Genomic DNA, 49,543 nt, shown 5'->3' with positions numbered 1-49,543 from the left:
TTGCATTGATATATTTTGATGCTCTGACTAACTCCCTTTCCATCTGGACGACCCTACAACTGCAGATGAGTGTAGCCGCCGTTGTGAACATACAGACGCATCATGCCGGCTTCGCTAACCTATGAGCAGGATGCTGTATTTAGTTAACGCCGCATGGCTGAGCAGAACGATCATCCTCCGCTCTCTAACAAGGAGAGTGTCCAGCAATGACTATCGGCTCAACACATAATCATCCTGCAGATCTAGATATAGACCCATCTCTCAGTATTGAACCATGGGCGGCACGTTTTCCTAATCCGCCTGATCTCTGCTTTGACTATCGTCGCTTAGTTGAGCAGCAGGGTGGCGTGGCTCAAGCAACTCAATCGACATATCGCATTTGTATCGTTGGCGGCGGTGTTACCGGGCTGACTGCAGCACGCGAGTTGCTTCGCTGTGGTTTTGAACGAGTGACTGTGATTGAGCAGTCCGATCGTGTAGGTGGCCGCCATCTGACGATTGCCAATCGCGCTAGTGATCGTAAGGCACAGAATACGCCGTTTGAAATGGGCGCTATGCGTATGCCATTTTTCAACAGAACGGGCGAGCCCCCTCAACAAGGACGCTCCCTTCTGGCTTACTACGCCAGTCTATTCGAGTTGCGTCTATCTCCTTTTCCAAACCCTGGGACGCCTTGGGTTAATGCAACCGGAATCTATTTGCGAGATGGCCAACTCGATGCAGAAGATGACCCTAAGCTTCTGATTTGGAAAAACCCCGAAGGGGCATCGCCTCCACCGGGAATCATGCTTCAGCGGGTCTTCGGTAAATGGCAACGATTTGCTCAGCGCTTCGCCGCTCATATCGCTTCGATCTACGGAACACGCGAGTGGCCTGAGGCATGGTCTGCAATCGTTGAGCGCTACCATCAGATGTCTTTCAGAGATCTTGTTAAGCTGCCTGAGGTGAACACATGGGATCCCGCAATTCCAGGTGACTTCGGCGGGTTGGGCATGAGTCCCGATGAGTCCGCCATTTTCTATTCCATCGGTATAGGCGATGGCAGTTGGGGTGCCTTCTACGATGTATGCTGCTTGTACCCGCTGCGTACAGCACTATTTGGGTTCAGTAGCCATCTACAGTTGGTACACGGCCGCGTGGATGGGCAGGGTGAACCCTACGCGGCACCGTATCTTGGAGTAGAGAAAGTGCCGGACAGCAAGGGCATAGGTTTTCAAGGTCCGTGCTACATCGGTTTGGCTGCCTTAGATGAGAGCCTAATGTTCATGAGCATCGCTGAACGAGGCATATCACTTTATGAGCATCTCGTTCAGCGGCCGGATGGGTTACTGACCGACAGCTCCGTTTTCTCACTACGGAAGTTAGAGAGTGGTCGTATTCAAGTTGGGTACAAATGGCTACGCAGCGACCCCGAAACGAGCAAATTGGTGTACGAGGACTACGATGCTGTCATCTTGACTACTCCTTCCTGGCTCATCGAAACCAATATGAACCTAAGCGGCTTCACTCAGGATATGCTGCCTCAAAGGATTATAGATGCCTGGAAACATGCTCATTGGGAGACGAGCTGTAAGGTTTATGCCCCGTTGAAAAAGAGCTTTCTAAGCAGCCAATCATCTATTCCTCAAATTCTGGTGACCGATAGTTTTGTACATGATGTATACGCCTATCGCTACAATGAACACTATCCTGACGATTGTATTCTGCTTAGTTACACATGGGAGGACGATGCGACGAAGCTGGCATCGTTTTCTGACAATGAACTGGTTGATAAGTGCCTGTCCGAGCTAGATCGTATCCTTCTGCGCTGCTCTAACGTGGCCCACCCTATTTCGCCCTACATTGATCGTCAAAACGTTCAAGTTCAGCGTTGGATAACAGACAGTAACGCGCTCGGTTGTGCCAAACTATACCGGGCCGGCACCTACTATGACGCCGTTGGTTTGATGAAGTACAATCGCGATATCAGTGTTCATTCTGGATTATATTTGGCAGGTGAATCATTCTCTGTAGATGCTGGCTGGACGGAGCCCTGCCTGCGTACAGCCCTGGATGCAGTTATTAATATTTGCGATCGCACATCAGCTGTATTCAACGGTGGATTCACTCTCAATTACTACCCTCACTATCAGGTAGAGAGTTAAAACGGCGCGAAGAAGTAGTGCCGCGAAAAATCCTACACAACCACCATCCTGATCCTACAGCCTAGTAGGAATTACCTGGCTTTAAACGCTAGATCAAACACCGCTCTACTGGCCTCCTTCGAAAATAATCACAAGAAGGAGGCTGTCATGCCAGATACCCGCACGTCCATAAGCCCTGTGCGCATTGCTGTAGTTCAATCCGACCCTCAGGTCGGCCTTGAACACCGCAGCGCTAACCTTACTAAAACACTAGCGTTTGCTCGTAAAGCGATCAGAGCCGGAGCGAACATAATCGTGCTACCGGAGCTCGCTAGTACCGGATACACCTTCAATTCCCGCGCTGAGGCCTACGCCCATGCGGAGACGCTGCGAGACGGGTCCAGTGTTGCTGCATGGGCGGAGGTAGCCAGGGACTACAACGTGTATGTGGTAGCTGGTTTCGTCGAACAGGAGGGGATGAAACTATACAACAGCGCGGTTCTACTGGGACCTGACGGATTACTGGGTCATTATCGAAAAACGCATTTGTGGAATCAGGAAAAGTTATGGTTCACTCCCGGTGATCTCGGGCTTCCAGTATTCGAGACGCCGCTTGGACGGATAGGTTTGCTGATTTGCTGGGATATCTGGTTTCCGGAAGTGCCGCGCGTCATGGCTGCTCAGGGCGTAGACCTTATCTGCAGCCTCAATAATTGGGTCTGGACACCGCCGCCTCTCTTCGATGCATCAGACCGCTGTATGGCCAATTACCTGACCATGACAGCTGCGCACGTGAATAATATCTACATCGCTGCGGCCAATCGTGTCGGAAGCGAACGCGGAGGGCGATTCCTAGGTTGCTCGATGATTGTCGGAACCCATGGCTGGCCGATTGGTGAAGTAGCAAGCCCGGAAGAGCAGACCATTCTCTACGCTGACATTGACCTGAGCAGCGCACGCTCCGCGCCAATTTGGAGCAGTCTTAACGATCTCCCGCGTGACCGGCGGACCGACTTGTACGACGAAACGCTTGGTTATCGTTTACACGCAGCTATGCCCAGGTGAGGAGAAGACATGAACCCTGTTCAACTCATGCATTCTCAGCGCGCGGCGCTCTCTGTACTTGTCGGGCTATCGGTACTTTTGGCTACAGCACTGGTAGCGAACCAGTGGCTCGATTACGGCCAGCTGACTGCAACCCTCGAACAACCACTCAGCCGACTGCGATGGATAGCGGGTGATATCAGCGAAGTCGTATTTTACAAGCACGAACTGCCGGCGCTTGGCTTGCTGATTGGTGCATGCCTCGCGCACTGGGCAGGTCTGCGTGGTTATCGCTGGCAGGGCTTTGCCATTTGCTATGGAAGTGGACTGTGGCCTTGGGTGTTTGTCAGTTCATTGTTTGGCTTGTTGTTGAGCCATCTACTGTGGGGGTGGACGCTCACCGCCGGCATCTGGCAACCCACTTTCGTTGCCTTTGTATCTCTGCCGGCAGCAATGGTGCTTCTGTATGGGGGCGGCTGGCAGGTAGCAATCAGTGGAGCAGTTCTCGGTGCCGTGCTTGTGACGCCGGCGAGCCTGTTGATGGTCAATTACATATGCTATCCACTGGATTTACCGCCTGTTGTAGGTAACGTGAGTGGTATGGCCGTGGCGAGTATCCTGGCATTCATCCTGTGCAAGCGATTTCCTTTACTCGTACGGTCTGTGCCACTGCCGGCTCCCCGTACACAGGCCCGCCAACCTGACTACGGAATACTATGGGTGATGCGCCGCGTACTTGCAGACTTCACCGAAGCCCCCTTTTTTGGTAACGAACTGGCTAGCCTTGGGCTACTGCTGGGCGTTGGTGCAGCTTACGTACTTGCGCCTGGGGCGCCTGTATACGGGTCCATGCTTCTGGTGCCTATCATCGCGGGTCAAGCATTGGCCTCGCTTATAGGAGTGATATCCTGGCGAGGAGAGTGGCGAGTGCGAGGCTGGTATCCCACCTACATCCCAATCGTATCGATCGTGCCGGCGGCTGTCCTTGTACACGGTGGCAGTTGGCAGGTGGTAGTCGCCAGTTCAGTCTTGGGGGCCCTCACCACACCCCCTTTGGCTGTCGCAATTACCCAGCGACTGCCAGCATACGTGCATGGCTACGTTGGCAACGTTGCGTCCATGGCCATTGGCGTTCTAACAATTGTGCCACTTGTCGGGCTGATTGCAGGGGGTGGACTATGACTGCGCAGAAAAAATTACCCACGCTTGCGATTGCCAGCCTAGGCGGCACTGTCAGTATGAAAAGTGATTCGCTGGTACGTGGTGTCAAACCTGCGCTTGGTTGCGAGATGCAAGTGGCGCAAGTGCCTGAGTTGCGAACCATGGCCTTGCTTATTGTAGAGACGTTGGCGCTTCTGCCAAGTGCCTCGTTGAGTTTTTCATCCTTGCTCGAGGTCTTTGCGTGGGCTAAATCACAGATAGAAGCCGGTGCTGTAGCGATTGTAATGACCCAAGGCACCGATAGTCTGGAGGAGACGGCATATTTTCTTGACCTGATTTGGCCATTTGATGCGCCAGTGGTCATGACAGGGGCAATGCGATCTGCCAGCCAGCCTGGTCATGATGGACCTGCCAACCTTCTTGCTGCAGCACAGGTTGCCCTGGCCGATGACAGTCGCGGCCGCGGTGTGTTGGTGGTGATGGGGGATCAGGTTCATGCCGCGTCTCGAGTCCGTAAGACAGCAAGCTTATCCGCATCGGCCTTCAATTCCCCTGGGTACGGCCCGCTGGGGGTGTTGATTGAGGGGGCTGTGCTCTACCATCATGACATCAAGCGAACCGAAGCATTGCCGTTACCTATTCGTGATGATCACAGGGTTGCGTTGCTTGAATCATGTCTAGGTGCTGATGTAGACCTTCTGCTGGCCGTTAAGGAGCTTAAATACGAAGGATTGGTAATCGCCGGCTTCGGCGCGGGTCATGTATCCGAGAGCTGGTCAGCAGCCTTGGGACGTATCGCACCCATGCTGCCGGTAATTGTTGCCACCCGCACCGGAAGTGGTTCAACGGCGCGAGGATCTTATGGATTTGTCGGGGGTGAGATCGACCTGCAAGCAAAAGGCATCCACATGGCAGGCCGACTTTGTCCGCGCAAGTGTCGGATCCTTCTATGGCTCTTGTGCGCAAGTAACAACCAGCATCGTCTGGAAAGCTGGTTAGAGTGAATCCAGCGTCGGCCATACAATGATTGAGTGGGTCTCTCTAACGAAGGGCTATGTTAGTGTACCCACTACGTCTCACTTGCCAGGAATATCTGTACATGCTCCCCACGCTTACCGAAAAAGAGCTCAATCGCCTTGAAGACATGTTGATCGTCTACGGCAATGACTACTCGGTCATCAATCTGGCAGAGCTCAACGGCTTCTTCACCGCCCTGGCCAGCTCACCCAATACCGTCCAGCCTATGGAATGGCTGCCAGCGGTAGCCGGCGGTCACGTTCCCAAGTTCAAGAAGCCTGCTGACGAAGAGGCCTATACGGCATTGATGTTGCGCTACGCCGGTCAGGTTGCCGAAGACCTGGAAGACGATGTTGATGGCTTCGAACCGCTTTTCGAGCAAGGCGAGGGCGATCAGGGTACCGAAGTCGTCATGGAGGAGTGGTGCTTTGGCTACATGCGCGGCACTCAAGTCGCTGGTTGGGCTGCCCTGCCTCCAGAACAGGATGCGCTGCTCAAGACTATCTCGCTACATGGGCTGGAAGATAACGTCGAGCTATTGGATCAGATGTCCGAACAGGATATCCAGCAGTGCGTGCCCCAAGTCATCGATGCCGTTCGCCAGCTCTATCGCTTCCATTCAAAGCAGCGGTAAGGCCATCAAGGCCCGCGAATTTGGTGAACTGAGCGCATTGGGGTCCGAGCAGCCATACGGTGCCACAGTTCTCCACGTTGTAGAGGCTCAGCACAGGCTCTACCTCCAATCACCTTCTGTCGCGAGCGCCACGGAGGCCCATTGTTTCGATCAGCGAAATTGAGGCTTGCTCCAGGCGCTGATTCTGCTTCTACGTCGATACATGCAGTATGGCTCCACCAGCGCTATGCCGGCGCTGACCAGGAGCCATGCCAATGTCCAATCCAATAAAGCTCTACAACTTCCCCAAGTCCGGTCACGCGCACCGCATCGAGCTCATGCTTTCTCTGCTTGCGTTGCCCACCGAACTGGTTTTCGTGGACCTGGCAGCAGGTGCGCACAAGCAACCCGAGTTCCTGGCCCTGAACCCTTTCGGTCAGGTGCCGGTGATCGATGACAACGGTACGGTGATCGCTGATTCCAACGCCATCCTGGTGTACCTGGCCAAGAAATACGACAACGGTGCATGGCTGCCCGAAGATCCAGTGGCAGCGGCTGCTGTGCAACGCTGGTTATCGGTAGCGGCCGGCCCGCTGGCCTTCGGTCCGGCCGCCGCACGGCTGGTAACCGTATTCGGCGCGGCATTCAATACCGACGAGGTCATTGCTCGCGCCCATGCGCTGCTCAAGGTGATCGATACCGAGTTGGCCAAAAGACCGTTCCTGGCAGGCCATACGCCAACCATCGCCGATATCGCCAACTACTCGTACATCGCCCACGCACCTGAAGGCAATGTCTCGCTGGAGCCCTACGCCAATGTGCGCGACTGGCTGATGCGCATCGAAGCGTTGCCCGGCTTCGTGGCCATGCCACGTACTCAGATCGGGCTGCAGAACAACGCCTGACACCTTGCCGCCCGGAGGACGTCGCCATGCAGCACACACTCGGCCATCGCCCATCGCCTTGGCACCCAGGCGAGAAAACCCTGCAGGAAAAGGTGGGTGTTGCAGCGCGCATGGAGGCGGTGGGGCATAAGGTCATTCGCGACTACATGCCCGATCAGCACCGCACCTTCTACCACCAGCTGCCGTTCATTGTTGCCGCCAGCGTGGACTCGCAGGGCCGTCCATGGGCGACCTTACTGGAGGGACCGGAAGGTTTCATCCGCTCGCCCCATCCACGTGAGCTGATAATCGATACCCAACCGCCAGCCGACGATCCGGCGACGCCAGGGCTGGCCGACGGGCAGGCAGTCGGTCTGCTGGGTATCGAACTGCACACCCGTCGGCGAAATCGCCTCAACGGCCACATCCAACAGGCCACCCAGGGGCAGTTGCACGTGACCGTGGCTCAGTCATTCGGCAACTGCCCGCAATACATCCAACGGCGCGACTACACCCGGGTTGCGCAACTGCCCCAGGGGCGCGTCGATTCCACAGCGCTGGATACCGACGCCGTCAGCCTGATCCAGGCAGCCGATACCTTCTTCGTCGCCAGTTATGTCGAGCACGCCGACGGCCAGCGAGCGGTGGACGTCTCCCACCGTGGTGGACGACCCGGCTTCGTCAGGGTTGAAGGCAGCCTCCTGACCATCCCCGATTACGCCGGGAACCTGCACTTCAATACCCTGGGCAACCTGCTGGCAAACCCCCGGGCTGGGCTATTGTTCATCGACTTCAGCAACGGCAACGTGCTGCAACTGTATGGGCGTGCCGAGCTGGTGCTGGACAGCCCCGACACTTCCCTGTTCGAAGGCGCCGAGCGTCTATGGACGCTGGAAGTCGAGCAGGTGGTACGGCGTCCGGGCGCAGTGGGCCTGCGTTGGGCATTCAAGGACTACGCGCCAACCACGTTGGCGACCGGCACCTGGCCCCGCCTTTCGCAACCTTCGCAACAGGCGCAATGGCAACCCTGGCGCGTGCTGCGGGTAGAGCAGGAAAGCCGTGATATCCGCTCGTTCTACCTTGAGCCACCTGGCGCTACCGCAGTGGCGTTCGCGCCAGGGCAACATGTGCCCGTGCAAATCCCGCTGGACCCGCATAAACCTCTGATCCGCACCTACAGCCTGTCCAGCGCACCCTCCGACGGCCATGTGCGTATCAGCGTCAAAGCCCAGGGGCCCGCTTCGCGATATTTGCATGAGCGCGTCGTGGCAGGCGATGTACTGCAGGTGCGCCCGCCCGTAGGCAGTTTCACGCTCGATTTGAACAGCACCCGGCCGCTGGTACTGATTGGCGCTGGCGTGGGTATCACGCCTTTGCTGGCCATGTTGCGCGAGCAGTTGAAGCAGGGGCAGGCTCGGGTCATTCATCTTTTCCAAGGTGCCCGTAGCTTGGCTGATCTGGCATTCCACAAGGAACTGGCCCACTTGCAACATCACGCCGCAGGGCTGCTGCACGTGTACCGCGCCCTGAGCCAACCCGAAGACCACGCCCAGCCAGGCCGTGATTATCAGTTTGCCGGCCGGCTGGGTATCGAGCACGTCAAAGCCACACTGACACTCGATGACTACGACTTCTACCTGTGTGGCCCAGGCAACTTCACCCAGGGCTTCTACCAGGGGCTGCGTGGCCTGCATGTGCCGGACGCGCGGATTCATGCCGAAGCGTTCGGCCCGTCAAGCCTTCGCCGCCACCTCGACGCCGGCCAGCCGACGCTGCAGCAGCCGCCTGCTGCCAGCGAGCCAGTGGCGGTGCATTTTGCAGCATCAGCTAAGCAGGCACAGTGGTCACCCTCCAGCGGCACACTGCTGGAGCTGGCCGAAGCACATGGCCTGTCGCCGGAATTCAGTTGCCGGGGTGGAACCTGCGGCACCTGCAAAACGCGGTTGCTCAGTGGCCAGGTGCATTACCCTAACCTCCCGGCCGAAATGCCGGAGAGCGGGACCGCGCTGATCTGTTGTGCGGTGCCAGCGAACATGGATGAGCCGGGGCAGGCGCTGATGCTTGATATCTGATCGGCCAGAACAGGCAGCACCAGCGCCTCGAATCAACCATAATGCCCGCATTCCCGCCCCCAGGAGCCCGCATGGACCAGATCCACCTGATGAAGGTGTTCGTCGCCGTTGGCGAACTGGAAAGCTTCGCCGCCGCTGCCCGGCGCCTGGATATCTCCCCGGCGGCCGTCACCCGTGCTGTTGTCGCCCTGGAAGAACAACTCGGGGTCAAGCTGGCGCTGCGTACTACGCGCAGTGTGCGCCTGACCGAAGCCGGCGGCCGCTACCTGGAGGACACCCGGCACATTCTTGCTAGCATCCATGAGGCCAACGAAGCCGCTGCCGGCATCAACGCCACCCCCAAGGGCGACCTGGCCGTTACTGCGCCCATCTTGTTTGGCAAGAAGTTCGTCATGCCGTGCATCGTCCGCTACCTGCAGCAGTACCCCGAGGTTGACGTCTCCGCCTACTTCCTCGACCGCATCGTGAACATGGTCGAAGAGGGCATGGATGTGGCCGTTCGTATCGGGCCCTTGCCCGACTCCGGGCTCAAAGCACTGCGGGTGGGCAGGGTCCGACGCATGCTGTGCGCCTCTCCCGAATATCTGGCGCGTCATGGCGTGCCAAAGCACCCGTCCGACCTGGCGGAGCATGCAGTGATTGGTACCACCAACCTGTCGCCGCGAGCCGGCTGGCGTTTCGGAGTAATCGGTGAACCGACCTTGGTGCGCATGAAACCCCGCTTGACTGTGACCAGCAATGACGGCGCCATCGCTGCGGCCAGCTGCGGGTTGGGCATTGCTCGCCTGCTGTCGTATCAGGTCGCGGATGAACTGGCCAGCGGGCAGCTGCAGGTGGTTCTGGCCGATTACGAAGAGGCGCCTTGGCCAATCCATATATTGCACCGGGAGAGCAAGTACGGTTCAGCCAAGGTCCGGGCCTTCATTGACATGCTGGCGCAGGCGCTGAGGGCTCGACAGCTGGACTGATTTAACTGAGCAGGGTGAATGTAAAGCAACCTGGGTGGTTCGTGCTGCAGGTCCTTGTGCAGGTTGAGCTTGCCCACCACGACTGCTTGCCGGTACGCGGGCATACGTGCGGCAAGCCAGGGTCATGCGGCAGCGAATCAATTGTAGAGGTCGGCCCGCCTTCCAGATCGAGGTAGTCGGTAATGGGCTAGGCGGCTGGGGTGTCTGGGCCGGCGCGCTTGATGCTGTCAACATCGGTACCTTCGCCCAAGTCTCCCCAAGGGGCGGCGCGTTGTCCAAGTGATGGATGTTCACGTGAATCTCCTCAGCCCTTGCCCCTCTCGGGTGATCGCCTTGAGTCAGCAGCCCTTCAGGTGAACTGAATGAAGAAGAACCCGGCGTCATCGCCTTCCTTGCCACGGCGCGCCTGCATGTCCACGAACAGGTAGCCGTTACCTTCGCCAAACAGCCCACTATGTGGCGGACTGGCTTGGGCCACGTCGGCGTCTACCAGTTGCATCATGAACATGTAGCGCGGTGGTTCGTAGATCGGATCCTGCAGCCAGCAAGGGCGACCGCTGGGCTTGCTCAGGCCGATCCCGCTGTCTTCATCCTCATGCTCCTCGTCATGCTCCTCGTCGGTCATTTCTTCGAAATCGATGAACGCTCGCTCCAGCAGCAAGGGCGGGGTGCTGGGCTCCAGTGGATGGCTGGCGAGTTCATGCAGAATGACCCGGGCAAAGCCACCGCTGAGCACGCTCTGCAGTTCAGACTGCTGATTGACCGTATAGCGACGCTGAAGTGGGCGGTTGAAGCTACCGTCCTGCTGTTGCTCGACTGCAAGAAAAACGGTGATAGCCATGCCTGGTGGGACGAACCGGGCCGGTTGGAATTGTTCGGTAAGGGTCATGATGGGAGTCATCAGCCCACCGGTTTGCGGGTTGGCCGGCCACAGGGAGAGGTCCTTGAGCAAAGGCGCACCACCGATCTGGCCGTAGCCGTGATCTTGTTGGGACAACACGATTTTCTTCATGGCTAGTAACACCCTTTGCTTTTGGCGAACGATTTGGCGTAGCGTCGGGCCGTTCTGAGTTGCTGGATTGTGACATCCCCCTGGCTGACTAACGATTGGTAGATCGCCTTGGACATCAAGCGGATTTCAAGCTTGCCGCTTTTGAGCATCTGGTTAGGCTTGAGGCCCATTGCCTTGCGTAACCGGTTCTCTGCAGCATGCACCTGATCATGGTGCTTCGGCGTCAGGGCAATCGAAGGGTTGCCGCGCAACCTGCGGTTTTTCGGTGCAATACCGGCGTCCTGCAAGAACTTGTTACGCAGAATCTCATGAGCTTCAAGGCCATCGCCTCGGTGCGCCTTGGCACCATACCCCGCGGTCTCGCCTTCCTTCAATAGACCCCATGGGTCGATCCAAGTAAACGGGTTGGGCGCATACTCGTAAAGGTTCAAACCACCGGCCAGACCAATCGGGTCAGGCTGGGTAAAGCGGCCTATCTCCGGGTCGTAGAAGCGGAACAAGTTGTAGTGCAGGCCGGTTTCGCGGTCCAGGTACTGGCCTTGGAAGCGCAGGTTCTGTTTTTCCGGCAGACGGGTAGCCTGCTGTTCATCCCAGCTTGCGCCCCAGGTCAGGTAGCGCGCCGACCACACCTCCTCGCCAGCGTCGTCGGTCAACTGCTCCGGCAGGCCGTTGATGTCATTGTGGTAATGCAGTACCTGCTGGTGAGCACCCAGGCCGTCCACCCGGGCCAGCGGTTCATGACCATCGTCCTCGTACAGGTACAATGCCTGCCGGCCATTGTGCTGCTCGCCGAGCAGGCGCAGGCCACTCCAGCTGAAGCGCGTGCGGCCGACTACCTGGCCGTCGAGCGTCGATTCGATCTTCTCGGTACGCCGGCCCATCGGGTCGTAGCGCATGTCGATGATGCGCTCCCGCCCGGGTTGCAAGTTGCGCACCTGGACCAGCCGGTGCTCGGCGTCGTAGCGAAAATGCTGCGTACCGCGGCGACGGCTGCGCTTTTCCACCAGGCGACCGAAGCCATCGTAGCGATAGCGCTTGTCCTCGAAAGTGAGCACGCGGTTGTGCCGGACCAGCCCGGCACCTGCTGCCCGCGGGTCGAGCAGGTTGCCGGCCGGGTCGTAGCGGAATGCTTCGCGCTGGCCGACAGGGCTGTCTTGGCGCCCCAGCACATAGCCGCAGCCATCATGCTGATAAGCCTGCAGATAGCCGGTGCCCGGATGCTGCACTTCGCGTACGGCCAGTTGGTCGGCCGCGTCGAATTGGTACCGCTGCTGGTCTGGCGCCGGCAGCTGGCTGGGTTGGGTTGCCGGGCGGCGCAGCAGGGTGCGCACGCGCCCGCCACGGTCGTACTGGCGTTGAACCGCCAGGTTGCCCTGCAGGCGCAGCGTCTCCCGGTGTACGCGGTCTCGCTCGAAATCGCACACCACCTTGCCATCGAGGTTGATCTGGTGCAGGTGCCCGCTACCGTAGTACAGGCGGTTGATCCAGCGGCCGTCGGGGACTCGCGTGCGGGTAACATTGCCGAGCGGGTCGTACTGATACTGCACGCGGCCCTGCGCGCTGTGTTCTTCGAGCAACTGGCCAAGTGCATCGAAGGCGAAGCCAAGTTCCTCGACCTGGCCATCCACGGCGGTACGGCGGACCGCAACCACGTTGTCCAGGGGGTCGTTGCAGTAGTCGGTGCGCCCCTCATCGGTATGGCGGGTCAGCAGGCGACCGCCGGCGTCATACGCCATGCGATGAATGATGGGCGCCTCCTCGCTGCCCGGCGCAGGCATGAAGGTCACCTGGACAAGGTTGTCCAGTAGGTCGTACTGGTAGCGCCGCAAGCCGCCGTCCAGGTCGCGTTCGGCGATCAGCCGGTCGCCTGCATCCCATTCGAAACCGTATGCTTCGCCATTTTCGTTGTACAGCGCGAGCAGGCGCCCATGGTTATCGTACTGGTAGCGCACCTGTCGGCCGAGCGCATCGGTGCGTAGTTCCAGCTGCCCGCGGCGGTTACGCCGGTATTGGGTAACGTGACCTGCTGTGTCGATGTGCTGGGCCAACAAGCCGCTGGCATCCAGGGCAAACGCTTCGCTGCGGCCATCGGGCAAGGTCACGCTGCGCAAGCGACCCTTGCTGTCATGCTGGTAGTCGGTGCGCTCGCCCTGGGCGTCGGTGATCGATTGCAGGTGGCCCAATGAATCGTAGGCGAAGCGGGTCAGATAGCCGGAGCAGTCCCGCTGTTCGACCAGCAGTCCTTGCTCGTTCCAGCGCAGGTGGCGGCTGGAACCATTGGCATCGATGATTTCGACAGGGTTTCCCTGGCTGTCGTGGCGATACCGTGTGTGCTGGCCCAGCGGGTCGGTTTCGCGCGTGCAGTTGCCACGTTGGTCGTAGGCGAATGTCCAGCGGTGGCCGGCTTGGTCGGTCTGGCTGCGCGGCAGCGACCAATGCTCGAGCCACTCGGTCGACTCGCTACGCCCCAGCGGGTCGACCGTTTCGGCAAGATTGCCCGACTCATCGTAGAAAAATTGCCAGCGTCCATCCAGGGGATCGCTTGCCTCGAGCAACTGGCGCTCGTCGTTCCATTCGAAGCGCCAGGTCCGCTTGAGTGCATCGGTGTAGGCGGTGATCTGATACTGCGGGTTCCAGTGGCGCACGGCGACGCGGCCAAGACTGTCGGTCACCCGGGTGATGCCAGCGGCCACATCGTATTCGAAGGCGTAGCTGTCGCCGCCGTTGGTCCAGTGTCGTACTACCCGCCAACCGTCCTCATGCTGCGCCCATTCGTAATTGCAACACAGACCGCCGCCAGTACGGTGTTCGATCATGCGTCGGGCGGCGTCGTAAGCAAAGCTGCGCAGCGGCTGGCTTGCGCCATCCAGCACCTGAGCCAGGTCACCGTTGGCGTCATAGCCATAGCTGGCCAAGCGTTGCGATTCGCCGCTCGCCGCGTGGAGGTCGACGTGGCTCACACGCTGTGGCCATTGCTGGCTGTAGCCGAGCCGGACACGCACCTGGTCGAAGGTATCGCGCAACTGGCAAAGACGGCCTTGGTCGTCGTAATCCAGGTAGATCCGGTTGTCGTTGCGATCACCGATCTGGCTCAGGCGCAGTCGGTCAGGCCGCCCCGGGGTCGGCTGGAACAACCGGTACTCGCCTTCGCGGCTTTCGGTCAGCAGCTCGCCGTTGTGCGCCCGGCGTACGCTCAGCCCTTCACCGACGCTGAACACCGCATCACCCAGGGTGATGATGCCCATATCCACCCGGCGGGCCTGCTCGTCGACCAGCACCAGGTGATCGTCTTCGCCAACCTCTACCGAAACTTCGTAAGGCAGGCTCCAGCCCGCGCCGAACAAGCCATCGATCCGCTCGTCGTGGCTGTTGTAGAAGCGTTGCCAGGCGATCGGCAGGGTGGCCTGCACGGTGAAGTCGAGGTCTTCCTCGCCACACAGGACCTTGCCGCCGGTCGCCGCATGTACCGGGTTGGGCGAACCGGCCATGGCCTGGGTGAGGGCACCGGTCACCTGGCCGGTCACGACGCTGCTCACCCCGCCCACCAGCATGCAGCCGAACTTGCTGTAGAACTTGCCGCCACGCCCGCGCAGCAGCATCAGCGCGGTCACCGCCAGGCCGATGCCCGGCGTCTTGCCGCTGCGTATCTCGCGCACCACGATCGGCTCTCCACCGATGCGCACGTTACTCGATATCAGGCCACCTTCGACGATCACCGCTTCGCAGGTGCTGCGGTCACCGCTGCGGCAGGCCGGGTGGCCATTGATCAGTACCTTGCTTGACCCTTCGGCCAGATATTGCGGTGGCATGGGCGGGTGCTTGCTGCACAGTACTTTGTCGTCCGGGGCTGGCAGAGTATTGGCGGCTGGCGTGGCCACGGTCGGCCGCCACATCTGCGAGAAGAAGCCCTTGGCCATATCCAGAAAGCTTTCTTCCTTCGCCTCGCCAGCCTCGGCGCCGGCCGGCTCCAGCGGTGCCGGCGGGCCGGTGACGATGCCGGCAGCACGTGCCGCGCGCATGCCGTTGGTGCGAGTGTTCGGCGAGCCACTGATGATGGTGGCCTGCACCGACGGCGGGAACAGGAAATTTCCGATACCCTCGCATAATCGGCTCAGGCCGGTATCGGCGCCGGTCTTGGCCATGACCACACCGACCACCAGGCCGACCACCGCGCCCAGCACGAAGCAGCCCAGGCCACCGGTGGCCACGGTCAGGCCGAACGCCGCCGCCACGGCGGCAGTGGCCAGGGCACCGATGGCCACGGTGGCAGCGATTTCCAGTACACCGCCGACGATGTCTGCCAGCATCGAGGTGTGCATCAGCGCGTCGCCTTCGCGGGCGGCCCACAGGGCGTCGGACATGGTGCGCGATCAGCCCAGGTTGTCGAAGTCGAGCGACTGCTTGATGGTTGCCCAGTGCGCCGCTTCTGCTGCGCCCAGCGGGCTGGCCTTGACGTAGCTCAGGGCAAACATCTTGCGCGTGCCGGGCAGCACCAGGGCCAGCTGGTACTGGTGGACCTTTTCCTGGCCCTTGCTAAACTGGCTGCTCAGCTCGATGGCGGCGATCGCCTGGGCGGCACCCACCTGCACGGCCTGGGCCGGTTGCATGCGCAAGTCCTTGACCTGTTGTTGCAGGCGCTGCAGCTGGCCATCGAAATTGCTCTGCAAGGTCTCGCCTTCGGCCAGCTGGCTGCGGCTGATGATCAGCGAGGTGGCCAGCGCCTCGAAGCGCAAGATGTTGATGCTGCTGTCCTGCACGGCGGCATCGGGCAGGGTCAGGCGAAATTCGTTGATGCGATAACTCATAGCTGGTCTCGTTACTGGTCAGAGCCGGAGAAGATCGCCTTCACCGAACTGACGATGGTCTGTTTCACGCCCTGGTTGTCAGGCGCGGTCTGCGCACCGCTGCCGACGTTGAGGTCGAGGGTGCCGTCGGTATTGATCTCGCCGTTCTGACTGGCATGGAAGCTGAACTGCTCGCAGCTGATGTTGATCTGGCCGCTGGCGTTCAGCTCGATCACGCTCTTGCCGCACACTAGGCGCAGGTTTTCACCCACTTCGATCAGGTAGCTGGTGCTGACGCTGTCAGTCTTACTGGCGCCGACCAGCAGCATGTCGTCGCGGCGCACGGCGCGGATGCGGTCCTGGCCGATGGTGATGGTTTCCAGCATGCCGACCGTCTGGGTGCGGTTGATGCCGACCGCCAGCGTCTCGCACTGCTCGACCACGGTGTCCATGTTGCGCTCGGCATGCACGTACAGCTGCTCGGCGCCCTTTTTATCCTCCATGCGGATTTCATTGAAATTGGCCGGGCTGCCCCCCTTGCTCGAACGGCTCTTCATGCCGCTTTGCGTGGCATTGGCGGGCAAGTCGTAAGGCACGCTCTGCTCGGCGTTGTATACGCGGCCGGTGATGATCGGCCGGTCAGGGTCGCCTTCGAGGAAGCTGACGATCACCTCCTGGCCGATCCGCGGGATCTGCATCGAACCCCAGTTCTTGCCGGCCCAGGCCTGCGACACGCGAATCCAGCAGGAGCTGTTCTCGTTGGACTGGTCATGACGGTCCCAGTGGAAGTGCACTTTCACCCGGCCATACTGGTCGGTCCAGATTTCCTCGCCAGCGGGGCCGACCACCACGGCGGTCTGCGGGCCCTTGACGATCGGCCGCACGGTGCTGCATTCGGGGCGGAAGCTCTGCTGCGCGTCGATGCAGCTGAGGTTGCTCTCGAACTGCGCGGCGCCGCTGCCGGTGCCGCTTTCCAGGCGCTCTTGATGCACGTAGTAGCGCGCGGCGACGATCAGGTACTCGCGGTTCTGGTCCTGACGGGTGAAACCGCTGAGGCTGAACAGGTGACCGCTGCCCAGGCCACGGGCGTTGCCGCGCAGCTCGACGCGCTCGTGCAGGCTTTGCAGCGACTCCAGGCGCGTACGTGCGTAATGCTCGCCGTCCTGGCTTTGCTGGTAGGCGCCGGGGTAGTCGTACAGCGGGTAATCCCCGGCCTGGTGCGGGCGCGGCATGGCCGAGCGCACATCGATGCGTGCGCTGGGGCGCTGGAAGTCATAGTCGTTGAGTTCCAGCGAACCAGGCTGGACTTCCTGGGCCAGGTGCCAGTCGTTGATGTGGTCGCGCTCGCGATGCTGCCCGTCCGGCGGGTAGTAGGGCACGCTTTCGTAGCCCGGCACCTGCGGATGCGCGCCGTAGGCATCGGCCAGCACTAGCACGTGGCGCTGCGCTTCATGGCGGAAGAAGTAGTAGATGCCTTCCTCTTCCATCAGCCGGCTGACGAAATCGAAGCTGGTCTCGCGGTACTGCACGCAGTACTCGCGCTCGCAGTAGCTGCGGCTCAAGGCATCCTCGAAATCGGAAAAGCCCAGGTCGCGGAACACCTGCTTGATGATTTGCGGTGCGCTCAGGTGCTGGAAAATGCGGCAGTCGCTGGTGCGGGTCAGCAGCCACAACCACGGCCGCAGGGTGACCCGGTAGCTGGCGAACTGGCCCCGATCGACCGCCTGGCTGCAGCGGGCGACGATGCCATGGAAGTAGCGAGAGGTGCCCAAGCCCTGTTGCACGCTCAGGCTCATCGGCTTGCCCAGCAGGGCGTTGAGGTCGATGGCCGGGTCGTCGCTGGTCAGCCGCAGCTCATAGTCGAACAGGCGGCCGAGCTCGTCGCTGCCGCCCATTTCGGCCAGGATCAGCTTGTCCGGCCCCAACGGGCTGTTGATCTGCGCCAGGCGCGTGAACTGCGTGAACAGCATGGTCGGTCCTGTCAGTCGGCTGCGCCGAAGTCATAGTGCAAGTCGTTGTCGCGACGGCTGATGCGTACGCTGGCCAGCGGCTTGCCTTCGAGCATGCGGGTGAGAAACTCGCGGCTCATGTCCGGCAGCAGGCCGTTGGTGAGGATGGCGTCGATCATGCGGCCACCGCTTTCGGTTTCGCTGCAGCGCGAAACGACCAGCTCGACCACACCGTCGTCGTAGGCGAAGCCTACCTTGTGCGTGCCTTCCACGCGCTTACGAACGCGCTCCAGCTGCAGACGGGTGATGGCCTTGAGCATGGCGTCGCTGAGCGGGTAGTAGGGGATGGTCACCAGTCGGCCGAGCAGCGCCGGCGGGAAGATCTCTAGCAGCGGCTGGCGCAGCTGGCTGGCTACCGTGTCCGGGTCGGGCAGAGCCTGCGGGTCGTTGCAGGTACGCGCGATCAGCTCGGTTCCAGCGTTGGTGGTAAGCAGGATCAGGGTATTGCGGAAGTCGATCTGGCGGCCTTCGCCGTCTTCCATCACGCCCTTGTCGAACACCTGGAAAAAGATCTCGTGCACGTCCGGGTGGGCCTTTTCTACCTCGTCCAACAGCACCACGCTGTACGGCCGGCGGCGCACCGCCTCGGTCAGCACGCCGCCCTCGCCATAGCCGACATAGCCGGGCGGGGCGCCCTTTAGGGTGGACACGGTGTGCGCTTCCTGGAACTCGCTCATGTTGATGGTGATCAGGTTCTGCTCACCGCCGTACAGCGCCTCGGCCAGGGCCAGTGCGGTCTCGGTCTTGCCCACGCCGGAGGTGCCGGCGAGCATGAACACGCCGATCGGCTTGTTCGGGTTGTCGAGGCCGGCGCGGGAGGTCTGGATGCGCTTGGCGATCATTTGCAGCGCGTGGTCCTGGCCGATGATGCGCTTGGCCAGCAGGCTGTCGAGGTTGAGCACGGTCTCGATCTCGTTGCGCGCCATGCGCCCCACCGGAATCCCGGTCCAGTCGGCCACCACCGAGGCGACGGCCTGGTAGTCCACGGTCGGCAGAATCAACGGGCTCTCGCCTTGCAGCGCGCTCAGGCGCTGTTGCAGGTCGGCCAGTGTTTCGCGCAGTTCGGAGTTTGCTGGCAACGCCGCGTCCTGGTCGACCACACCGGCCTGGTCGCGCAGCTGCGCGCGGGTGGCCAGCAGCTGATCGACCAGGGCCTTTTCCTCGGCCCAGCGGCTTTCCAGGGTGGCTAGGCGTTGGCGCTCCTCGGCCAGCAAGCCGTCGGCCTGGGCCTGGCGCTGCCCGGTGGCCACGCCGATGGCGGCTTCGCGGGCGATGATCGCCTGTTCGACCTCCAGCGCCTCGATGCGCCGGCGGCTGTCATCGACCTCGGCCGGCACCGCGTGCAGGCTGATAGCCACGCGCGCGCAGGCGGTATCGAGCAGGCTCACCGACTTGTCCGGCAGTTGGCGCGCGGGGATGTAGCGGTGGGACAGCTTGACCGCGGCCTCGAGTGCCTCGTCGAGGATCTGCACCTGATGGTGCTGTTCCATGGTCGATGCCACTCCACGCATCATCAGCAGGGCCTTGGCTTCGCTCGGCTCGGCCACCTGCACCACCTGGAAGCGGCGGGTCAGGGCCGGGTCTTTCTCGATGTGTTTCTTGTATTCGGCCCAGGTGGTCGCCGCCACTGTGCGCAGGCTGCCACGGGCCAGGGCCGGCTTGAGCAGGTTGGCCGCATCGCCGGTGCCGGCTGCGCCCCCTGCACCGACCAGGGTGTGTGCTTCATCGATGAACAGGATGATCGGCTTGGGCGACGCCTGCACATCTTCGATCACCTGGCGCAGGCGCTGTTCGAATTCGCCTTTCATGCTGGCGCCGGCCTGCAGCAGGCCGACATCCAGGCTGCGCAGTTCTACGTCCTTGAGCGCCGGCGGCACATCGCCGGCGACGATGCGCAAGGCGAAGCCTTCCACCACGGCGGTTTTGCCGACACCGGCCTCGCCGGTAAGGATCGGGTTGTTCTGCCGGCGGCGCATGAGGATATCGACCAGCTGACGGATCTCTTCGTCGCGCCCGACGATAGGGTCAAGCTTGCCGCTGCGCGCCTGTTCGGTAAGGTCGACGGTAAAGCGCTTGAGCGCCTCCTGCTTGCCCATCGCCGCCGGCGCCACGGCGCCGCTGGCTTCGCCGGGCAGCGCAGCGCTGAAGCCGTCGGTGGCAGCCAGGTGGTTTTCCGGCGAGTCGCCCACGTACTCGCTGAAGCGTTCGCTCAGCGCCTCGACCTTCACTTTGCCGAATTCGCTCGACAGCCCCTGCAGGGCATGGCGCAGGCTCGGGGTCTTGAGGATGCCGACCAGCAGGTAGCCGGTGCGCACCTGGCTTTCGCCGAACATCAGGCTGCCGTATACCCAGCCGCGTTCGACGGCTTCTTCCACCTGCGAAGAGAGGTCGGTGATCGACGTCGAACCGCGCGGCAGGCGGTCCAGGGCATCGGTCAGGTCACGGGCCAGGCGCGCCGGCTCGATATCGCACTGGCGTACGATGCGGTGCAGGTCACTGTCCTGCAGTTGCAGCAATTGGTGCAGCCAGTGCACCAGCTCGACATAGGGGTTGCCCCGCAGCTTGCAAAATACCGTGGCGGCCTCGATGGCCTTGTAGGCGACGCTGTTGAGTTTGCCGAACAGCGCGGCGCGGCTGATTTCACCCATGGTCCTGGTTCCTTGTGTGGTGGGCGGCGGCCGGCTGGTCGGCGTAGTACCGGGCCAGCTTCAGGTCGCGTGCATCGTGCAGAGGGCGGCCGAGCCAGGTGTCGAAACCCAGGCGTTGGCCGGCATTGAGTTGCAGCGCAGGCACCTGGTCCTGCGCAAGGATCAGGTTCAGGTCCCAGTCCAGCTCCTGGCCCAGGTACTCGGCGACCCAGGACGCCAGTTCGACGAAAGCCTGCCCGCCGGGCAGCAGGGCGTGGTACTGGTCGAGGCTGAGTGGGCCCAGGCGCAGGCGGAACTTGTGCTGGCGGTCCCAGACGTAGCGGCCCAGACACAGGTCCACGCCCAGGCGGTTGGCGCGCACGCCGAGCTGGCTGCGTTCGGGCAGTTCTAGCCATTGGCCGACGTATTCTTCCAGCGTCACCGGCACGCCAAAATAGCCGCCAAGTATGCTGCACAGGCCGTCCGGGTAGCGGGTTTGCGCGCTCAGGTGGCCCGACCAGTGCAGTTTGCCGGTGTCGGCCAGCGCGCCCTGACCTTGCAGTTCGGGCTGGCCACGGCCACTCAGCGCCGCCAGGCGCGCGGCCCAGTAGTCGTCACCCAGGCGGTCGTGGCTGACTGTCGGGCGCGCTTCGGCCCAGGCTCGGTAGAACAGGCTCAGCAGGCGGTGATGGAAGACGTCCAGGAACGCCTTGCTGGTCGCGTCGCCGTGGTTGCGCTGGCGCTCGCGCATGTATTCGGTGAGGTGCAGTGGCAGCGGGCCATTGGGGCCACCCAGGCCGAAGAAGAACTGCTCCAGGCGCGCCGGCTGGTCGCCGTCGGCACTGACCGCAGCCAGGGTCGCCGGGGCGAACCCGCAGTCCAAGCGCTGGCCCAGGCGCACCGGCTCGTCGGCCAGGCGCAGGGAATGGCCGAAGCGTGGCAGCTCGGGGTGCTGCGCCTCGAGGCGGCGCAGCGCCTGGAAGAAATCGTACGCCCAGGGCTGCGCCTGCATGGCCGGCAAGGTATTCATAACGTCGGCCTGCGCCCGGGTTTAGCGGCCCAGCGCATGATCTCGCCACGTTCGCTGCTGCGCAGTACAGTTTCGGTGAAGCTGTTGATCGACACATAGCGGGTCAGGAAACGTTCGAACACCGCACCCAGCAGAAACACGCCGGTGCCGCGGAAGGCGTTCTCATCGAAGGTCAGGGTAATTTCCAGGCCACGCCCGAACACGATTGGCCCCGGCATCGGCAGGCGCCGCGTGCAGGGCTTGCTGCTGACCTCGCGCAGGCCGTCGATCTGCAGGTTCAGGGCGCTGTCCTGCGGGTCGCCGTACAGGCGCAGCAGTTCGCGCAGGGCAGCGGCGCCCTGGCCGTGTTCGGCCAGCGACAGGTAGTTCAGCGACAGCTGGCTGATCAGGCGCCAGGCGCGGTTGTCGTGGGCATGGCTGGCTTTGGGCCTGCTCGGGCCGGCCAGGCAGCGGATGCCGGCCACCGGCGCGCTGTCGGCCAGGCTGAAGTCGCTGCGGCCATCGCCCACGTTCATGAACAGCGGCAGGTCGCGGTTGCTGCACAGGGCGCTGATACCCAGCTGGCGCAGGTCGTGGCGGTACGGCGCCTGCTGGCCGTCAACCAGGCTGATGAACGTCTCGCTCCCCATGTAGCTGGAGCGGGTACCGTTGCGGCGCTGGTCGCTGGACAACACCCGTGGCTCGCGGCGCACGATGTAGTAGGCCTGGTCGCGGCCATAGCGCGACGGGTCGCGCACGGCGTAGAACGGCAGGAATTCCTGGTCCGGGCCGGTACCGTAGCCGGTGACCCGCTGCAGCGAGTGAATCTCGAAATCGGTGGGCCGGGTGCGGTCGGCGATCACGTGGTGCTCATGCACCCGATCGGTCAGGTGCAGGCGGTCGACCCGGCGCGGGAACAGGTTGATCGCCGGGGTGCAGAACGGCACGAACTGGCTGGCGCCGACGCTGCTTTCCAGGCTCTGGTCGAAACGCTCGAACAACACCAGCACTTCCAGCGTCTGGCCGCTGCAGCGCTGCACCGCCCGTTCCAGCCCGGCGATATTGACGAACAGAAAGCGCTGCGGCAGGGCGAAATATTCCTGCAATAGGCGGTAGCCCTGGAACGCCTGCGGCACCACCGGCAATGCTGCCTCGCGGTCGTCGAAGCCACACGGGCGCAGTGCCTGTTCGACGGGAATACGCTCCACCCAGTCCGCGCCGGGTTGGCGGACGAACACCGCGCAAGCGCTGCCCAGCAGTTGCTCGTAGAGGCGGAACGGGGTTTCGTCGGCGCCGTTGAGGTACAGCGGCAGATGGCTGAGCGGCAGGCTGGCGAATGGCACCTCGGCGCCAGTGCGCAAGGTCAGGCGCATGCCGGCGCGGGCCTGCGGCACGCTGCTGGCTAGGCGCCCGAGCACCGCACCGGGGTTGCCGAAGTACTCGGCGGCGGCCACCTGCAACGGCCACAAGGTAACGTCCTGGGTGCTGCGGAACTCGCACGGGGTCTGCGAGTTGCGCCCCAGGTTGGCGCGCAGCACACTGTCACGCGGCAGGCGGAAACCGCTGGCCAGCGAACCCTCGTCGGGGTCGGTCTGCAGTTGCACCACGGTCATCGACGGGGTCGGCGCCAGGTAGTGTGGGTAGGCGATTTCCAGCAGGTTGTGGGTGAAGGTCGGGTACTCGGCGTCGAGCTTGAGCTGCACCCGGGCGGTGAGGTAGGCGAAGCCTTCGAGCAGGCGCTCGACATACGGGTCGGCGCACTCGATGCCGGACAACGTCAGGCGCCCGGCAATTTTCGGGTATTCCCTGGCGAACTCCGCGGCACTCTCGCGAATGTGCTGCAACTCCTGGTTGTACAGCTCGAGCATGCGCGGGTTCATGCACGCCTCCGGCGTTCGGCGGGGGCCACACGCACATGCCCGGACTCAAGGTCGATGTCGGTCTGCAGCAGCAATGGCAGCGCCGCTGGCTGGGCCCACAGGTCGCCTTCGATCTCGAAGCTCAAGGCGTTGGCGTTCATCTCGCCGGGCGCGGCCTGGGCCCGCACCTTGAGGGTGTGGGGGAGAATGCGTGGCTCGTAGGTGGCGATGGCCTGGTGGATGATGCGTTCCAGGGCGGCCAGGTCGATGTTCGAGGCGCTGTTACCGGCCAGCGCCGGTAGCCCATAGTTGACCACCGAGGCCCCGGCCGGGGTGTCCAGGGTGGTGACGCTGTCGAGCAGCGAAGTGGTGTTGAGCAACCAGGCGAGGTCGCGCAGCACAGAGGCCTTGAGCTGGTGCAGGCTGAGCACGCGCTTGTCCGGGGCTTCCTGCGGGTTGCCCGGGTTGTCGTCGGTCAGGCGGTCCAGCAGCGACGGCTGCAGGCGGTCGCGGGCGGCGATCTCGGCTACCACTCGAACAGCCCCACGAAGTTCTTCTGGTCCACCGGGCCACGCGAGCAACTGCCGCCACGGGCCAGGATGGAGGGCTCCAGGCGCGTGCCGAGCTGGCGCACGGCCTGGAACTGGCTGTCGCAACGGCCAGGTTGCGCCGGGTCTGGCTGCACATGGCTGACAATGATGATCTGCGCCCCCTTGAATTGTTCGACGCGTGGCTTGCCGCTGTCGCGCCCTGGGCTGAGCTGGCAGGGCCAGGGCATGTCCAGTTGCAGCAGCGAGGCATCGGCTTTGCGCAGCGCGCAGCGGCCTTGGTGGTTAACCAGCGCAAGGGTGTGGCCGCCCAAGGTCACCTCAGGCGCCGCGCTCGAAGGGGCAGCGGGCGCCTGGGCACACGCGTTCAAGGCGAATGCGAGCAGCAGCGCCGGCAGCAGGGTTGTGCATGCAGGTCTCATTTGAGCTCCCAGAACCAGACAGCCTTGGATCGGTGCGCCTGGTCGGCGAAATAGCCCGTGACCCGGCCTCGGTCCCACAGATCGATGTGGTCGCCGGTACGGTTGTCGAATGCCTGCCCGGCACGGGCGAAGCAATCCTTGAAGAAGATGATGCCGCGCTTCTCGCTGAGCTTGAGGCGGTCGTTGGCGCTGCCGCTCAGTTGCAGGGGTGCGCCGAGATGGTGCTTCCACAACCAGTTGGCCAGCGACTCGGCGCCCCGGGCATGGCCATGAGCACAGCGCGGTTCGCTGTAGCTGCCGGCGTTCACCTTGATGGTGTGTTCGCCATTGAGCGCAATGCTCATGCGAATGGCGCATTGGTTGTCCCAGCCGCCGTCGCAAGGCGACGAGTCAGTCGGGTAGGCATTCCACAGGTTGATGAAAGAAGGCTTGGCCATGGGTTCACCGTAAGCGGGTGAGGTGAGGGAAGGGCGCCCACGCCAGCCAAGGCGGCGCGGACGCGGTCGGTCAGATCTTGACGTTGGAGCGGATGTTCCAGCCGTACTTGATCGGGCCGCCTTCCTTGCTGCCGTCGGCTTTCTGCGGCTGATAATCGACGGTGACCTTGGCGAAGTTCAGGGTCACGTTCTCGGTCAGGCGGTCGTCGCTGCCCGAGCCACCGGTGCTGAGCGAGCTGATGATGACTTCTTCGAGGTTGATGATCAGGTACTCGACCTGACTCTCGCCCCCGGCCTTGCGCACGGTCAGCTTGACCTTGTCGATGTGCTTGCCGCTGGAGCAGTGGGCCATCAGGTTGGGGCTGGACTTGTCGATGTACTTGGTGATCGACAGGTCCTGGATGTTGACCTTGCCCGAGCCGCCGCCGCTGCCCGTGTGCATGTTGCCGGACTGGGACATGCCCCAGCTCCAGTTGAGCACGTCGATTTCGTCCTTGTGGGCCTTATCGTGGGACTCGCCCTTGATGTCGCCGATCTTGATGAAAATATCTACAGCCATGATGTCCTCGGTATTACGCGTCAGGTTGGCGGTTGGGTGCAGTTAGGGCTGTCAGACAGCCCGGGGGCGGTCAGGCCCCTTTGGCCGAAGGCAGCTTCGATACCAGGCGCAGCGACACGGTCAGCCCTTCGAGCTGGTAGTGGGGGCGCAAGTAGAAGCGCGAGTTGTAGTAACCCGGGTTGCCTTCGACGTCCTCGACCACGACCTCGGCCGCTGCCAGCGGGTGCTGGGCCTTGGTGGTCTCGGTGGAGTGCGCCGGGTCGCCGTCGACGTAGTTGAGGATCCAGTCCTGCAGCCAGCGCTGCATCTCGTCCTTTTCCTTGAACGAGCCGATCTTGTCGCGAACGATGCACTTGAGGTAGTGCGCGAAGCGGCAGGTGGCGAACAGATACGGCAGGCGCGCGGCCAGGTTGGCGTTGGCGGTGGCGTCCGGGTCGTCGTACTCGGCTGGCTTCTGCAGCGACTGGGCGCCGATGAAGGCCGCGAAGTCGGTGTTCTTCTTGTGCAGCAGCGGCATGAAACCGTTCTTCGCCAGCTCTGCTTCGCGGCGGTCGGAAATGGCGATTTCGGTCGGGCACTTCATGTCCACACCACCGTCGTCGGTGGGGAAGGTGTGCGCCGGCAGGCCCTGCACTTCGCCACCCGATTCAACGCCACGGATGCGCGAGCACCAGCCGTAGTGCTTGAACGAGCGGTTGATGTTCACGGCCATGGCATAGGCGGCGTTGGCCCATGTGTACTTGCTGCTGTCGGCGCCATCAGTGTCTTCTTCGAAGGCGAAGGCCTCGACCGGGTCTGTCTTGGCGCCGTATGGCAGGCGCGCCAGGAAGCGCGGCATGGTCAGGCCGATGTAGCGCGAATCTTCCGACTCACGCAGCGAGCGCCAGCCAGCATACTCCGGGGTGGTGAAGATCTTGGTCAGGTCGCGCGGGTTGCTCAGTTCCTGCCACGAGCCCATGCCCATCACGGTCGGCGAGGCGGCGGCGATGAACGGCGCGTGCATTGAGGCGCAGACTTTCGACATCTCTCCCAGCAGCTCGACGTCGGGTGGCGACTGGTCGAAGTAGTAGTCGCCGACCAGGCAGCCGTAAGGTTCGCCGCCGAACTGGCCGTACTCTTCTTCGTACAGCTTCTTGAAGATCGGACTCTGGTCCCAGGCGGTGCCCTTGAACTTCTTCAAGGTCTTGTGCAGGTCGGTCTTCGACACGTTGAGCACCCGAATCTTCAGCTGCTCGTCGCTTTCGGTGTTGTTGACCAGGTAGTGCAGGCCGCGCCAGGCGCTTTCCAGCTGCTGGAAATCATCGTGGTGGATGATCTGGTTGACCTGGGCGGTGAGCTTGGCGTCGATGGCGGCAATGATCTGCTCGATCGAACCGATGGCGTCGTCGGACACCAGGCTGGTCTGCGCCAGGGCCTGCTCGGCCAAGGTACGCACGGCGCTTTCCACCGCTTCCTTGGCGCGCTCGGTCTTGGGTTTGAACTCCTGCAGCAGCAGGCTGGCGAATTCGCTCGGGTCCTGGGTGGCGCCGGCCGGCTGGGCCTGGGCTTCGCGCAATGGATCGTTCATGGGCTGTCTCCTCAGGCCTTGGGCTCGTTGTCGACGGGTTTCGGCGCGCTGGCCAGTGCCTGTAGCAGGGCCGGGTCCTTGATGGCCTTGAGGATGATGTCCTCGGCACCGGTCTTGCCGTCCATGTAGGTCAGCAGGTTGGCCAGCTGGGTGCGCGCCTCGAGCAGCTGGTTGAGGGCATCGACCTTGCGTGCCACGGCGGCCGGGCTGAAGTCGTCCATGCTCTCGAAGGTAATGTCCAGGCTCAGGTTGCCTTCGCCGGTCAGCTCGTTGGGCACGTTGAAGGCCACGCGTGGCTTCATGGCCTTCAGGCGCGAATCGAAGTTGTCGACATCGATCTCCAGGAACTTGCGTTCGGCTACCGCAGGCAGCGGTTCGGCCGGCTTGCCGGCGAGGTCCGACAGCACGCCCATGACGAATGGCAGCTGGACTTTCTTCTCGGCGCCGTAGAGCTCGACGTCATATTCGATCTGCACCCTCGGCGCACGGTTGCGTGCGATGAATTTCTGGGAGCTGTCTTTCGCCACGTTGTTCCTCCTGGTCGCCGGTGCGGCGGCGCTGTTCGTTGCGGGCGTCGGTGTTGATGCGGGCCGAGGGCGTCAGTTGTCCTCGGTGCCGCGCAGGTTCTCGAATTGCGACCAGCCATCGGGGATCAGGTCGCGGACAATGGTTGCGAAATCGGCATTGACCAGCCGCTTCGCCCGGTGCAACAGCACCGGCAGCGGGCTGGAGGGCTCGTGGCGGGCGTAGTACTGCAACAGCCGGTCGAGGCTCTGCTGCACGTCCTCGCGGCTGTTTACTTCGCCCGGGCGGGCGGCAGGCCGGGCGCTGGGGCTGGCGGCGGCGGGCGGCGCTTGCTCGCTGGTGGTCACCGGTGCTTCGGTGGCGGCCAGGGCAGGGCCTGCCCCGGCTGGGGCGTAATCGGCGAGCACCTGCTGCACCTGGCGCAGCGGCTGGCGCAGAGCCGACAGGTCGACGCCACTGGCCGAGCCGACCTGGTCGTTGACCCGCTGTTCGATGACGTCCACCGCCTCGCGGGCCAGCTGCAGGGCGGCCTGGCACTGCTGCACCTGGTCTTCGTCGGCGTCACGCAGGGCGGCGGCCAGTTCTTCGGCGCTGAGCTGTTCGCTGGCGAAGTGCTGCACGCCGGCGGCATGCAATGCGGCGCGCAGGGTGACCGGGCCGAAGGCGCGCGAGCGCACCAGCACGGCGTCGCGCAGCAGGCCGATAGTGGTGTCGCAGGTCAGGCCGGCCAGGGCGTTGACCCGTACCGTGGGGTCGTTGTCGTCGGCGGCGTCCAGCTGCGGGTGCAGGTAGAGCCAATACTCGGCAAGCAGGTCGCGGATCAGTTCCAGGCTGGTGGCCAGGCCCGGCAGGCCATGCAGGGCGAGGTTGGCCTGCAACAGAAAATGGGTGATGCGCAGGTCCTTGCTGCGTTGCAGCAAGCGGCTGCATGCCTGCTCGATGTCGCGCCACTGCGGCGGCTCGGCGGGCTGAACGGCATCGCCCATGACGCGCTCGGGGCGGCCCTGGGCATCACGCTCCAGTTGCAGAAACTCAGCGTCATATTCGAGGTCTTCGCCGCAGGGGAAGTCAGCAGAAACAGCGGCGAGCAACGGCGATGCGTACACCAGAATTCGATCTACCTATCAGCCCTTGGTGAGGGCGTGTTCTTGTGCGAATTTGCAAATGTGAACTGGCGCACAAACTTTTTTACGCGTGTCGAAGTGGTATCACGATGATATTATTTTGGCACTTCGAAGTTGCGCATTTATGGTTTATTTATTTGCAGGTGTCAAGGTAAGCTACGCGCCGCCGAGTGCCTGCTGTGACGCTGTTGGCAGTAGCCAGGCACCGCTCGTCATGGATTCTGGTTTGGCTACGGCATTAGCGTTACATACCCTTCATATATTTGTGGTTTTTGCTTAGGCCGCGTGAATCAAGCGTTGTAGCGGTGTTCGAGTGGCTTCGCGCACTAACTCGAATGGATGGATCGACGTTCTAAACGGATGCAAGGAGGCATGATGGCACTTTGCCTAACTATCACCAGCTATCACAAGATTACCCCTGGACAATGTCCGGAAATGCGGCTGGAGAGCGGTGCCATCACTATTGGTCGCGCGGCTAACAATGACTGGGTACTTCCCGACCCGGAACGGTTGGTATCGTCTCGGCATTGTGTGATCCAGTCCAAGAATGGCCAGTATTACTTGACCGACGACAGCACCAATGGTGTCGAGTTAGTTTGTGCCGGTATTCGTTTGCGTCGTGGTAACAGTGAGCCGTTGATGGATGGCGAAGTTATCCGTATTGGTGAATACGAGATACAGGCGCGGATCGACGCGAGCCTGCCTGGCAGCCTTGAAAGCGAGCCCCAGGCGCACAGTTTCGAAGCGCTGATGGCCAACCAGATGGCCGCCCCGACCATGCCTGCCCCGGCGATTTCCGGGGCGCCGGCTGCGCTCCTGCAGGGGGCTTCGAGCCATGACACCCTGCCTGACCTGTTCGATTTCCTCGGCCCGGCCAGCGTGCCGCCGGTCAGCCAGCCCGACCACGTCCCTGCCCAGCAGCATGACTTTCGCCCACCAACCCCGTTGGCTCCGCCGGCACCGACTGCCACCCCGGGGATGATCCCGGAAGACTGGGACCTGCTCGGCTCGACGCCGCCTGCAGCGCCGGCGGCAGTGGCCCCGGCCCCGGCCCCGGCTGCGGCTGCGGATATGATATCGCCACCGTCAGCGCCGCCAGTGACAGCGGCAGCGGTCGCGCCGCCTGCCGCTGCGCCCGCACCGGCCATGGCCAGCGACGCCCTGTTGCAGGCGTTCCTGCGCGGCGCTGGCATCGAGCACCTGCGCATCGACGCCGCCGATGCCGCCGCGCAGATGGAGGCCATCGGCCGTAGCTACCGCCTGATGGTAGAGGGCCTGATCGATGTTTTGCGTGCGCGCAGTAGCCTGAAGGGCGAGTTCCGCATGCAGCAGACCACCATTGCCCCGGTGCAGAACAACCCGCTGAAATTCGCCCCCAATGCCGACGAGGCGTTGCTGTTGCTGCTGCGCCACGGCAACCAGGCGTTTATGCCGGCAGACCAGGCGGTGCGCGAGAGCTTCGATGATCTGCGCGCCCACCAGCTGGCGGTGATGGCCGGTGTGCAAGCTGCCATCCAGCACTTGCTGGCGTGTTTCCAGCCGGCCCGCCTGGAGCAGCGCCTGGCACCGGCTGCCGGGCTGGCCAAGCTGTTCGGCGGCTCGCGCCAGGCGCATTGCTGGCAGCAGTTTACCGAGCTTTACGGGCAGATTTCCCGCGAGGCCGAAGACGATTTTCAAGAGCTGCTAGGCCGCGAATTCAGCCGCGCCTACCAGGTCCACAGCAGCCGTGCGCAACGTCGCTGAGTGCATCGGGGAAGCCCAGGTACGTCATGAGGACAAGGATGAAAGCAATAACACTGGTAGCCGCCATGAGCCTGGTGCTGCTCGCGGCCTGCAGCAAGGACACGCCTGTTGCCGCGGTTGCCAACGAGGTGCCGGAGCGCGCCGCCGTGACCCTGTATTTCAGCGCTGCCGCCGGGCTGAACCCGGGCCCTGGTGGCGCCCCGGCGCCGGTCCGGGTGCGCCTTTTCGAGCTGAAGAACAGCGCCGCCTTCGCCCGCGCCGACTACTTTGCCCTGGCCGAACGCGCCCAGGCCACCCTCGGCGCCGACCTGATCGACCAGGACGAAGTGCTATTGCAGCCCGGCGGGCAATTGCGCCTCGAGCGCCCGCTGGACCCCGCCACGCGCCACATCGGCCTGGTGGTCGGTTATCGCGAGATCGACCAGGCCCAGTGGCGCAGCGTGCTGCCTGTGCCGCCGCGCGACTACCAGATCAGCCTCGATGTGCGTGACGTGCGCAGCGCCGAGGCCACCCCCCAACCTGAACCTGCCCGCTAGGCAATCGGAGCCCCCATGTCCTGGAACAATCGCGTGGTCTGGTCGGAAGGCATGTTCATCACGACCCAGCATTTCCAACAGCACGACCGCTACCTCGAACACCTGGTAGACGCCCGCAGCCGGCCATTGAGCGCTGCTGCCTGGGGCTTCTCCGAACTGCTGTTCGACCAGGGCCTGCTCGCCCAGGGCAAGGTGGCAATCATCAGTGCCCGCGGCCTGCTGCCCGACGGCACACCGTTCGACATACCCCGCGACGACCTGCCGCCAGCGCCGCTGGAGGTGCCCGACGCGCTGCGCGATGGCGTGGTCCACCTAGGCCTGCCGCTCAAGCGCGCCGGGGCCCGCGACACCGTCGACGAAGGCGAGGCCAGCGCTGGCGCCCGCTACATCAGCCGGGTCAGTGAAGTGCGTGACGACAATGCGCCGTTTGAGAACCGTGCCGCGCTGGCCCTCGGCAGCCGCGCCTTGCGCCTGCTGCTCAGCGAGGATGGCCTGAGTGACTACGCCGCCCTCGGCATGCTGCGCATCCGCGAAAAGCGCGCCGACCGTGCCCTGATGGTGGATGACAGTTACATCCCGCCGCTGCTTGACGTGGCGGCCAGCCAGCAGTTGTCCGGCTTCTGCGGCGAGTTGCTGGGGCTGCTGCACCAGCGTGGCGAAGCGCTGGCCGGGCGAGTGGTCGCCTCGGCCAATGGCGGGGCGTCGGAGATTGCCGACTTCATGCTGCTGCAACTGGTCAACCGCGCCCAGCCGCTGATCGAGCACCTCAATCAGCTGAGCCCGTTGCACCCCGAGCGCCTGTACAGCGAGTTGGTGGCGCTGGCCGGCGAGTTCGCCACCTTCACCCATGATGGCCGGCGCCCGCTCAGCTTCCCGGTGTACCAGCACGACGACCTGGCAGCGACCTTCGCGCCGGTGATGAGCGCATTGCGCGAGGCCCTCTCGACGCTGATCGACAGCAAGGCGGTGGCGATTCCGATCGTCGAGAAGGCCTACGGCATCCATGTCGGCATGCTCGCCGACCGCAGCCTGCTCGACAGCGCCAGCTTCATCCTCGTGGTGCGCGCCGACGTGCCCAGCGAAACCCTGCGCAGCCGCTTCGGCCAACAGAGCAAGATCGGCTCGGTGGAACACATTCGCGACCTGGTCAACCTGCAACTGCCGGGCATCGGCCTGCTGCCGTTGCCGGTGGCGCCACGGCAGATTCCGTTCCACGCCGGTTCCACCTACTTCGAGCTCGACCGTGGCAGCGAACACTGGAAGCAGCTGCAGCATTCCGGTGGCTTTGCCTTCTACGTCGCCGGCGAATTCCCCGGCCTGAGCCTGGCCTTCTGGGCCATTCGAGGATAACCCGCGATGCACCCGGACGATCCGCTGGCCAACGACCGTACCCAGTTCATGCCGCGCCCCGGGGGCCGCGCCGCGCAACCGGCCCCGGCTCTCGCGCCGTTGCAGGTGCCGGCCGAGCCGCTGGCGCCCGGCCAGGGCATGGGCCTCAACCCACTGGAGCAGGCCGCCGGGCCGCTGCTGGCCTTGCTTACCCGTCTGCGCAACACCATCGCCCACTCAGCGCCGGCCAGCCTGCGCGCGCAGTTGCTGGCCTACCTGCGCGAGTTCGAAACTCGTGCCGAAGCTGCTGGGGTCGTGCGTAACGAGGTGCTGCTGGCGCGCTACGCACTGTGCACTGCGCTGGACGAGGCGGTGCTCAGCACGCCATGGGGCAGTGCCAGCGACTGGAGCCGGCAGAGCTTGCTGATCACCGTGCACAACGAGGCCTGGGGCGGCGAGAAAGTATTCCAGTTGATGGAGCATTGCCTGCAAAGCCCGCGCGAACGCCTCAACTTGCTGGAGCTGCTGTACCTGTGCACCAGCCTCGGCTTCGAAGGCCGCTACCGGGTCATGAACGATGGCCGCGCCCAGCTCGAAGCACTGCGCGAGCGCGCCGCTGCGGCGATTCGCAGCGCCCGTGGCGAGCGCGAGCGCGAACTGTCGCCGCACTGGCGCGGGGCGACCGTGAGCCGCGATCGCCTGGCCCAGTTCGTGCCGCCATGGGTAGGCTTGGCGGTGGCCGTGGCGTTGCTGTTGCTGCTGCTGTTCGGTCTGCGCCTGAAGCTGGCTGCCGATGCCGAGCCGGTGTTCCGTGGTATCCACGCGCTGGGCGAGATCCCGGTGCAGGCCATGGACCGCCCGGTGGTGCAGCCCAAGCCGGTGCAGCGCCCGCGCCTGGCCGGGTTCCTCGCCGAAGACATCAAGGCTGGCCGGGTCGCCGTCGAAGATGCGGTGGACCGTTCGGTGGTGACCATTCGCGGCGATGAGCTGTTCGCCAGTGCCAGCGCCAGCATCAAGGGCGATTTCCAGCCGTTGATACTGCGCATTGCCGAGGCCGTGGCCAAGGTCAAGGGCAATGTGCGGGTGACCGGGCACAGCGACAACCAGCGCATCGCCACACTGCGCTTCCCGTCCAACTGGGCCTTGTCGCAGGCGCGCGCCGAAGAGGTCAAGGGCCTGCTCGCTGCGCGCACAGGGCAGCCCGAGCGCTTCAGCGCCGAAGGATTAAGCGACACCGAACCGCTGGCGTCGAACGACACCGCGCAAGGTCGGGCGAAGAATCGCCGGGTTGAAATCACCGTGCTGGCGGAGGGCGTTGAGTGAAGGCGTTGTTCAGTTTTGTCATTCGCTGGGTGATCCCGCTGCTGGGCCTGATCGCCCTGAGCCTGATCATCTGGTTTGTCGGGCCGTTGCTGGAAGTGCTGGCGCCGCCTGCACCGCGCTGGCTGCTGATTGTCCTGCTGTTCGCCGTGTGGGGCGCCTACCGCGCCTGGCGCATCGTGCAGGCGCGCCGGCAGGCGGCCAAGGTCATGCAGAGCCTGGCCGCCGAGACCGCCCCGGACCCGGCCAGCGTGGCCACCGCCGAAGAGCTGGCCGCCCTGCGCCAGCGCATGGACGAGGCCCTGGCCCTACTGAAAAAGGCCCGCCTGGGCGGTGACGAGCGGCGCAACCTCTACGAGCTGCCGTGGTACGTGATCATCGGCCCGCCCGGGTCCGGCAAGACCACCGCGCTGGTCAATTCCGGGCTGCATTTCCCGCTGGCCGCGCAATTGGGCGAGGGCGCCATCCGCGGGGTGGGCGGCACGCGCAACTGCGACTGGTGGTTCACCGACCAGGCGGTGCTGCTCGATACCGCCGGCCGCTACACCACCCAGGACAGCCACGCCCAAGTCGACAAGGCGGCCTGGCTGGGTTTCCTCGACCTGCTCAAGACCCAGCGCTCGCGCCGCCCGATCGACGGTGCGTTCATTGCCATCAGCCTGGCCGACCTGCTGCTGGGCAGCGACGCCGAGCGTGCCGCCCATGCTGTAGCGATCCGTGCGCGCATCCAGGAACTGTACAGCCAGCTGGGCGTGCGCTTCCCGGTGTACCTGATGCTGACCAAGCTGGATCTGGTGCCGGGCTTCATGGAGTTCTTCGACAACCTGGGCAAGGACGAGCGCGCCCAGGTGTGGGGCATGACCTTCCCGCTGGATACCCTCGAGCAGGGGGCTGACAGCCCGTTGGCACAGTTCGACAACGAGTTCGGCCTGCTCGAACAGCGCCTTGGCGAGCGCTTAGTCGAGCGCCTGCAACAGGAACGCGACCCGACCCGGCGCGACCTGATCTACGGCTTTGTGCAACAGTTCGCCGCCCTGCGCGGCGACCTCAAGGGCTTCCTCGATGGCATCTTCAAGCCCAACGCCTTCGAGGCGCGGGCGTTGCTGCGCGGTGTGTATTTCACCAGCGGCACCCAGGAAGGCAGCCCCATTGACCGGCTGATCGGCAGCATGGCCCAGAGCATGGGCCTAGACCGCGCGCAGCTGGCGCGCCAGAGCGGTAGTGGGCGAAGCTATTTCATCGAGCGACTGTTCACGGCTGTGGCCTTCGCCGAGCGCGGCCTGGTCGGCAGCAACCCCAAGGTGGAACGGCGGCGCAGGTGGATCGCCCGTGGCGCGCTGGCCATGAGCGTGGCGCTGGTGCTGCTGGTCGGTACCTTGTGGGCATTCAGCTACCGTGCCAACCAGCAATACATCGCCGAGGTCGACAGCCGCCTACAGCCGCTGGGCAAGAGCGTGCAAAGCCTGAGCCCGGCGCAGCGCAACGTCGTCGAGGTGCTGCCGTTGCTCAACACCGTGCGCCATCTGGCCGACGACCCACCCAGCTGGGCCGAGGGCCTGGGCCTGTACCAGGGCGACATGCTCGAAAGCGAATCGCAAAGCCTGTATCGCAAGCTGCTGATCGCCATTTTCGCTCCGCGCCTGGTGACCCGCATCGAGGAGCAGCTGTACGCCGGCGGCCCGTCGGACTACCTCTACGAAGGGCTCAAGGCCTACCTGATGCTGGCCGACGGCGAACACTACGACGCGGACTTCATCAAGGCCTGGATCACCCTGGACTGGGAGCGCCAGCTGCCTCGCGACCTTGCCCCTGATCTGCGCCGGGCCTTGGAACAGCACCTGGCAGCGCTGTTCGACAAGCGCCCGCCAAATGCCCGCCTGGACCAGCGCCTGATCGACGACACCCGGCGCCAACTGCAACAGCTGCCGGTGGCCCAGCGCGTCTACGACCGGGTCAAGCGCCAGAAGCTGCCGGCTGGGGTCGAAGACTTCCGCGTAAGCGACGCGGCCGGCCGCGATGCGGCCCTGGTGTTTCGCTTCAAGAGCGCCAAGCCGCTGAGCGAGCCGCTGCCGGGGCTGTTTACCGTGCTGGGTTACCGCCAGGCGTTTCTGGCTGCCAGCCTGGCGCAGAGCACCACGCTCGCAGAAGAGCGCTGGGTACTCGGCCGCGCGCCGGGCGAGGCGGGCGATGCCAGGCGCCTGGCCGACGATGTGCAGCAGCTTTACTACCAGGATTACATCCGCCAGTGGGATGCCCTGCTCGACGACCTGGACTTCGTGCCGATCACCAGCGTCGGCCAGGCCGCCGATGTGCTGCGGGTGCTGTCCAGGCCCAGCTCGCCGATGAAGCAGCTGCTGCAGGCGGTGGCGCGGGAAACCAACCTGGCGCAGCCGACCACCCTCGACAAGGTTCAGGACAAGGCCCAACAGGCCGGTGTCGACCAGTTACGCCAGCGTCTGGGCGGCCTGCTCGGCGACGCCCCGCTGCCGGCCGACAGCCCTGCTGCCCGCACCCACGACCCGGTGACCGCGCACTTTGCCCAACTGGCTGCGCTGGTTGACAGCGGCGAAGGCCAGCCGGCCGCCATCGACGGCCTGCTCACCGACCTCAACGCGCTTTACGTGCAAGTCAGCGCCATGGTCGGTGCCAGCGGCGACGCGCTGCTGGGCGAGGCCAAGAACCAGGCCCAGGCGGCGGCGCAACGGGTTGCCTTGGGCGCGGCGCGCCAGCCCAAGGTGGTGCAGAACCTGGTCAGCTCGGTACTCGGCTCGACCCACGGCGTGGTCATGGGCGGGGTGCGCAACCAGCTCAACGCCGCCTGGGCCAGCGAAGTGCTGAACGTCTACCGCCAGTCGCTCAGCGGCCGCTACCCGATGGTGGCCGGCAGCTCGCGCGACGCCACCCTGGAAGACTTCGGCCAGTTCTTCGGCGTTGGCGGGGTGATGGACAGCTACTTCCGCAAGTACCTGCAGCCCTACGTCAACACCTCCAGCACACCCTGGAGCTGGCAGCCGGGCGCGGCGCAGAAGCTTGGGATTAACAGCAACGTGCTGTACACCTTCCAGCGCGCGGCGACCATTCGCGATGCCTTCTTCCGCAGCGGCAATGGCCTGCAGCCAGGCGTGCGCTTCGAGCTCAAGCCAGTGGCGATGGACGCCAACATCACCCAGTTTCTGCTCGACCTCGACGGCCAGCAGGTCAGCTACGACCACGGTCCGAGCCGCCCGGTGGCGCTGCAGTGGCCCAACTCCAACAGCATCGGCGTGGTGCGCCTGGCGATCGCGCCGCCGGCGGCCAGCGGCCGTTCTGGGTTGACCATGGAAGGGCCGTGGGCGTGGTTCCGCCTGCTCGACCAGTCCGACCTGGTGGCCGGTAGCTCGCCGGAGCGCTTCAACCTGCGCTTGCGCGTGGACGGCGCCAGTGCGTCGTACGAGCTGCGTGCCAGCAGCGCCTTCAACCCGTTCCGCAGCCGAGTGGTCAGCGGTTTCAGCCTGCCGGAGCGCCTGTGAACGACGTGGGTTTCTACGGAAAAATGGCCTGTCGCGGCGACTTCGTCAGCCGTGGCCTGCCACAGAGTTTCATCCAACCCTGGGACCAGTGGCTGGCTGCCGGTATCCAGGCCAGCCAGCAGGCGCTTGGCGAGGGCTGGCTGCAGGCCTACCTGGTCAGCCCGCTGTGGCGCTTTGCCCTGGCGCCCGGGGTGTGTGGCCCGGAAGCGGTGGTCGGCGTGCTGATGCCGAGCATCGATCGGGTCGGGCGCTACTTTCCGCTGAGCGTGGCGCAGTTGCTGGAGCCCGGCGTGGCACTTGCGGGTATCGTTGGCGGCGCCGATGAATGGTTCGAAGGGGTCGAGGCGGCGTTACTGGGCACGCTTGCAGCAGAGGCAACGTTCGAGCATTTCACGGCAGCCCTGCAGCCTTATCGCGACGCCCCCCCACTGCTGCAGAGGCCACGGCTGACCGTGGGCGGCTTGCAGCGGCTGAACGGCACCACCTCGCAAGGCCGGGCATTGGCCCTGGCCGAATGCGCCTGTGACGGCATGAGCCTATGGTGGGGGCAAGGCAGCGAGCGGATCGCGCCAGGCCTGTTGCGCAGCCAGGGCCTGCCACGCAGCGAGCAGTTCGCCGCATTTTTACTGGGCAGCCAGGCGAGGCCGGCATGAGCAGCGTGCGCTACAGCGCGGCCAGCTACAGCCATGTCGGCATGGTCCGCAAGATCAACGAAGACGCTTGCCTGGAGCTGACCTGGGATGGCCTGTGGGCCGTTGCCGACGGCATGGGCGGGCATGCCGCCGGCGATTATGTCAGCAGCCTGGCGGTGGACAGCCTGCGCCAGTTGCCGCTGATCGATGGGCTGGAGGAATTCACCCAGGCCTTGCGCGACACCCTGGCCCGGGTCAACCGTGCGGTGCGCGAGCAAACCCTGCGCCAGGGCGTGGCGATGATGGGCAGCACGGTGGTGGTACTGGCCGCACGCGGCGACCGCGCCGTGGGCCTGTGGGCCGGTGACAGCCGCCTGTACCGCCTGCGCGATGGCCGCATCGAGCGCCTGTCGCATGACCACAGCTATGTCCAGGAACTGCAGGACAGCGGCCTGCTCAACGAGGCCGAGGCCCGCATGCACCCACGCGGCAACATCGTCACCCGCGCCATCGGCGTCGAGGACCAGCTCGACCTGCAGGCGGTGAGCGTGCAGGTGCAGCCCGGCGACACCTACCTGTTGTGCAGCGATGGCTTGAACAAGACCGCCGAAGACCACGAGATCGCCGATGTGCTCGGCCATGCCGACCCCTACCAGGTGGTCCGCAGCCTGGTGCACCTGGGGCTGACCCGTGGCGCGCCCGACAACATCACCGCCGTGGTGGTGAAGGCGAATTGAAGAGCACCCTGAACATGCAGATTCCCGGATTCGACATCGACAGCGAGATTGGCCAGGGCGCCATGGCCAGTGTCTACCTGGCCACCCAGCGCTCGTTGCAGCGCAAGGTAGCGCTGAAGGTGATGGCCGCAAGCCTTGCCGCCGACCCCATCTTCTGCGAACGCTTCCTGCGCGAAGGGCGCACCCTGGCGCGTCTGTCGCACCCGCACATCGCCACCATCCATGACATCGGCAATATCGGCGAGCTGTACTACATGGCCATGGAGTACCTGCCCAGCGGCACCCTGAAGGAGCGCATAGCCGCCGGGCTTGCGCCTGAGCAGGGCCTGCTCTACGTGCGGCAGATCGCCCAGGCGCTGGGCTATGCACACGCCCAGGGCTTGGTGCACCGCGATGTGAAGCCGGCCAACATCCTGTTCCGCGCCGACGGCACGGCGGTGCTCTCGGACTTCGGTATCGCCAAGTCGCTGGATGACCGCACCCAGTTCACCCAGGCTGGGTTCGCCGTCGGCACCCCGAGCTACATGAGTCCGGAGCAGGCGCGCGGCATGGACATCGACGGCCGCGCCGACCTGTATGCGCTTGGCGTGGTGCTGTACGAGATCCTTGTCGGCGAGCTGCCCTACCGTGGTACCGATGCCTTGTCGACTGCACTGGCGCACCTGACCGAGCCGCTGCCGGAACTGCCGATCGAGCACGGGCGCTTTCAGAGCATCCTGCGCGGCTTGCTGGCCAAGGACCCCGAGCAGCGCTTTGCCGATGCTGCCGCGTTGCTGGCAGCACTCGACCGCTTGCCTGTCGATGACCAGGACAGCACAGTGATCCGGCCATTGCCGGTGGCGATGCCGGGCAAGGCTGAGCTGGGCGGACTGACGCCGGTATCCATCGATATCCCGCAGGCCGTAGCTGCGCCAGTCGCCAGCCCCGCGCCTGCACCCGAGCCGACCCGGCCGCAACCGAGCGCGCCAGCGCAAGCCGGCCCGGGCAAACCGGCCAAAGCGCTGCTGGCCGTGGCCATCGCCGCGGCGCTGGGCCTGGGGGTGACCTGGTTGTGGTGGCCGGCCGATAGCGACCAGCTGGCTGCGCCGCCGCCCGTGACGCAAGCCGCCAGCCAGGTGCAGACACCGGCCACGCCGCCACTCGCCGCCAGTGAGGATGGCCGGCCATTACTGATGCCCGGCAAGAAAACCCTGTTCCAGCGCGTGCTGAGCAAGCCCGAGGCGCAACTGCTGGCGCGGCCCGGCGACAGCGCGGGTGAACCCCTGCCGGCTTTTTCGGTGTTGTACGTGTACCAGCGCAAGGACATCGACGGCCAGCAGTGGCTGGAAGTTGGCACCTCCAGCGCCGGCCAGCGCGATGGCTGGTTGCCGGCGACCCAGGCCAGTGACTGGAAGCAGAGCCTGGTGCTCAAGTTCACCGAGCGTTCCGGCCGTTCACCGGTGATGTTCATGCGTCAGGCCGATGACCTGCAGCAGCTGCTCGACGACAGCGGCAAGGCCCGCGCCGAGCTGCTCAAGGCGCAGCAGCAGCCGGAGCAGGCGCCGCAGGTGCTGGCGCTGGAGCCGGCCGCCAGCGCGGTGCCGCAGAACCAGTTCTACCTGATGCCGATCTTCGACTATCGCGAAAGCTTCGGTGCCGATGGTCAGCCGGTGCAGTTGCTCAACGTCGCCTCCATCGACCCCGGCAGCCGCGCGCGCAGCCAGCCAGCTACGGCTGCCGGCGCGGCGCTTATGGCGGACAACCGCTTCCGCACCGGCATCGTCCTGGTGGTCGATACGTCGGTGTCCATGCAGCCGTACATCGACCGGGTGCGCCAGGTGGTCAGCGAACTGCAGGCGCAACTGGCCGCGCGTGGCGAGCTGGACAATGTCAGCTTCGGCCTGGTGGGCTTTCGCAACAGCGTCAAGCGCACCCCCGGCCTGGATTACCTGAGCAAGACCCTGGTCAGCCTGGAGCAGGGCCGCGACCCGGCGCGCTTCCTCAAGGCCGCCGCGCAGGTCAAGGCCACCAGCGTTTCCAGCCATTCGTTCAATGAAGATGCCTTCGCCGGGGTGATGCAGGCCGTCGAGGGCATGGACTGGTCCGGCTACGGCGGGCGTATCGTGCTGCTGGTCAGCGATGCCGGCGCGCTGCGCAAGAACGACCCCTACAGCAGCACACAGATGAACGAGGCCGAGGTCCGCCAGGCTGCGCTGAGCAAGCAGATCAAGATCTATGCCCTGCACCTGCGCACGCCAGCCGGGGCGAACAACCATGGCGCAGCCGAAAGCCAGTACCGCGTGCTGACCGCCGACAGCAACCCGCAGATCGGCGACCTCTACGTGGGCGTGCCGGGCGGCGATGTCGGGGCCTTTGGCGAGCGCGTGCGCGAGATCGGCTCGACGTTCGCCGAGCTGGTGCACCAGGTGCGCCAGCAGCAGGCGCAGCCGCTGCCGCAACTGAACGCCGGGGCAACCCTGGCGGCCAAGACCCAGGCCATCGGCTATGCCATGCACATGGACTTCCTCGGCCGCGCCGGCGCCAGCCAGGCGCCGCAGCTGGTCAGCGCCTGGGCCGCCGACCGCGACCTGATCAACCCGGCATTGCCGAGCCTGCAAGTGTGCGTGATGCTGACCAAACTGCAGCTCAACGACCTGCAGCAGTCGCTGAAGCTGATCGTCGATGCCGCGCGCAAGACCCGCAGCTCGCCAGGCGATTTCTTCAACGAAATCGCCAGCGCCAGTGCTTACATGAGCCGCGACCCGGGCGCGCTGCCCAAGGGCGCCAACCTGGCCCAGGGCGGGGTACTCGGCGAATACCTCGAAGGCCTGCCGTACCGCAGCAAGTCGCTGAGCATGACCGAAGACCTGTGGCTGTCGCTGTCGGTGGCCGAACAGGAGGACTTCATCGACGAGCTGGACTCGAAGATCCGCCTGTACGAAACCTTCCACAACGACATGGCCAACTGGGTGCGTTTCGGCAAGGCCGAGCCCGGCGATGCCCTGTACCGTGTGCCGTTGTCGACGCTGCCGTGATGATCAGCCTGCACGGGGTGCGCAAGACGCGGGGGCAGGGCGCCCAGCGCTATAGCCTGCAAATTGACCAGCTGCAGCTGGCGGCGGGCGCGCGGGTGGCGCTGGTCGGCCCAAGCGGCTGCGGCAAGAGCACCTTGCTCGACCTGCTGGCGCTGGTGCTGGCGCCGGATGCCGCCGACGCTTTCGTCGTCGCCGGCAGCGACGTGGCCGGCCTGTGGCAGCAGGGCCGCCTGGACCGGTTGGCAGCGCTGCGCAGCCGCCAGCTGGGCTACGTGCTGCAGGCTGGCGGGTTGCTCGGCTTTCTGGATGTGCGCGGCAATATCCGCCTGCCCCGGCAGCTGCTGGGGCTAGCCGAGGACGGCAGCGTCGAGCGCCTGGCCGAAGCGCTGGATGTGCATGATCAGCTGGCCAAGAAGCCTGCCGCGTTGTCGCTAGGGCAACGCCAGCGAGTCAGCTGTGCCCGCGCCCTGGCGCATGCGCCCGCGTTGTTGCTGGCCGATGAACCTACCGCAGCGCTGGACCCGGTGAACGCCGAGCGGGTCATGCAGCTGCTGCTGCGCGAGGCCCAGGCACGCCAGGTGACCTGTGTGCTGGCCACCCATGACGAAGCATTGGCACGCCGGGCCGGGTTGAGCGTGCTGCGCATGGCCTGCCGCCGCGATGCCGACGGCGGCGTCACCGCCACACTGGGGCAGGCCTGCTGATGCGCGCGTGGTTGATCGCCGGCCTGGCCTGGCAGGACTACCGCAACGATGCGCGGCTGTCGGCGTGCAGCGTGCTGGCACTGGTCGCAGTGATCGCACCGTTGCTGGTGCTGTTCGGGCTCAAGTTCGGCCTGGTCGGCAGCCTGACCGAGCGCCTGCAACGCGACCCGGCGGTGCGCGAGATCGTGCCGCTGGGCGGGGGGCGTTTCGGCGCCGATTTCATCCACGAACTGGCGCAGCGACCGGACGTTGCCTTTGCCATCGCCCGTCCCCGGCAGATCGCCGCTACCGCCGAGCTGTTGCTGCCGGCACGCGGGCGTGCGGTGACCGTGGAGATGCTGCCGACCGCTGCCGGCGATCCGTTGTTGCAGCAGGTGACGCCGCCGCAGGGGCTGCAGCAGGTGGTATTGAGCTTTACCGCCGCTGAAAAGCTCGGTGCCACGGCCGGTGACGAGCTGCAGGCCAGCTTCAGCCGGCAGCAGGCCGGCCAGCTGCAATGGCGCCAGACCCGCCTGCAGGTGGCGGCGGTGCTGCCGCTGGCGGCGTTTGAGCGCGATGGCCTGTTCGCCTCTCTGGCCCTGCTCGAGGCGGTCGAGGACTACCGCGACGGGCGCGGCGTGCCGGCGCTGGGCTGGCCGGGCGAGGCCGCAGGCAGCGATACCCGGCGGGTGTACCCGGCGTTTCGCCTGTATGCCCGGGGGTTGGCCGATGTCGAGCCGCTGCGCGCGTATTTCGCCGAACGCAAGTGGCTGGTATCGACCCAGGCGGCGCAGATCGCCCAGGTGCAGGCGCTCAGCCGCAACCTCGACCTGGTGTTCTGGATCATCACCAGCCTGGCCGTGGCCGGTGCCCTGGCTGCCGTCGCCGCTGGTGCCCTGGCGGCGGTACAGCGCAAGCAGCGCGAACTGGCGGTGCTGCGCCTGCTGGGGTTCGGCACGGCGGCGCTGCTGCTGTTCGTGGTGCTGCAGGCGCTGTACAGCAGCGTGCTGGCGGCGGCCGCAGCCGGCGGCCTGTACCTGCTGGCCGAGCAGGGCTTGAACCGAATATTCACGCAGGTGCCCGGCGAACACGCCAGCCATCTGTTGCCGATGCATTACCTCGTTGCGTTGTCTGCGGTGCTGCTGGCCAGCACCGCCGCCGCTGCCTTGGGCGGCTGGCGGGTGACGCGCATCGATGCCAGTCAAGGAATCCGTGATGTCTGAACTTCGCGCTGGGGCTGCGGCCCTGTTGTTGACCACGCTGGGCCTGGCCGCCTGCTCACCAGGCGCCGAAGATCCGCCTGCCAAGCCGCAGGCCACCGCTGCCAGCGCCCCGACACAGGCACCGGCACCGGCAGTCGACACCAGCAAGCTGGACAACCCCAAGCCGTTGCCGGGTGACGTCAGCCTGCCGCTGCCGTGCGGCGGCGAGTTGGTGCTGCGCAGTGTCTATGTGCTGGCCCAGGGCAGCCTGGACGACCGCGAGGTCAACCTCGGCTACCCGTTCAGCGAGGGTGAGGCCGGCTACCAGCAGTCGTTCATTTCCGGCTACCGGCGTGACTTCATCAACGGCCAGTTCAGCCTGCACGACCTTTCCGCCGACTGGCAGAAAGCCGTCGCCCCGAGCCTACCCAGGCTCGACCAGACCGGCCCGCTCAAGCCGATGATGTATTTCATCGGCAAGTACGAGGTCAGCGCCCGCCAATACGCGCAGGTGATGGCCCAGGCGCAATCGCTGGCCAGCGGCGAGCCGGCGCCGGCCTGCCAGCCCGACACCACGGCGGCCGGGCGCCTGCCCAAGGTCAAGCTGTCGCGTTTCGAGGCCGAGCGCTTCGCTGCGGTGTACAGCGCCTGGCTGCTCAAGCATCACCGCGAGCTGCTGCCGGTCAGTGGCCGTGGCAGCAAGGCCGAGGACGGCGGGGTCGGCTTCGTGCGCCTGCCCACCGAAGTGGAGTGGGAGTTCGCTGCCCGGGGTGGCTCGGCGGTGAGCCGCCAGGAGCTGGAAGGGCGCCTGTTCCCGCGCAAGGTGCCGGGCAGTGACAGCGACGGGCCGCTGGCCGATTGGGCAGTGTTCAACCAAGTGGCCGGTGGCACCGGGCAGGCTGCCCGGCTGATGCCGATCGGCACCCGCCTGCCAAACCCGCTGGGGCTGTTCGATATGATCGGCAATGCTGCGGAAATGGTCCAGGAGTCGTTCCAGCTGGTGCATGCCGGCCGCCTGCAAGGCGCCTATGGCGGCTTCGTGGTCAAGGGCGGCAATTATCTGGAAGGCGAAGGGACCTTGTTCACCGGCATGCGCCGCGAGTACCCGCTGTTCGGCGCCGACGGTACCGAACAGCGCAACGAGACCACCGGCTTCCGGGTGGCCATCGGCGCTCTGTCGGCACCCCGTTCGCGCTACCAGGAACTGTTCGAGCAGTGGCAGAAACAAGGCCGCCTGACCAGCCTGACCGATGACATCGACGTCGCCCAGGACCCGACCAAGCGCCTGGACAGCATCATCGCCGCCACCACCGACCCACGCCAACAAGCCGAGCTGGGCCTGGTCAACGAAGAGCTCAAGCGCAGCGTGTCGCTGATCGGCCGCCAGCGCGAGGAAGCTGCCGGCAACCTGATCCAGTCCGCCGCGCTGGTGGCCGAGACCATCAACAACTACAACATCCGCCTGACCAACCTGCGCAACACCCAGGCCGAGGCTCAGGCGCGCGGTGACCAGACCAGCGTGCGCATGTACGCCGCCGCCATCAGCAACGGCCGCGCCGCCCTCGATGGCGCGGTGGCGATCTACATCGACAACCTGGCCAGTGGCACGCGCTACACCGAGGCGGTGATCCAGGCGCAGTTCCAGCGGGTCAAGGAAGAACTCAACCGCAAGCCGGTCCTGGGCAACAGCCTGGTGAGCCGTGCGACCCTGTTCGTCCGCCACGTTGGGGAGTACCGCCAGAACCGGCGGGCCGACCCGGCGACGATCCTCAAGGAGCTCCTGGCATCGGCCGCGGCGCGGCCCTCGTAGTAGTGGCTTCTGCCTGACGTACCCGCGGTGGGCATGAGGCCCGCCGTTTTAACCAACCACGTGAGAAAGTGACATGCTCAAGACCCTCTTCACGGCTTCCCATGCCCGTTCCGCCCTGCTGCTCGCCGCAGGTTTCAGCACCGTCCTGGTCGCCGGCTGCTCCAGCTCGCCGGTGTCCAAGGTGGGTGCCACGACCAAGGTCGAGTACTACCCGAGCTGCTACGAGCCGGTGCAGCACCTGCGTTCCACCGACGGTGACATGACCCGCTCGGTGGCCAGCGGTGCGGTCATCGGCGCCCTCGGCGGTGCCTTGACCGGCGCCCTGATCGACGGCGACAACCGCGGCCGCAATGCCGCCATCGGTGCAGCAGGTGGTGCCCTGGTGGGTGGCGCCGCCGGCTACTACACCGAGCGCCAGAAGCAGATCAGCGACGACAAGCAGCGCATCGCCTCGTACGCCACCGACATCGACAAGAGCGCCGCCGACCTGGACCGCACTACGGCCTATGCCAAGGCTTCGCAAAGCTGCTACCAGCGTGAGTTCACCAGCCTGATCAACGGCCGCAAGGCCAACCGCATCAACGACACCGAAGGGCGCAAGCGCCTGGCCGAGATCGTCTCGGGCCTGCAGGAGTCGAACAAGCTGCTGGCCACCGTCAATGGCCGCGTCGCGGAAAACCTCGACAGCTACACCCAGGCCTACGAGCAGGACCTCAAGCAGGTTGGCGTGGCGCGTACCGAAGTCGCCACCGTGGCCGCACCGGCCAAGACCACCGGCAAGAAGACCCAGGCCAAGAAGGTCAACAAGGCCGTGCCGCAAGAGGCCGTAGCCACCGAGAAGACCCTGCAGAAGGCCGCCACCAAGAAGGCCGAGGCCCAACAGGTGGCCAACGCTGGCGTGGACCAGGTCAACAAGATGTGCCGCAGCCCCGACATGGGTGACTGGGCGCCGGTACCGTGCCCGAACGTGTAACCCCACGCTGCGTTGCGCTCGCGCCGCTGCACCCGCAGCCCGTGTGCAGGTCGCCTGACCTGCCTGGGCCGCGGTTGCGCCGGCGCAGCGGCTTTTTGAAACTAGGAGAGTTGTTGTGACAGACCTGATGACCGACGTGCTCGGCGGCTACCGGCAGCAAATGGCACGCCAGCGGTTGTTGCTGACCCTCGACCAGCAGAAGCTATTCAGGGCCATTGATTCCGACCCGGGTATCGTTGGCGCGGGTGTTGTCTACATCGATGCCCAGTACAACGTGATCGTCCTGCGCGAATTCAAGCCGATCTGCAGCATCGCGCCCAAGCGCGTGATTTTGCAGGAGGCGCCACCTTACAAGTCACCTGAACAGTTCATGACCCAGCTGCAGACCGGCGCTCGTGAGCGCAAGGTGATGGCAGAGGCCGTGAACGCCAGTTTCAGTTGCCTGTCGGCCTACCTGGGTTGGGTCGTCATGTTCAGCGGCACCATTGCCGTACCTTTCACTGGCGGCGCCAGCATGGTGTTGACGGCGGTCGGTTATGCCGCCGCAGCGGCAGGGACCGGGCAGTGCATGATGGGCGGGTACCGGGTGTTCAACGAAGTGTTCGACCCTGGGCAGAACGACTGGCTCGACAGTAATGACACGGTCCAGACGGTAATGAGCATACTCGACGGCGTAGCACTGGCCGGTGTGGGCGCATCGAGCCTGAACACCGTGCGTTTCCTGCAGGCACGCAAAGCGGCGACCGGCAAGGGCTGGAGAGAGCTGTTCCAGAGCCTGTCGCGGCAGCAGCGCAAGGCCTTGGCCGAGGAACTTCTGCAGATCAAGCACCCGTCGCTCACCGCCAAGCAGCTGAAGCTGAAGCAGGCGGCGGGTACCGCGATCAAGCGTTTCACCCCCACCCAAATCCAGCACGCCACGCATACCTTGATCAAGGACTCGATTGGCGGCTTGTCGGGTTTTGCCAGCAGTAGCTTCGTGCAGTCGGTTGCCGTGGGGCTTTATGAGGAAATTGACGAATGACCCATGGCCAGGAACTGCAAGCATTCCTTTCCCGTTATTTCGGCGTGTTCATTGCCGAGTTTTTCTTTTCCTGCATGGCGCTGGGCGGCACCGTCTCGCTGGTGTTCTCCACCTATATGCGCGGTTCAGACCCTGAACTCTCGGTGATGGTGCTGGCGGCAGCCGGTGTAGTGAGCGCCGCCTCGCATATCGCCATGGTGCGTGGCTTTGCCTGGGGCGTGCGCGGTGTGGTCGGCATCCTCGTGGTTGCCTTGCTCGCCGCATTGCCCAGCTACGGTTATCGCCCGCACATGGGGGGGTATATTTCCGTCCTGGTGTTCGGTTTGCTGGCTCTGCTGATCATCAACAGCCAGCGTTACCGCGAGATGCGCGTGCGCCTGATGGAGTATCGGGACATCCGTAAATTCAACCGCCGGGTAGCGAAAGCCGGTAAATGATACCTTTGTGTTGATATAACGAGGCTCTCTGGATGAATCTGCGCCGAAAGCGTACCTGGCTTGGCGGGTTGCTGTTGCCCTTGCTCGCCGCCTGCAACGGGCACAAGGTCGAACGCGTCGTGGTGTATGAAAACGACGTCCATCACTGGCGCATCGAGCACGTGGTAGCGCACAACTGGCCTGCTGGGTCTCGCCAGTACTACGAGGTATTTCTCAAAGACCGCTTGCTGATCCTGCCCGCCAACACCTTCAACGACGTGCGCGACATCCGCGAGTTCATTGCCGCCGGCGGCTTCGATATCAGCAACTGGCGCAACGATACGGTCGTTGTGGCGTTCGAGAACGTGCAGGAGCGCAAGGGCGGCAACGAGCACTTTGTCCGCTCGCTGATGATCACCCCGACGCACCAGGAAGGGGAGGTGATACTGGCCGACATGACCACCCGCCAGCAGGTTGCCGTGCAGCGGGTGGAGCCGGGTGGTGATCACTGACGTGGGTGACGGCTTGCGCTGCAACCATAAGGTGAACAGCGGACTGAGGGGGAGTGACACCGGTCTCTCTGGTGTCATTGGCGCTTCCATCTGCTTTCCACTTGCGTGGCCTGAGCGCTCGACCCACACTCTGGGCGGATAGCGGCACTGCCAGGGACACTGGTCCCTGGCAACTCATGGCTCATGATGGTTCAAATTGGAACTCGGTCCTTCCTTGACATTCGACGATACAACACAACCGTCGAGCACAGCGCACACAGTGCAGCAAATGCGACCCAGTAAGCAGGCGCTGCTTTGTCACCGGTTTCATGGATCAACCAGGTCGACATGACCGGTGTGAAACCGCCGAACAGAGCCGTAGCCAAGCTATAGGCTAGGGAAAAGCCCGCTACCCTCACTTCGACTGGCATGATTTCCGTGAGCGCCGGGATCATCGCACCGTTGTACATCGCATAGAGGAAGGAGAACCACAGCAGTACCTCAAGCATGTGCGCGAAGCTTGCCGCATGGGCCAGGTAAGACAGTGCCGGGTAAGCGGTGAACAAGGTGAGTACGGTCATGGCGATCAGGATTGGTTTACGACCGAAACGGTCGCTGAGCGTGCCGCCGATGGGTAGCCAGATAAAGTTGGACACGCCTACCAGAAGCGTCACCAGCAACGCGTCGTTTGCGCTCAGGTTGAGCACAGTCTTACCAAAGGTAGGCGCGTACACGGTGATCAGGTAGAAAGCGCTGGTGGTCATGGCGACCATCAACATGCCCGCGATGACTACCGATGAGTTGCGGCCGAGGGTGGCGATCACTTGCTTCATGGTCGGGCGATGCTGACGCTTCTCGAACGCTTCGGTTTCTTGCAGGTTACGGCGCAGGAAGAAGATGAACGGGATGATCAGGCAGGCAGCGGCGAACGGAATTCGCCAGCCCCACTCGCTGATCTCGGCCGGCGCCAGGCTTTGGTTCAGCCCGTAACCCAACGCAGCGGCGACCACGATGGCGACCTGTTGGCTGCCGGATTGCCAGCTGGTATAGAACCCTTTGCGACCCGGTGTAGCCATTTCGGCTAGATAGACCGATACCCCACCCAGTTCAGCACCGGCGGAGAAGCCTTGCAGCAAGCGGCCAAGCAGTACGAGCGCGGGTGCCCAATAGCCGATCGTGGCAAAGCCAGGGACCAGGACGATGAGCAGCGTGCCACTCGCCATGATTGACAGCGTGACGATAAGGCCTTTGCGGCGGCCCACATCGTCGATGTAAGCGCCCAGAATCACCGCCCCCAATGGCCGCATGAGGAAACCGGCGCCGAACACCGCGAAGGTCATCATCAGCGAGGCGAATTCGCTGGAGGCTGGGAAGAAAGCTGAAGCGATTTGGGTGGCGTAGAAACCGAACAGGAAGAAGTCAAATTGTTCGAGGAAGTTACCAGATGTGACACGTAGAACCGCCGCGGCCTTGGACCGGGCGGGAGGCGAAGCGGGCATAGACGGTTCTCCAGCATAAATCTGTTCGTTTTTGAGCGATCAATCGCCTCGATTATGCTGGACACATCCTGAAATGCTTAATGAAACATTCCGATCACTTCAGCGCAGGGCGCACTCACGCGACACAAGTGCTACCAAGCGCTTGTACCCATTCGCAAAGGTCACCGTTTGACGAAAGACACGATTTTCAGCCGCAGATTTGCCAGATCAATGGTCTTTTGCCAGGTTCCGGCTGCTGCTTCATGCCGGTACAACCCGCGTCGG

General features: G+C 64.1%; 37 protein-coding genes and 2 pseudogenes. 23 read left to right on the top strand and 16 right to left on the bottom strand.

All coding sequences use genetic code 11. The features are described 5' to 3' along the window. Positions 1 to 206: 206 nt before the first annotated feature. The 8 genes from ACK59L_RS12205 (at position 207) to ACK59L_RS12170 (ending at position 9,882) form a co-directional block, all read left to right on the top strand. Positions 207 to 2,144, top strand: a complete 1,938-nt coding sequence (locus tag ACK59L_RS12205; RefSeq protein ID WP_409273853.1) for a flavin monoamine oxidase family protein — start codon at positions 207 to 209, stop codon at positions 2,142 to 2,144. A 147-nt stretch (positions 2,145 to 2,291) separates the two neighbouring features. After that, the gene (locus ACK59L_RS12200; RefSeq protein ID WP_409273851.1) at positions 2,292 to 3,188 is read left to right on the top strand and encodes a nitrilase family protein; all 897 of its coding nucleotides are present in this window, start codon (positions 2,292 to 2,294) and stop codon (positions 3,186 to 3,188) included. Positions 3,189 to 3,197: 9 nt separating this feature from the next. Next, positions 3,198 to 4,349, top strand: coding sequence for a hypothetical protein (locus ACK59L_RS12195; protein ID WP_409273849.1), 1,152 nt, complete (start codon positions 3,198 to 3,200; stop codon positions 4,347 to 4,349). Next, complete coding sequence (locus ACK59L_RS12190; protein WP_409273847.1) at positions 4,346 to 5,332, top strand: asparaginase; 987 nt, start codon at positions 4,346 to 4,348, stop codon at positions 5,330 to 5,332. Before ACK59L_RS12195 ends, ACK59L_RS12190 begins: the two co-directional genes overlap by 4 nt. A 95-nt stretch (positions 5,333 to 5,427) precedes the next feature. Next, positions 5,428 to 5,979, top strand: a complete 552-nt coding sequence (locus tag ACK59L_RS12185) for a UPF0149 family protein (protein WP_409273845.1) — start codon at positions 5,428 to 5,430, stop codon at positions 5,977 to 5,979. 254 nt (positions 5,980 to 6,233) lie between these two features. After that, on the top strand, positions 6,234 to 6,863 hold the full coding sequence (locus tag ACK59L_RS12180) for a glutathione S-transferase family protein (RefSeq protein ID WP_058638535.1): 630 nt from the start codon (positions 6,234 to 6,236) through the stop codon (positions 6,861 to 6,863). A 26-nt stretch (positions 6,864 to 6,889) separates the two neighbouring features. After that, entirely contained in the window at positions 6,890 to 8,914 is a 2,025-nt protein-coding gene (locus tag ACK59L_RS12175) for a pyridoxamine 5'-phosphate oxidase family protein (protein ID WP_409273842.1), read from the top strand. Between the two features lie 71 nt (positions 8,915 to 8,985). Continuing rightward, the gene (locus tag ACK59L_RS12170; protein ID WP_167339917.1) at positions 8,986 to 9,882 is read left to right on the top strand and encodes a LysR family transcriptional regulator; all 897 of its coding nucleotides are present in this window, start codon (positions 8,986 to 8,988) and stop codon (positions 9,880 to 9,882) included. Between the two features lie 349 nt (positions 9,883 to 10,231). Here ACK59L_RS12170 and ACK59L_RS12165 read toward each other — a convergent pair whose 3' ends face one another. The 15 genes and pseudogenes from ACK59L_RS12165 to tssA all read right to left on the bottom strand — a co-directional run bounded on the left by ACK59L_RS12165 (position 10,232) and on the right by tssA (position 28,346). After that, a complete protein-coding gene (locus tag ACK59L_RS12165) occupies positions 10,232 to 10,894 on the bottom strand; it encodes a hypothetical protein (RefSeq protein WP_409273840.1) in 663 nt (220 codons plus the stop codon). A 2-nt stretch (positions 10,895 to 10,896) separates the two neighbouring features. After that, positions 10,897 to 11,574 (bottom strand): annotated as a pseudogene (locus ACK59L_RS12160) (RHS repeat domain-containing protein); the annotation flags it as partial. 2,577 nt (positions 11,575 to 14,151) lie between these two features. Continuing rightward, positions 14,152 to 14,787 (bottom strand): annotated as a pseudogene (locus ACK59L_RS12155) (DUF6531 domain-containing protein); the annotation flags it as partial. 477 nt (positions 14,788 to 15,264) lie between these two features. Then, positions 15,265 to 15,699: a DcrB-related protein gene (locus ACK59L_RS12150; protein ID WP_144966194.1), complete on the bottom strand. Its 435-nt coding sequence runs from the start codon at positions 15,697 to 15,699 to the stop codon at positions 15,265 to 15,267. Positions 15,700 to 15,710: 11 nt separating this feature from the next. Beyond that, positions 15,711 to 17,648 carry a type VI secretion system Vgr family protein gene (locus ACK59L_RS12145; RefSeq protein ID WP_409273838.1) on the bottom strand — a complete coding sequence of 646 codons (1,938 nt, stop codon included), beginning with the start codon at positions 17,646 to 17,648 and terminating at the stop codon, positions 15,711 to 15,713. Positions 17,649 to 17,659: 11 nt separating this feature from the next. After that, positions 17,660 to 20,335, bottom strand: a complete 2,676-nt coding sequence (gene tssH, locus ACK59L_RS12140) for a type VI secretion system ATPase TssH (protein ID WP_196135281.1) — start codon at positions 20,333 to 20,335, stop codon at positions 17,660 to 17,662. Then, complete coding sequence (tssG, locus tag ACK59L_RS12135) at positions 20,328 to 21,344, bottom strand: type VI secretion system baseplate subunit TssG (protein WP_409273835.1); 1,017 nt, start codon at positions 21,342 to 21,344, stop codon at positions 20,328 to 20,330. Before tssG ends, tssH begins: the two co-directional genes overlap by 8 nt. Beyond that, positions 21,341 to 23,203, bottom strand: coding sequence for a type VI secretion system baseplate subunit TssF (gene tssF, locus ACK59L_RS12130; RefSeq protein ID WP_196135279.1), 1,863 nt, complete (start codon positions 23,201 to 23,203; stop codon positions 21,341 to 21,343). Before tssF ends, tssG begins: the two co-directional genes overlap by 4 nt. Next, positions 23,200 to 23,715 (bottom strand): type VI secretion system baseplate subunit TssE, encoded by a 516-nt coding sequence (gene tssE / locus ACK59L_RS12125; protein WP_196127457.1) that lies wholly within the window; start codon positions 23,713 to 23,715, stop codon positions 23,200 to 23,202. The genes tssF and tssE overlap by 4 nt, the downstream gene beginning before the upstream one ends. Next, the gene (locus ACK59L_RS12120) at positions 23,709 to 24,152 is read right to left on the bottom strand and encodes a hypothetical protein (protein WP_196135278.1); all 444 of its coding nucleotides are present in this window, start codon (positions 24,150 to 24,152) and stop codon (positions 23,709 to 23,711) included. Before ACK59L_RS12120 ends, tssE begins: the two co-directional genes overlap by 7 nt. Continuing rightward, positions 24,149 to 24,589, bottom strand: coding sequence for a type VI secretion system amidase effector protein Tae4 (locus ACK59L_RS12115; protein ID WP_409273832.1), 441 nt, complete (start codon positions 24,587 to 24,589; stop codon positions 24,149 to 24,151). Before ACK59L_RS12115 ends, ACK59L_RS12120 begins: the two co-directional genes overlap by 4 nt. 70 nt (positions 24,590 to 24,659) lie before the next feature. After that, the gene (locus ACK59L_RS12110; protein ID WP_058638525.1) at positions 24,660 to 25,148 is read right to left on the bottom strand and encodes a type VI secretion system tube protein Hcp; all 489 of its coding nucleotides are present in this window, start codon (positions 25,146 to 25,148) and stop codon (positions 24,660 to 24,662) included. Positions 25,149 to 25,218: 70 nt separating this feature from the next. Continuing rightward, positions 25,219 to 26,715, bottom strand: a complete 1,497-nt coding sequence (gene tssC / locus ACK59L_RS12105; protein ID WP_196135276.1) for a type VI secretion system contractile sheath large subunit — start codon at positions 26,713 to 26,715, stop codon at positions 25,219 to 25,221. Positions 26,716 to 26,726: 11 nt separating this feature from the next. Beyond that, positions 26,727 to 27,242: a type VI secretion system contractile sheath small subunit gene (tssB, locus tag ACK59L_RS12100; RefSeq protein WP_025340314.1), complete on the bottom strand. Its 516-nt coding sequence runs from the start codon at positions 27,240 to 27,242 to the stop codon at positions 26,727 to 26,729. Between the two features lie 72 nt (positions 27,243 to 27,314). Further along, positions 27,315 to 28,346: a type VI secretion system protein TssA gene (tssA, locus tag ACK59L_RS12095; RefSeq protein WP_409273829.1), complete on the bottom strand. Its 1,032-nt coding sequence runs from the start codon at positions 28,344 to 28,346 to the stop codon at positions 27,315 to 27,317. Between the two features lie 393 nt (positions 28,347 to 28,739). On the opposite strand from tssA, the gene tagH reads away from it, so the two are divergent. From tagH to ACK59L_RS12020, 15 genes are all read left to right on the top strand, one after another. Next, positions 28,740 to 30,107, top strand: a complete 1,368-nt coding sequence (gene tagH, locus ACK59L_RS12090) for a type VI secretion system-associated FHA domain protein TagH (RefSeq protein WP_409273827.1) — start codon at positions 28,740 to 28,742, stop codon at positions 30,105 to 30,107. Between the two features lie 38 nt (positions 30,108 to 30,145). Continuing rightward, positions 30,146 to 30,643 carry a type VI secretion system lipoprotein TssJ gene (gene tssJ, locus ACK59L_RS12085; RefSeq protein ID WP_409273825.1) on the top strand — a complete coding sequence of 166 codons (498 nt, stop codon included), beginning with the start codon at positions 30,146 to 30,148 and terminating at the stop codon, positions 30,641 to 30,643. A gap of 15 nt (positions 30,644 to 30,658) precedes the next feature. Continuing rightward, positions 30,659 to 31,993 (top strand): type VI secretion system baseplate subunit TssK, encoded by a 1,335-nt coding sequence (gene tssK / locus ACK59L_RS12080; RefSeq protein WP_409273823.1) that lies wholly within the window; start codon positions 30,659 to 30,661, stop codon positions 31,991 to 31,993. 6 nt (positions 31,994 to 31,999) lie between these two features. After that, positions 32,000 to 33,295, top strand: a complete 1,296-nt coding sequence (locus tag ACK59L_RS12075) for a DotU family type VI secretion system protein (RefSeq protein WP_409273821.1) — start codon at positions 32,000 to 32,002, stop codon at positions 33,293 to 33,295. Further along, positions 33,292 to 36,801, top strand: coding sequence for a type VI secretion system membrane subunit TssM (gene tssM, locus ACK59L_RS12070; RefSeq protein WP_409273819.1), 3,510 nt, complete (start codon positions 33,292 to 33,294; stop codon positions 36,799 to 36,801). The genes ACK59L_RS12075 and tssM overlap by 4 nt, the downstream gene beginning before the upstream one ends. Next, on the top strand, positions 36,798 to 37,454 hold the full coding sequence (tagF, locus tag ACK59L_RS12065; protein WP_409273817.1) for a type VI secretion system-associated protein TagF: 657 nt from the start codon (positions 36,798 to 36,800) through the stop codon (positions 37,452 to 37,454). The genes tssM and tagF overlap by 4 nt, the downstream gene beginning before the upstream one ends. Continuing rightward, positions 37,451 to 38,170, top strand: coding sequence for a PP2C family serine/threonine-protein phosphatase (locus ACK59L_RS12060; protein ID WP_196135270.1), 720 nt, complete (start codon positions 37,451 to 37,453; stop codon positions 38,168 to 38,170). Before tagF ends, ACK59L_RS12060 begins: the two co-directional genes overlap by 4 nt. Before the next feature lie 8 nt (positions 38,171 to 38,178). Next, complete coding sequence (locus tag ACK59L_RS12055; RefSeq protein ID WP_409273857.1) at positions 38,179 to 41,184, top strand: serine/threonine-protein kinase; 3,006 nt, start codon at positions 38,179 to 38,181, stop codon at positions 41,182 to 41,184. Then, a complete protein-coding gene (locus ACK59L_RS12050) occupies positions 41,184 to 41,888 on the top strand; it encodes an ATP-binding cassette domain-containing protein (RefSeq protein ID WP_196135269.1) in 705 nt (234 codons plus the stop codon). The genes ACK59L_RS12055 and ACK59L_RS12050 overlap by 1 nt, the downstream gene beginning before the upstream one ends. Then, on the top strand, positions 41,888 to 43,090 hold the full coding sequence (locus ACK59L_RS12045) for an ABC transporter permease (protein ID WP_409273814.1): 1,203 nt from the start codon (positions 41,888 to 41,890) through the stop codon (positions 43,088 to 43,090). The genes ACK59L_RS12050 and ACK59L_RS12045 overlap by 1 nt, the downstream gene beginning before the upstream one ends. Continuing rightward, positions 43,083 to 44,879: a formylglycine-generating enzyme family protein gene (locus tag ACK59L_RS12040; protein ID WP_409273812.1), complete on the top strand. Its 1,797-nt coding sequence runs from the start codon at positions 43,083 to 43,085 to the stop codon at positions 44,877 to 44,879. Before ACK59L_RS12045 ends, ACK59L_RS12040 begins: the two co-directional genes overlap by 8 nt. A gap of 73 nt (positions 44,880 to 44,952) precedes the next feature. Continuing rightward, positions 44,953 to 45,852: a type VI secretion system-associated lipoprotein TagQ gene (gene tagQ / locus ACK59L_RS12035; RefSeq protein WP_144966230.1), complete on the top strand. Its 900-nt coding sequence runs from the start codon at positions 44,953 to 44,955 to the stop codon at positions 45,850 to 45,852. A 127-nt stretch (positions 45,853 to 45,979) separates the two neighbouring features. After that, positions 45,980 to 46,873 carry an NAD synthetase gene (locus tag ACK59L_RS12030; RefSeq protein WP_409273855.1) on the top strand — a complete coding sequence of 298 codons (894 nt, stop codon included), beginning with the start codon at positions 45,980 to 45,982 and terminating at the stop codon, positions 46,871 to 46,873. Then, positions 46,870 to 47,310, top strand: a complete 441-nt coding sequence (locus ACK59L_RS12025; RefSeq protein ID WP_196135266.1) for a hypothetical protein — start codon at positions 46,870 to 46,872, stop codon at positions 47,308 to 47,310. The genes ACK59L_RS12030 and ACK59L_RS12025 overlap by 4 nt, the downstream gene beginning before the upstream one ends. 32 nt (positions 47,311 to 47,342) lie before the next feature. Next, positions 47,343 to 47,801 carry a hypothetical protein gene (locus ACK59L_RS12020; protein WP_144966232.1) on the top strand — a complete coding sequence of 153 codons (459 nt, stop codon included), beginning with the start codon at positions 47,343 to 47,345 and terminating at the stop codon, positions 47,799 to 47,801. Positions 47,802 to 47,992: 191 nt separating this feature from the next. On the opposite strand, the gene ACK59L_RS12015 is transcribed toward ACK59L_RS12020, so the two are convergent. Further along, entirely contained in the window at positions 47,993 to 49,279 is a 1,287-nt protein-coding gene (locus ACK59L_RS12015; RefSeq protein ID WP_196135265.1) for an MFS transporter, read from the bottom strand. Positions 49,280 to 49,543: the final 264 nt, after the last annotated feature.

The organism is Pseudomonas sp. KCJK9111, from assembly GCF_046231935.1.
GTDB lineage: Bacteria > Pseudomonadota > Gammaproteobacteria > Pseudomonadales > Pseudomonadaceae > Aquipseudomonas > Aquipseudomonas parafulva_B.
The sequence above is the reverse complement of the archived record's forward strand: the minus strand, read 5'-3'. Positions and strand labels throughout refer to the sequence as shown.

Coding starts and splice junctions, on each gene's coding strand:
- ACK59L_RS12205 (WP_409273853.1), top strand. CDS start 207: ATGACTATCGGCTCAACACATAATCATCCTGCAGATCTAGATATAGAC.
- ACK59L_RS12200 (WP_409273851.1), top strand. CDS start 2,292: ATGCCAGATACCCGCACGTCCATAAGCCCTGTGCGCATTGCTGTAGTT.
- ACK59L_RS12195 (WP_409273849.1), top strand. CDS start 3,198: ATGAACCCTGTTCAACTCATGCATTCTCAGCGCGCGGCGCTCTCTGTA.
- ACK59L_RS12190 (WP_409273847.1), top strand. CDS start 4,346: ATGACTGCGCAGAAAAAATTACCCACGCTTGCGATTGCCAGCCTAGGC.
- ACK59L_RS12185 (WP_409273845.1), top strand. CDS start 5,428: ATGCTCCCCACGCTTACCGAAAAAGAGCTCAATCGCCTTGAAGACATG.
- ACK59L_RS12180 (WP_058638535.1), top strand. CDS start 6,234: ATGTCCAATCCAATAAAGCTCTACAACTTCCCCAAGTCCGGTCACGCG.
- ACK59L_RS12175 (WP_409273842.1), top strand. CDS start 6,890: ATGCAGCACACACTCGGCCATCGCCCATCGCCTTGGCACCCAGGCGAG.
- ACK59L_RS12170 (WP_167339917.1), top strand. CDS start 8,986: ATGGACCAGATCCACCTGATGAAGGTGTTCGTCGCCGTTGGCGAACTG.
- ACK59L_RS12165 (WP_409273840.1), bottom strand. CDS start 10,894: ATGAAGAAAATCGTGTTGTCCCAACAAGATCACGGCTACGGCCAGATC.
- ACK59L_RS12150 (WP_144966194.1), bottom strand. CDS start 15,699: ATGAGTTATCGCATCAACGAATTTCGCCTGACCCTGCCCGATGCCGCC.
- ACK59L_RS12145 (WP_409273838.1), bottom strand. CDS start 17,648: ATGCTGTTCACGCAGTTCACGCGCCTGGCGCAGATCAACAGCCCGTTG.
- tssH (WP_196135281.1), bottom strand. CDS start 20,335: ATGGGTGAAATCAGCCGCGCCGCGCTGTTCGGCAAACTCAACAGCGTC.
- tssG (WP_409273835.1), bottom strand. CDS start 21,344: ATGAATACCTTGCCGGCCATGCAGGCGCAGCCCTGGGCGTACGATTTC.
- tssF (WP_196135279.1), bottom strand. CDS start 23,203: ATGAACCCGCGCATGCTCGAGCTGTACAACCAGGAGTTGCAGCACATT.
- ACK59L_RS12120 (WP_196135278.1), bottom strand. CDS start 24,152: ATGAGACCTGCATGCACAACCCTGCTGCCGGCGCTGCTGCTCGCATTC.
- ACK59L_RS12115 (WP_409273832.1), bottom strand. CDS start 24,589: ATGGCCAAGCCTTCTTTCATCAACCTGTGGAATGCCTACCCGACTGAC.
- ACK59L_RS12110 (WP_058638525.1), bottom strand. CDS start 25,148: ATGGCTGTAGATATTTTCATCAAGATCGGCGACATCAAGGGCGAGTCC.
- tssC (WP_196135276.1), bottom strand. CDS start 26,715: ATGAACGATCCATTGCGCGAAGCCCAGGCCCAGCCGGCCGGCGCCACC.
- tagH (WP_409273827.1), top strand. CDS start 28,740: ATGGCACTTTGCCTAACTATCACCAGCTATCACAAGATTACCCCTGGA.
- tssJ (WP_409273825.1), top strand. CDS start 30,146: ATGAAAGCAATAACACTGGTAGCCGCCATGAGCCTGGTGCTGCTCGCG.
- tssK (WP_409273823.1), top strand. CDS start 30,659: ATGTCCTGGAACAATCGCGTGGTCTGGTCGGAAGGCATGTTCATCACG.
- ACK59L_RS12075 (WP_409273821.1), top strand. CDS start 32,000: ATGCACCCGGACGATCCGCTGGCCAACGACCGTACCCAGTTCATGCCG.
- ACK59L_RS12060 (WP_196135270.1), top strand. CDS start 37,451: ATGAGCAGCGTGCGCTACAGCGCGGCCAGCTACAGCCATGTCGGCATG.
- ACK59L_RS12050 (WP_196135269.1), top strand. CDS start 41,184: ATGATCAGCCTGCACGGGGTGCGCAAGACGCGGGGGCAGGGCGCCCAG.
- ACK59L_RS12045 (WP_409273814.1), top strand. CDS start 41,888: ATGCGCGCGTGGTTGATCGCCGGCCTGGCCTGGCAGGACTACCGCAAC.
- ACK59L_RS12040 (WP_409273812.1), top strand. CDS start 43,083: ATGTCTGAACTTCGCGCTGGGGCTGCGGCCCTGTTGTTGACCACGCTG.
- tagQ (WP_144966230.1), top strand. CDS start 44,953: ATGCTCAAGACCCTCTTCACGGCTTCCCATGCCCGTTCCGCCCTGCTG.
- ACK59L_RS12030 (WP_409273855.1), top strand. CDS start 45,980: ATGACCGACGTGCTCGGCGGCTACCGGCAGCAAATGGCACGCCAGCGG.
- ACK59L_RS12025 (WP_196135266.1), top strand. CDS start 46,870: ATGACCCATGGCCAGGAACTGCAAGCATTCCTTTCCCGTTATTTCGGC.
- ACK59L_RS12020 (WP_144966232.1), top strand. CDS start 47,343: ATGAATCTGCGCCGAAAGCGTACCTGGCTTGGCGGGTTGCTGTTGCCC.
- ACK59L_RS12015 (WP_196135265.1), bottom strand. CDS start 49,279: ATGCCCGCTTCGCCTCCCGCCCGGTCCAAGGCCGCGGCGGTTCTACGT.